At 64.8% G+C, this 57,004-nt stretch carries 48 protein-coding genes (2 of these 48 only partly in view); 25 read left to right on the forward strand and 23 right to left on the reverse strand.

Annotated features, from left to right (window positions below):
* The 6 genes from JQ635_RS13080 to JQ635_RS13105 form a co-directional block, all read left to right on the forward strand.
* A protein-coding gene (locus JQ635_RS13080; RefSeq protein WP_211410280.1) for an ATP-binding protein crosses the window boundary here: on the forward strand, positions 1–2,443 show its 3' portion. 173 nt of this gene lie to the left of the window's left edge; the window shows 2,443 of its 2,616 coding nt (coding positions 174–2,616); the start codon falls outside the window, past its left edge; its stop codon occupies positions 2,441–2,443.
* 6 nt (positions 2,444–2,449) lie between these two features.
* Complete coding sequence (locus JQ635_RS13085) at positions 2,450–3,565, forward strand: sensor histidine kinase (protein WP_211410281.1); 1,116 nt, start codon at positions 2,450–2,452, stop codon at positions 3,563–3,565.
* A gap of 137 nt (positions 3,566–3,702) precedes the next feature.
* Positions 3,703–4,272: an HdeD family acid-resistance protein gene (locus JQ635_RS13090; RefSeq protein WP_211410282.1), complete on the forward strand. Its 570-nt coding sequence runs from the start codon at positions 3,703–3,705 to the stop codon at positions 4,270–4,272.
* 117 nt (positions 4,273–4,389) lie between these two features.
* The gene (locus JQ635_RS13095) at positions 4,390–5,601 is read left to right on the forward strand and encodes an ABC transporter substrate-binding protein (RefSeq protein WP_211410283.1); all 1,212 of its coding nucleotides are present in this window, start codon (positions 4,390–4,392) and stop codon (positions 5,599–5,601) included.
* 366 nt (positions 5,602–5,967) lie between these two features.
* Positions 5,968–7,185 carry an acyl-CoA dehydrogenase family protein gene (locus JQ635_RS13100; protein ID WP_211410284.1) on the forward strand — a complete coding sequence of 406 codons (1,218 nt, stop codon included), beginning with the start codon at positions 5,968–5,970 and terminating at the stop codon, positions 7,183–7,185.
* Positions 7,186–7,401: 216 nt separating this feature from the next.
* The gene (locus JQ635_RS13105) at positions 7,402–7,551 is read left to right on the forward strand and encodes a hypothetical protein (RefSeq protein WP_211410285.1); all 150 of its coding nucleotides are present in this window, start codon (positions 7,402–7,404) and stop codon (positions 7,549–7,551) included.
* Positions 7,552–7,701: 150 nt separating this feature from the next.
* Here JQ635_RS13105 and JQ635_RS13110 read toward each other — a convergent pair whose 3' ends face one another.
* Positions 7,702–8,157, reverse strand: coding sequence for a DoxX family protein (locus JQ635_RS13110; RefSeq protein WP_211410286.1), 456 nt, complete (start codon positions 8,155–8,157; stop codon positions 7,702–7,704).
* Positions 8,158–8,358: 201 nt separating this feature from the next.
* On the opposite strand from JQ635_RS13110, the gene JQ635_RS13115 reads away from it, so the two are divergent.
* Positions 8,359–8,739, forward strand: a complete 381-nt coding sequence (locus JQ635_RS13115) for a cupin domain-containing protein (RefSeq protein WP_246583509.1) — start codon at positions 8,359–8,361, stop codon at positions 8,737–8,739.
* A 189-nt stretch (positions 8,740–8,928) separates the two neighbouring features.
* On the opposite strand, the gene JQ635_RS13120 is transcribed toward JQ635_RS13115, so the two are convergent.
* Positions 8,929–10,668, reverse strand: a complete 1,740-nt coding sequence (locus JQ635_RS13120; protein ID WP_211410287.1) for a methyl-accepting chemotaxis protein — start codon at positions 10,666–10,668, stop codon at positions 8,929–8,931.
* Between the two features lie 224 nt (positions 10,669–10,892).
* Between JQ635_RS13120 and JQ635_RS13125 the strand changes: the two genes are divergently transcribed.
* From JQ635_RS13125 to JQ635_RS13140, 4 genes are all read left to right on the forward strand, one after another.
* A complete protein-coding gene (locus JQ635_RS13125) occupies positions 10,893–12,275 on the forward strand; it encodes an ethanolamine ammonia-lyase subunit EutB (RefSeq protein WP_211410288.1) in 1,383 nt (460 codons plus the stop codon).
* A gap of 144 nt (positions 12,276–12,419) precedes the next feature.
* The gene (locus tag JQ635_RS13130; RefSeq protein ID WP_211410289.1) at positions 12,420–14,006 is read left to right on the forward strand and encodes a B12-binding domain-containing radical SAM protein; all 1,587 of its coding nucleotides are present in this window, start codon (positions 12,420–12,422) and stop codon (positions 14,004–14,006) included.
* Positions 14,003–14,788 carry an ethanolamine ammonia-lyase subunit EutC gene (eutC, locus tag JQ635_RS13135; protein WP_211410290.1) on the forward strand — a complete coding sequence of 262 codons (786 nt, stop codon included), beginning with the start codon at positions 14,003–14,005 and terminating at the stop codon, positions 14,786–14,788. The genes JQ635_RS13130 and eutC overlap by 4 nt, the downstream gene beginning before the upstream one ends.
* A gap of 206 nt (positions 14,789–14,994) precedes the next feature.
* Positions 14,995–17,361, forward strand: coding sequence for an efflux RND transporter permease subunit (locus JQ635_RS13140; RefSeq protein WP_211410291.1), 2,367 nt, complete (start codon positions 14,995–14,997; stop codon positions 17,359–17,361).
* A 28-nt stretch (positions 17,362–17,389) separates the two neighbouring features.
* Here JQ635_RS13140 and JQ635_RS13145 read toward each other — a convergent pair whose 3' ends face one another.
* Positions 17,390–18,235 (reverse strand): hypothetical protein, encoded by an 846-nt coding sequence (locus JQ635_RS13145; protein WP_211410292.1) that lies wholly within the window; start codon positions 18,233–18,235, stop codon positions 17,390–17,392.
* A gap of 65 nt (positions 18,236–18,300) precedes the next feature.
* A complete protein-coding gene (locus JQ635_RS13150; RefSeq protein ID WP_018648252.1) occupies positions 18,301–18,798 on the reverse strand; it encodes a hypothetical protein in 498 nt (165 codons plus the stop codon).
* A gap of 458 nt (positions 18,799–19,256) precedes the next feature.
* On the opposite strand from JQ635_RS13150, the gene JQ635_RS13155 reads away from it, so the two are divergent.
* The 6 genes from JQ635_RS13155 to JQ635_RS13180 all read left to right on the forward strand — a co-directional run bounded on the left by JQ635_RS13155 (position 19,257) and on the right by JQ635_RS13180 (position 25,429).
* The gene (locus JQ635_RS13155) at positions 19,257–19,490 is read left to right on the forward strand and encodes a hypothetical protein (RefSeq protein ID WP_014496823.1); all 234 of its coding nucleotides are present in this window, start codon (positions 19,257–19,259) and stop codon (positions 19,488–19,490) included.
* A 193-nt stretch (positions 19,491–19,683) separates the two neighbouring features.
* A complete protein-coding gene (hpnC, locus tag JQ635_RS13160) occupies positions 19,684–20,568 on the forward strand; it encodes a squalene synthase HpnC (protein ID WP_211410293.1) in 885 nt (294 codons plus the stop codon).
* On the forward strand, positions 20,558–21,397 hold the full coding sequence (gene hpnD / locus JQ635_RS13165; RefSeq protein ID WP_211410294.1) for a presqualene diphosphate synthase HpnD: 840 nt from the start codon (positions 20,558–20,560) through the stop codon (positions 21,395–21,397). Before hpnC ends, hpnD begins: the two co-directional genes overlap by 11 nt.
* Positions 21,397–22,665 carry a hydroxysqualene dehydroxylase HpnE gene (gene hpnE / locus JQ635_RS13170; protein WP_211410295.1) on the forward strand — a complete coding sequence of 423 codons (1,269 nt, stop codon included), beginning with the start codon at positions 21,397–21,399 and terminating at the stop codon, positions 22,663–22,665. Before hpnD ends, hpnE begins: the two co-directional genes overlap by 1 nt.
* A 65-nt stretch (positions 22,666–22,730) precedes the next feature.
* Positions 22,731–24,683 (forward strand): squalene--hopene cyclase, encoded by a 1,953-nt coding sequence (shc, locus tag JQ635_RS13175; RefSeq protein WP_211410296.1) that lies wholly within the window; start codon positions 22,731–22,733, stop codon positions 24,681–24,683.
* Positions 24,680–25,429, forward strand: coding sequence for a phosphorylase (locus JQ635_RS13180; RefSeq protein WP_211410297.1), 750 nt, complete (start codon positions 24,680–24,682; stop codon positions 25,427–25,429). The genes shc and JQ635_RS13180 overlap by 4 nt, the downstream gene beginning before the upstream one ends.
* Before the next feature lie 114 nt (positions 25,430–25,543).
* Here JQ635_RS13180 and pbfA read toward each other — a convergent pair whose 3' ends face one another.
* The 8 genes from pbfA to ispH all read right to left on the reverse strand — a co-directional run bounded on the left by pbfA (position 25,544) and on the right by ispH (position 35,364).
* Complete coding sequence (pbfA, locus tag JQ635_RS13185; protein WP_211410298.1) at positions 25,544–26,887, reverse strand: (R)-1-hydroxy-2-aminoethylphosphonate ammonia-lyase; 1,344 nt, start codon at positions 26,885–26,887, stop codon at positions 25,544–25,546.
* Between the two features lies 1 nt (position 26,888).
* Positions 26,889–27,710, reverse strand: coding sequence for a phosphonoacetaldehyde hydrolase (phnX, locus tag JQ635_RS13190; protein ID WP_211410299.1), 822 nt, complete (start codon positions 27,708–27,710; stop codon positions 26,889–26,891).
* Positions 27,707–28,858 (reverse strand): TIGR03364 family FAD-dependent oxidoreductase, encoded by a 1,152-nt coding sequence (locus JQ635_RS13195; RefSeq protein ID WP_211410300.1) that lies wholly within the window; start codon positions 28,856–28,858, stop codon positions 27,707–27,709. The genes phnX and JQ635_RS13195 overlap by 4 nt, the downstream gene beginning before the upstream one ends.
* The gene (locus JQ635_RS13200; RefSeq protein ID WP_211410301.1) at positions 28,855–30,573 is read right to left on the reverse strand and encodes a putative 2-aminoethylphosphonate ABC transporter permease subunit; all 1,719 of its coding nucleotides are present in this window, start codon (positions 30,571–30,573) and stop codon (positions 28,855–28,857) included. Before JQ635_RS13200 ends, JQ635_RS13195 begins: the two co-directional genes overlap by 4 nt.
* A 15-nt stretch (positions 30,574–30,588) precedes the next feature.
* Entirely contained in the window at positions 30,589–31,692 is a 1,104-nt protein-coding gene (locus JQ635_RS13205) for a putative 2-aminoethylphosphonate ABC transporter ATP-binding protein (RefSeq protein WP_211410302.1), read from the reverse strand.
* A gap of 76 nt (positions 31,693–31,768) precedes the next feature.
* Positions 31,769–32,806, reverse strand: a complete 1,038-nt coding sequence (locus JQ635_RS13210) for a putative 2-aminoethylphosphonate ABC transporter substrate-binding protein (RefSeq protein WP_246583511.1) — start codon at positions 32,804–32,806, stop codon at positions 31,769–31,771.
* 435 nt (positions 32,807–33,241) lie between these two features.
* Positions 33,242–34,402 carry an adenosyl-hopene transferase HpnH gene (hpnH, locus tag JQ635_RS13215; RefSeq protein ID WP_211410303.1) on the reverse strand — a complete coding sequence of 387 codons (1,161 nt, stop codon included), beginning with the start codon at positions 34,400–34,402 and terminating at the stop codon, positions 33,242–33,244.
* 35 nt (positions 34,403–34,437) lie between these two features.
* Positions 34,438–35,364, reverse strand: coding sequence for a 4-hydroxy-3-methylbut-2-enyl diphosphate reductase (ispH, locus tag JQ635_RS13220; RefSeq protein ID WP_211410304.1), 927 nt, complete (start codon positions 35,362–35,364; stop codon positions 34,438–34,440).
* A 466-nt stretch (positions 35,365–35,830) separates the two neighbouring features.
* On the opposite strand from ispH, the gene JQ635_RS13225 reads away from it, so the two are divergent.
* A complete protein-coding gene (locus JQ635_RS13225) occupies positions 35,831–38,419 on the forward strand; it encodes an MMPL family transporter (protein WP_211410305.1) in 2,589 nt (862 codons plus the stop codon).
* Here JQ635_RS13225 and JQ635_RS13230 read toward each other — a convergent pair.
* Positions 38,387–39,049 carry a DUF2147 domain-containing protein gene (locus JQ635_RS13230; RefSeq protein ID WP_211410306.1) on the reverse strand — a complete coding sequence of 221 codons (663 nt, stop codon included), beginning with the start codon at positions 39,047–39,049 and terminating at the stop codon, positions 38,387–38,389. The two genes, JQ635_RS13225 and JQ635_RS13230, sit on opposite strands and share 33 nt — an antisense overlap.
* 142 nt (positions 39,050–39,191) lie before the next feature.
* Here JQ635_RS13230 and hpnO point away from each other — a divergent pair, with 142 nt between their 5' ends.
* Positions 39,192–40,583, forward strand: coding sequence for an aminobacteriohopanetriol synthase HpnO (gene hpnO, locus JQ635_RS13235; RefSeq protein ID WP_211410307.1), 1,392 nt, complete (start codon positions 39,192–39,194; stop codon positions 40,581–40,583).
* Between the two features lie 10 nt (positions 40,584–40,593).
* On the opposite strand, the gene JQ635_RS13240 is transcribed toward hpnO, so the two are convergent.
* From JQ635_RS13240 to JQ635_RS13265, 6 genes are all read right to left on the reverse strand, one after another.
* Positions 40,594–40,899, reverse strand: a complete 306-nt coding sequence (locus tag JQ635_RS13240; protein ID WP_211410308.1) for a HigA family addiction module antitoxin — start codon at positions 40,897–40,899, stop codon at positions 40,594–40,596.
* Positions 40,900–40,911: 12 nt separating this feature from the next.
* Complete coding sequence (locus JQ635_RS13245) at positions 40,912–41,193, reverse strand: type II toxin-antitoxin system RelE/ParE family toxin (protein WP_211410309.1); 282 nt, start codon at positions 41,191–41,193, stop codon at positions 40,912–40,914.
* 70 nt (positions 41,194–41,263) lie between these two features.
* Positions 41,264–42,031 carry an anti-sigma factor family protein gene (locus JQ635_RS13250; protein WP_211410310.1) on the reverse strand — a complete coding sequence of 256 codons (768 nt, stop codon included), beginning with the start codon at positions 42,029–42,031 and terminating at the stop codon, positions 41,264–41,266.
* Complete coding sequence (locus JQ635_RS13255; protein WP_211410311.1) at positions 42,028–42,576, reverse strand: sigma-70 family RNA polymerase sigma factor; 549 nt, start codon at positions 42,574–42,576, stop codon at positions 42,028–42,030. The genes JQ635_RS13250 and JQ635_RS13255 overlap by 4 nt, the downstream gene beginning before the upstream one ends.
* A gap of 142 nt (positions 42,577–42,718) precedes the next feature.
* Entirely contained in the window at positions 42,719–43,054 is a 336-nt protein-coding gene (locus JQ635_RS13260) for a cupredoxin domain-containing protein (protein WP_211410312.1), read from the reverse strand.
* Positions 43,055–43,073: 19 nt separating this feature from the next.
* Entirely contained in the window at positions 43,074–44,018 is a 945-nt protein-coding gene (locus JQ635_RS13265) for a metallophosphoesterase family protein (RefSeq protein ID WP_211410313.1), read from the reverse strand.
* Between the two features lie 937 nt (positions 44,019–44,955).
* Here JQ635_RS13265 and JQ635_RS13270 point away from each other — a divergent pair.
* Genes JQ635_RS13270 through JQ635_RS13280 form a run of 3 tightly spaced genes read left to right on the forward strand, consistent with a single transcriptional unit; the run spans position 44,956 to position 48,111 of the window.
* Positions 44,956–46,128 carry an efflux RND transporter periplasmic adaptor subunit gene (locus JQ635_RS13270; RefSeq protein ID WP_211410314.1) on the forward strand — a complete coding sequence of 391 codons (1,173 nt, stop codon included), beginning with the start codon at positions 44,956–44,958 and terminating at the stop codon, positions 46,126–46,128.
* 26 nt (positions 46,129–46,154) lie between these two features.
* Complete coding sequence (locus tag JQ635_RS13275) at positions 46,155–46,829, forward strand: ABC transporter ATP-binding protein (RefSeq protein ID WP_211410315.1); 675 nt, start codon at positions 46,155–46,157, stop codon at positions 46,827–46,829.
* A 49-nt stretch (positions 46,830–46,878) separates the two neighbouring features.
* Positions 46,879–48,111: an ABC transporter permease gene (locus tag JQ635_RS13280; protein ID WP_211410316.1), complete on the forward strand. Its 1,233-nt coding sequence runs from the start codon at positions 46,879–46,881 to the stop codon at positions 48,109–48,111.
* Between the two features lie 27 nt (positions 48,112–48,138).
* Here JQ635_RS13280 and JQ635_RS13285 read toward each other — a convergent pair whose 3' ends face one another.
* On the reverse strand, positions 48,139–49,758 hold the full coding sequence (locus JQ635_RS13285) for a GMC family oxidoreductase (RefSeq protein ID WP_211410317.1): 1,620 nt from the start codon (positions 49,756–49,758) through the stop codon (positions 48,139–48,141).
* Between the two features lie 175 nt (positions 49,759–49,933).
* Here JQ635_RS13285 and JQ635_RS13290 point away from each other — a divergent pair, with 175 nt between their 5' ends.
* Positions 49,934–51,106, forward strand: coding sequence for a M20 aminoacylase family protein (locus tag JQ635_RS13290; protein ID WP_211410318.1), 1,173 nt, complete (start codon positions 49,934–49,936; stop codon positions 51,104–51,106).
* 73 nt (positions 51,107–51,179) lie between these two features.
* On the opposite strand, the gene JQ635_RS13295 is transcribed toward JQ635_RS13290, so the two are convergent.
* The 3 genes from JQ635_RS13295 to JQ635_RS13305 form a co-directional block, all read right to left on the reverse strand.
* Entirely contained in the window at positions 51,180–52,808 is a 1,629-nt protein-coding gene (locus JQ635_RS13295) for an inorganic phosphate transporter (RefSeq protein ID WP_211410319.1), read from the reverse strand.
* Positions 52,809–52,906: 98 nt separating this feature from the next.
* Positions 52,907–54,349, reverse strand: coding sequence for a UdgX family uracil-DNA binding protein (locus JQ635_RS13300; protein ID WP_211410320.1), 1,443 nt, complete (start codon positions 54,347–54,349; stop codon positions 52,907–52,909).
* Positions 54,349–55,584, reverse strand: coding sequence for a putative DNA modification/repair radical SAM protein (locus JQ635_RS13305; protein WP_211410321.1), 1,236 nt, complete (start codon positions 55,582–55,584; stop codon positions 54,349–54,351). Before JQ635_RS13305 ends, JQ635_RS13300 begins: the two co-directional genes overlap by 1 nt.
* Before the next feature lie 163 nt (positions 55,585–55,747).
* Between JQ635_RS13305 and JQ635_RS13310 the strand changes: the two genes are divergently transcribed.
* Both JQ635_RS13310 and JQ635_RS13315 read left to right on the forward strand, forming a co-directional pair.
* Positions 55,748–56,536 carry an ImuA family protein gene (locus JQ635_RS13310; protein ID WP_211410322.1) on the forward strand — a complete coding sequence of 263 codons (789 nt, stop codon included), beginning with the start codon at positions 55,748–55,750 and terminating at the stop codon, positions 56,534–56,536.
* On the forward strand, positions 56,433–57,004 hold the 5' end (the start) of the coding sequence (locus JQ635_RS13315; RefSeq protein ID WP_211410323.1) for a Y-family DNA polymerase. The gene runs 1,081 nt beyond the window's last position; the window shows 572 of its 1,653 coding nt (coding positions 1–572); it begins with the start codon at positions 56,433–56,435; its stop codon lies beyond the right edge, outside the window. The genes JQ635_RS13310 and JQ635_RS13315 overlap by 104 nt, the downstream gene beginning before the upstream one ends.

Genomic DNA, 57,004 nt, shown 5'->3' on the forward strand with positions numbered 1-57,004 from the left:
CAAGCAGTCGCTCCTCAAGCGGCTCGCCATCGCTTTCGGCGTCACCTTCGTGCTGGAATTCCTCCATGTCCTCGTGATCGTGGAATGGTCGGGGGCGCTGGCGTTCCTCATGCAGTTGCGGGAATTTCTCCGGCCTGCGACATGGCCGCCGGCGGCCCACATCCTTGCGATCGGCATTCTCGCCGCGATCTGGTCGTCGCGACGGGATCGGGGCGGAATGCCGGCCTTTGCGCTGTTCATGGCGGTCGTCGCCGTGCTGCTGGTTGCGATCTTCCAGCGCCTTCCGCCCTATCGCCCGCCGGGCCTGTTCGAGATCACGCGTCCGGTGCTGATCCTGGCGCCGCCATTGTGGGCGCTCACCGGCATTCTATGCTGGCGGCTGCGCAAGGCGGACCGCATCTTCGCGCCGCTGGCGCTGATGGGCGCCGTCGTTCTGGTCGGCCATGTCGCCATGCTGTATTCGCAGGCACCGCACGACACCGAGGCGATGGTCGCTCACCTCGGCAAGGTCGCGGGGCGCCTCGTCCTGCTGCTCTCGATGATGCGGTTGGCTTCATCGGACATGCTGGAGCGCATGCGGGCGGAAGCCCAGCTCGCGCGCCTGAACGAAAATCTGGAAGTCCGGGTCGAGGAGAGGACGGCGGAGCTCGCAGCCGCCAACTATGCCCTGGAATCCGAGATTCTCGTGCGCCGGCACGCCGAGCAGAAGGCCCAGGCCCAGCTCGCCCGGTTGAGCCTGCTACACCAGATCACCCGTGCGATCGGCGACCGGCAGGACCTCAGGAGCATCTTCCAGGTGGTGATCCGCAGTCTCGAGGACCAGTTGCCGGTGGATTTCGCCTGCCTGTGCTTTCACGATACGGTCGATCACGCGCTGACGGTGGAATGCGTCGGGGTCAAGAGCGGCGCGCTCGCGCTGGAGCTTGCGATGCCGGAGCGCTCGCGGATCGACATCGACGAGAACGGTCTTTCGCGGTGCGTGCTGGGCCAGCTCGTCTACGAGCCGGATATTACGCGATCGCTGTTTCCGTTCCCGATGCGGCTTGCCCGCGGCGGGTTGCGTGCGATGGTGCTGGCCCCGCTCCAGGTGGAGAGCCGGGTGTTCGGCGTCCTCGTCGCGGCCCGGAAGGATAAGGAGAGCTTCAGCAGCGGCGAATGCGAGTTCCTGCGGCAGCTCAGCGAGCATGTCGCGCTCGCAGCTCATCAGGCGCAGCTCCACGGCGCGCTTCAGCAGGCCTATGAGGACCTGCGGCAGACTCAGCAGGCGGTGATGCAGCAGGAGCGGCTGCGTGCCCTCGGGCAGATGGCCAGCGGCATCGCGCACGACATCAACAATGCGCTCTCGCCGGTTTCGCTCTACACGCAATCCCTGCTGGAGGTGGAGCCGAACCTCAGCGCGCGCACGCGTGAATATCTGGAGACGATCCAGCGGGCGGTCGAAGACGTCGCCCATACGGTCGCGCGCATGCGCGAATTCTACCGCCAGCGCGAGCCGCAGCTGACGCTGATGCCGGTCCGGCTCAACGAGCTGGTGCAGCAAGTCGTAGACCTGACGCGGGCGCGCTGGAGCGACATGCCGCAGATTCGCGGAACCGTGATCAATTTGCGCAGCGAGCTTGCCGGGCAATTACCCGAGGTTTCCGGCGTCGAGAGCGAAATCCGCGAGGCATTGATCAATCTCATCTTCAACGCCGTCGATGCGCTGCCCGGCGGCGGCACGCTGACGCTGCGCACGAAGGTGCTGCGCGGCGCGGGCGGCCAGGGTCAGGGCCAGGACCAGGTTCGGGTCGAGGTCGGCGACGACGGCGTCGGCATGAACGAGGAAACCCGCCGGCGCTGCCTCGAGCCGTTCTTTACGACGAAGGGAGAGCGCGGCACCGGATTGGGCCTCGCCATGGTCTATGGCGTCGCCAGGCGTCACAACGCCGACATCGACATCGACAGCGCGGTCGGCCGCGGGACTATCGTCTCGCTGAACTTTCCGGTGCCGGAAGCGCCGTCCGGCGCGCCGTCGCGGGACATGCCCGAGCCGGCGAGGCCGGGGCGGTTGCGGCTGCTGCTGGTCGACGACGATCCGATGCTGCTCCGGTCGTTGTGCAGCACGCTGGAAGCGGAGGGGCACGTTATCGTGACGGCCAATGACGGCGCGGCGGGAATCGAGGCGTTCCGCGCCGCCACCGAGCGTGGCGAGACCTTCGCGGCCGTGATCACCGATCTCGGCATGCCGAATGTCGACGGACGCAAGGTGGCGAGCGCGGTCAAGGGCATGTCGTCCACGACGCCCGTGATCATGTTGACCGGCTGGGGCAAGCGCCTCACCGCCGAAGACGACATTCCGCCGCATGTCGATTACGTCCTCAGCAAGCCGCCGAAGCTTCGCGAATTGCGCGAGACGCTGGTACGATGCTGCGGCCCGGCGGCGCGTGAAGCGGAGGCAGGATAGAGTGTGATGCCAACGACAGGCTCGAAGGCCCGCATTCTCGTGGTCGACGATGAAGCGGCTCAGATGAAGGCGCTGTGCGACACGCTGCCGGGTGCGGATTACGAGCCGGTCGGCTTCTCGGATGGGCCTTCCGCCCTGGCGGAGTTGCGGCGCACCAGGTGTGACCTGTTGCTGGCCGACCTGATGATGCCGGGCATGGGCGGCATCGAGCTGCTGCGGGCCGCGCAGGAGATCGATCCGGACCTCGTCGGCATCATCATGACCGGCGATGGGACCATCGCGACCGCGGTCGAGGCCATGAAGGCGGGCGCGCTCGATTACATTCTCAAGCCGTTCAGGCTCAGCGTGGTCATTCCCGTGCTGGAGCGCGCGCTGGCGGTGCGGCGTCTTCGGCTCGAGAACGCCGAGTTGGCGCAGCGTGTGCGCGAGCGCACGCTCGAGCTCGAAGCTGCGAACCGCGAGCTCGAGGCATTCTCCTATTCCGTCGCGCACGATCTGCGCGGTCCGCTCTCGGTCATCGTCGGATATGCAGAGACATTGGTCGAGGACCATTCCGCGGAGTGGCCGGACCAGCCGCGGGAGCTGGTCGGCGCGATCATGGCGAGCGGCGAGCACATGCAGCGCCTGATCGACGGGCTGTTGCGGCTGTCGAAGCTCGGCCGCCAACCGCTGTCGAAGGGCCCGGTCGAGGTCGGGGCACTGGTCCACGAGGTCGTGGACGAATTGCGCCGGCAGCACGCGGGCCGCGAGGTCGTCGTCAATGTCGGCGACATTCCCGATTGCGTCGGCGACCGGGCGATGCTGCGGCAGGTCCTCGTCAATCTGGTGTCCAACGCCTTCAAGTTCACCCGCGCCCGCGAGAAACCGCTGATCACCGTGATCGGCTGGACCGAGGCCGGCGAAAGGATCTATTGCGTGCGCGACAATGGAGCCGGCTTCGACGTGCAGCAGGCCGACAAGCTGTTCGCGGCATTTCAGCGGTTTCACGATCCCGATCAATACGAGGGCACCGGGATCGGCCTGTCGATCGCGTCGCGCATTGTGCAGCGCCACGGCGGGCGCATCTGGGCCAGTGCCGAGGTCGGCAAGGGCGCCGCGTTCTACTTCGGCATACCTGGCTGAACTGTGCGGCCCGTCGCATTCGATCTTGATTTGCGTCAATGTTGTTGCCGGTGACGGTGCTCTGCTGGCTGTCGTCCCGGCACGGTGCGTGCTATTCTGGCGTGTGCCCCCGGGCTCCGCATGCAGGAGTGGCCGCCATGACCAGTGCTTCGGATACGTCTCACAGCCTCGGTGCCGGCATTACGGCGCTGCATGCCAAATGGGGCTGGATCGTCGCGCTCGGCGTCGTCTATCTCATCGCCGGCTTTGTCGCGCTCGGCAGCATGGTGATGGCGACGGTGGCGAGCGTGATCGTGGTCGGCGCCATGATGATCGTCGCCGGCGTGACGGAGATCATCGGCGCGTTCCAGATGAAGAGCTGGGGCAAGTTCCTGATCTGGGCCTTGCTTGGCGTGCTCTACGTCATCGCGGGATTCCTGACCTTCGAGAACCCGCTGTTCGCGGCCGTCCTGCTGACGCTGTTTCTCGGCGCCTCGCTGATCGCCTCCGGCGCCGTCAGGCTGTTTCTCGCCTTTAGCATGAAGCGCGAGAGTCCGTGGGTATGGGTGGCGCTGTCGGCCGTCATCACGCTGCTGCTCGGCCTCCTGATCGTGGCGCGCTGGCCGGTGAACAGCGTCTACATCCTCGGCCTGTTCCTCGGCATCGACCTGATCATGGCCGGCGCCGGCTGGATCAGCCTCGGCTTCAGCCTGAAGCGGCGCGGCTAGCCATCAGCAACTCGACGCAAGACCATCTTGCGGAACTCCGCTGATCTGACGTGCTGACAAAAAGCAGCACGCAGCGCGGCCGCTTCGTCGCGCGGCGATCATCATCGGGGAGACACCATGAGAGCCGCTTTGGCCCTGGCCGCAGCTTTGGCTGCCGCCTGCCTGTCCACGCCTGCACCTGCGCAAAAATCCTACGGTCCCGGCGTCAGCGACACCGAGATCAAGATCGGCAACACCATGCCCTATAGCGGGCCGGCCTCGCCGCTCAGCATCACCGGAAGGGTGATCGCGGCCTATTTCGACGAGGTCAACGAGAAGGGCGGCGTTGGCGGCCGCAAGCTCAATCTGATCTCGCTGGACGACGCCTTCTCGCCGCCCAAGACAATGGAGGCCGCGCGGCGCCTCGTCGAAGGCGACGGCGTCGCCTTCATCTTCGCCACCATGGGCACCGCGCCGAGCTCGGCGATTGCAAAGTATCTCAACAGCAACAAGGTGCCGCAGCTGTTCTTGATCAGCTCGGCCTCGAAGTGGAACGATCCCGCCAACATGCCCTGGTCGATGGCGCTGCCGTGGGCGCCGAACTACACCAGCGAGGCCGCGATCGACGTCGCCTATGCCCGCGCCAAGAACCCGAATGCGCGCTTTGCGGTGCTCTACCAGAACGACGACGCCGGCAAGGAATATCTGCGCGGCGTCAGGGAGGCGCTCGGCGCCGACGCCGACAAGGCGATCGCGATGGCCTCGAGCTTCGAGGTCGCCGATCCCACCGTCGATTCCCAGGTGCTGACGCTCGCCAACACCAAGGCCGATGTCTTCATGATCTACTCGGTGACGCCGCGTGCCTGCGCGCAGGCGATCCGGAAAGCCCACGAGGTCGGCTGGCAGCCGACGCGCTTCCTTGCCTCGGGCTGTGCCAACAAGGCGACCGTGATGGCGCCGGCCGGCCTCGATGCCGGCAAGGGCGTGCTGTCGCTCGGCGCGCTCAAGCCGTTCGTCGAGGCGCCGAAGGACGATCCGGCGATGACGGCCTATATCGATTTCATGAAGAAGCGCCTGCCCAACGCCGACATCAACAACGTCGCCGGCCTCTACGGCTACACCGTCGCCGAGGCGCTGGTGGTGCTGCTGAGGCAGTGCAAGGACAATCTGACGCGCGAGAACATCATGGCGCAGGCGGCCAACCTGAAGAACGTGCCGCTGTCGCTTCTGATGCCCGGCATTACGCTGAACACAACCCCGCAGGATTTCCGCCCGATCAAGGACGGCTACATGCTCCAGTTTGACGGCAACGACTGGGTGGTGGCGAGCGAGCTCTTGCGCGGGACGTGAGGGCGAGCGAACCGGTGAGTGGGCTCTCGCCGCGAGCGCGGAATCGTAGGGTGGGCAAAGGCGCCCTTGCGCCGTGCCCACCACCGATCCAACATTGCAACAGACGCGTGGGCACGCTTCGCTTTGCCCACCCTACGATACTGACGAATGCCACAGAGACGGTGCACCCTCTCCCCTTGCGGGAGAGGGTGGATCGCCGCAAAGCGGCGAGCCGGGTGAGGGGTCTCTCTCCGCGAGTCGTCTCTACATCCGAACTCGCGGAGAGATACCCCTCATCCGGCGCTTCGCGCCACCTTCTCCCGCAAGGGGAGAAGGGAAGAAGCACTTTCGTCGCGGCGGCTTCTCGGCACGAACAGGAGGACCCCCATGGACTTTCAACACTCCGCCCGTTCGCTGGAGCTGCAGGAGCGCGTCCGCCAGTTCATGCGGACCCATGTCGAGCCGGTCGAGGAGCTCTATTACGAGCAGGTCAAGCCGGAGGCGACGCGCTACAGGACGCCGCAAGTGCTGCAGGACCTGAAACGGCTGGCGCGCGAGCAGGGGCTGTGGAACCTGTTCCTGTCCGGTGAGCATGGGCCGGGCCTCTCCAATCTCGAATACGCGCCGGTGAAGGAGATCATGGGCCGCATCCTCTGGGCGCCCGAGGTCTTCAACTGCTCGGCCCCCGACGTCGGCAACATGGAGGTTCTCGCCAACTACGGCACCAAGGCGCAGCAGGATCGCTGGCTGACGCCGCTGCTGGAAGGGCGCATCCGCTCCGGCTTCTCGATGACGGAGCCGCAAGTCGCCTCCAGCGATGCCACCAACATCCAGTGCGAGATCAAACGCGACGGCGGCGATTACGTCATCAACGGACGAAAGTGGTTCACCTCGGGCGCGATGAACGAGGATTGCGAGATCCTGATCGTGATGGGCAAGACCGCGCCCGAGCATCCCGACCGCCATCGCCAGCAATCCATGATCCTGGTGCCGAAGGCGACGCCAGGTGTGCGCATCGTGCGCGACATGCTCACCTACGGCTATGACGACGCCCCGGTCGGTCATCCCGAGATCGTCTACGACAATGTCCGCGTGCCCGCCGAGAATATCCTGCTTGGCGAGGGCCGCGGCTTCGAGATCGCGCAAGGACGGCTCGGCCCCGGCCGCATCCACCATTGCATGCGGCTGATCGGCTGCGCCCAGCGCGCGCTGGAATTGATGTGCCAGCGGTCGGTCTCGCGCGTCGCCTTCGGCAAGCCGCTCGCAGACCAAGGCTCGGTGCGCGAGGACATCGCAAACTCCTTCTGCGAGATCGCGCAGGCGCGGCTGCTCACGCTGCAAGCCGCCGACAAGATGGACCGCGAAGGCAGCAAGGCCGCGCGCGACCTGATCGCCGCCGCCAAGATCGTGGTCCCCAGCATGGCCGCTCGCGTTATCGACCGCGCCATCCAGATCCACGGCGCCGCCGGCGTCTCGCAGGACACGTTCCTCGCGCGTGCCTACGTCTACGCCCGCTTCATCCGCATCGGCGACGGACCGGACCAGGTGCACCTGGCGGCCTTGGGGAAGGAGCTGATCAGGCGCGGCGGAGTGATGGCGGGGTAGGGATCAGAGCGTCTGGGTTGCTGGAAGCGGTAGCCGACTGCCGCTCATTCACTGCCTCGCCGGCGCGCACCCGGTCGCCGGGGTCTTGGCGAGCATGTCATCGCGACGGCCGTTCCGAGTGTTTTGGCGAGTTGCCACTTTTTGGAGGGCTTGCCGCGCCGGGGCCATTCGGCGACACTGCTTGCATTTCAAGTAGTTGTTTTAAAGGGGGCCTTTATGCCCGAGACATTGGAAAGCCTGTTGTGGTGTGCCGCGCTGGCGACGTGGCTGATGCTTCTCTTCAGGATCATGGGTGAGCGCTTGAAGCCGCTCTCGAAACGCTTCGGCCATCTGCTCGAGGTTGCTCTCAGGCTGAGAGCGAAGTGATGCGGTAACGGCCTTCCTTCAAGGCCACATCGTGTTGCCCCGGCGCACTCGCAGCTCCGCGAGTGGCGGAGACGCTTGCGCCGCGATTGCAGGCAAGTTCGGCAGGTTATCGGCTGCACACCGTGGAAGAGGCTGAAGCGAACGACACTGCTAGCGTGTCAGCCTCCGGTCGAGGGAGAACCGGCCCGCCCCGGTGACAAACATCAACAGGGCGCCGCCCATGATCGTGATGTTCTTCAGGAAATGATTGTACTGCCCGATCTGTTGCGCTCCGGCGGGATATTCCCAGTAGCGGTGTCCGATCGCGGTCGCCGACAATACGAACAGAAACATCACGATTGCGCAGTAGCGCGTGCCAACGCCGAGAATCAGACAAGCCGACATCACGATTTCCAGCGCGACGGTGAAGGTTGTGAACAGAACGGGCGCGGGAACGCTCAGCGACCGGAAATAGCCGACTGAGCCGGTGAAGTTGGTCAACGCGCCGTACGCGCTGCCGACGAAGACCCAGGCCAGCAGGATGCGGCCGACCAGGATCAGCAGGTCGGCACTGCCGGTGGCGAATTTGTCGATCGCAGATGTGGACCAGGGGGAGCGAAATAACATGGTGGCTGCCTTATCGCTGAGGACGGCACCTGAATGTCGATGATCCTATCACGATCGGCGAACCGCATGAAGGGCGCCTTGTGGGCGCATGATGCGCTGCAGCGCCTCGAAATCGATGGCACAGCCCCGCGGGGCACGCTAACGTCCGGCTCGTTCATCCGAGCTGTTGATTGCCAATCGATATTGGGGGGGACGCTGCACATGCGGTCTGCAATTCCTTTGCTGATGCTTGCAATTCTCACTGGCCCGGCCAACGCCCAGAGCGCGATTACCAGAACCGAGCTGAAACGAGGCGACCTCACCGGCAAGGACATGGACGTCGTGGTGGTCGTGGTGGAGGTGCCGCCGGGTGAGGCGCTAGCCCGCCACATCCATCCGGGCGAGGAGATCGTCTACGTGCTCCAGGGCGCGACGCTCGACCTCCCTGACGGCACGCATCGGGAACTGCCGACCGGCGCCGCCCTCATCAACGCGCGCGACGTTCCCCACGCCGGCTTCAAGGTCGGCGGCAACACGGCGCTGAAGATGATGAACGTCTTCGTCGTCGACAAGGGCAAGCCGATGACGGAATTCCTGAAGTAGTTGCGAAACCGCGCGCCATGGCCATGCTGACATCATGCCAGTGTTTTGCCCGACTGGTCAAACGGATTTCGCAAAATCAGCAGTCATCGCGCCGGCGGCCAAGCCATTGATTTCGCTGACCCCGGCTACTGTGCATGGGGTTGTTTTCGCAACTTTTGTGTGAGCGCGAGCCGCCGACGGCTTCGCGCGCTATCCCGCCCTGGCGATGCGACCGTCCGCCGCCCCCGAGCGCAGGTTCTGGAAGAACGTCTCCACCTCCCGTGACAGCGTCTCCGCGGTCTCGGTCAGGCTGCTCGCCGCCGTCAGCACGGATGCTGCCGCCGTGTCGGTCTCGCCGATGGCGTCGCGCAGCGAGGTGATGTTGGCGACCAGGGTCTCGTTGCCTTGGGCGGCGCTTTGCGCGTTGGACGAGATCTCGCGCGTGGCCTGGTCCTGTTGGCCGACGGCGCCGGCAATGGCAGACGTGACCTCGTTGATCTCGCGCACCGCGCCGCCGATCTCGCGCACGGCATCGACCGCGTTGCGGGTGGAGGCCTGGATCATCGCGACGTTCTCGCTGATGTCGGCGGTCGCTTTCGCGGTCTGTCCGGCCAGCGCTTTCACTTCATGCGCGACGACGGCAAAGCCGCGGCCGGCATCGCCGGCGCGGGCGGCCTCGATGGTGGCGTTGAGCGCGAGCAGATTGGTCTGCTCGGCGATCGCCTGGATCAGGCTGAGCACGCCGTCGATGCGCTGGGTCGCAGCCGCAAGGCTTTCGATCTCCGCGATTGATTTCTCGGTGCGCTGGCCGGTCTGCTCGACCGCGCCGGCGCTCTGCCGCACCTGGCGGCCGATCTCCACGACCGAGGCCGACAGCTCCTCGGCCGCGCCTGCGACCGCCGTGACGTTGTGCGAGGCCTGCTCGGTGGCATTCGCCGCCGTGCCGGCGCGGCTGCTTGCATCGGCCGTGACGCGGGTGATGGTCTGCGCGGTCTCGCGCATGACGGCGGCGTTGTCGCTGAGGCCGCGCATGATCGCGCCGATCGCCTCGCGGAAGGCTTCGACGGATTGCTCGATATGGCGGGCGCGCGCCTCGCGCGCAGCGGAATCCTGCGAGACCTGCGAGGCGAGGTTGCGGTTGCGCCCCATCGCGTCCTGGAACACCTGGATCGCGCGGGCGAGTGCGCCGATCTCGTCGGCGCGGTCGGAGTGCGGCACCACGACGTTCTCGGCGCCGTCGGCGACCTGCTTGATGGTCGCGGTGATCGCGGCAAGCGGCCGGGCGATCGAGCGGGCGATGATGACGATGCCGATGACGACGAGGGCCAGCGCCACGCCGCCGAGGCAGGTCAGGACGAAGGACAGGGTGCGGTTGGTCTCGGTCTCGTGCGCGATCTGCCTGGCGCGCTCGGCATAGACCTTGGACAGCGCCTCGAGATCCTTGTTCAGCGCCGAGCGCACCGCGCGATTGGCGTCGTTGTCGCCCCATTCGCGGCCGGCGGCCGCGTTGATCTCGACGCCGCGGCGGACCAGCTCCTTGCGGAACTCGACGAACTGTTCGATGCGCTTCTTGAAGGTGGCGAACTGCTCAGCATCGTCGGCCTTGACGATGGTCTCCCAGCGCTTCACGACGTCGAGGATCTGAGCGTTGAACTTGAGCAGGCCCTCGCCGTATTTCTTCACCACCGCCGGCTCGGTCGACATGTAGACGCCACGCGATTCCATTACCACCGCATAGACCAGCGAGTTGACGCGCTCGACGTTCAGCGCGGCCGCATTCGCGGTCTCGATCGCGCTGGTCAGGTCGGCGCTGCGGCGGCTGTTGTAGTCGGACAGCATCGCGATCGCCGCCGTCAGCAGCGCGAACAGCGCGAAGATCGCGTAGAGCTTGGTGGCAAGCGTAAAGCGGCCTGCCAGGGTGGCGGCATTCCCAGATCGGTCGGATGTCATGGTGTTCAGGGGCCCGGAATGGCCTGATGCGGCCGGTGAGCGCAGTTCGAGCGAAATTGATGCAAAACTATGCGGAACGAAGATGGACGCGGCGTTAACGCGGCTGTCGGCTCCCTTCGTCCTTGGTCGAATGAAAGGTAAGATATTTCAGCGTCTTGATCCGAAGGTATAGTTTCAGGATAGTCTTGGACTCGGCCGTTGGCCGACGAACCCCGGAGAGGCCCTTGGTCTACCGCCACACCATCGACGCCACGACCTACACATTCCCGGATCTGCGCGACCTGCTCGCCAAGGCGACCCCGCCGCGCTCCGGCGACCGGCTGGCCGGAATTGCCGCTGCCAGCGCCGAGCAGATGATTGCGGCGCGGATGGCGCTCGCGGATGTGCCGCTCGGCCAGTTCCTGCAGGAAGCCGTCATTCCCTACGAGACCGACGAGGTCACCCGCCTCGTCATCGACAGCCATGACGCCAGGGCCTTTGCGCCGGTGGCATCGCTGACCGTCGGGGCCTTCCGCGACTGGTTGCTGTCCGATGCCGCAACGCCCGACATCCTGCGCAAGCTGGCGCCCGGCATCACCCCGGAGATGGCGGCTGCAGTGTCAAAGCTGATGCGCAACCAGGACTTGATCCTGGCGGCGCGGAAATGCCAGGTCACCACCGCCTTCCGCAACACCATCGGCCTGAAGGGGCGGATGAGCACGCGGCTGCAGCCGAACCATCCGTTCGACGATGCCAGAGGCATCACCGCCTCGATCCTCGACGGCATCCTGCTGGGGGCTGGCGATGCCTGCATCGGCATCAATCCGGCCAGCGACGATCCGGCCGTGATCGCGCAATTGCTGCGGCTGCTCGACGAGATCATCGCGCGGCTGAAGATCCCGACGCAAGCTTGCGTACTCACCCACGTCACGACGACACTTTCGCTGATCGGGCAGGGCGTGCCGGTCGACCTCGTCTTCCAGTCGGTCGCCGGCACCGAGGCCGCCAACCGCAGCTTTGGCATCGATCTCGCGCTGCTGAAGGAGGGGCAGGAGGCCGGCCTGTCGCAGAAACGCGGCACGGTCGGGCAGAACGTGATGTATTTCGAGACCGGCCAGGGCTCCGCGCTGTCGGCGGGCGCTCATCACGGCGTCGACCAGCAGACCTGCGAGGCCCGTGCCTATGCGGTCGCGCGCGCTTTTGCGCCGCTCCTCGTCAACAGCGTCGTCGGCTTCATCGGCCCGGAATATCTCTACGACGGCAAGGAAATCATCCGCGCTGGGCTGGAGGATCACTTTTGCGGCAAGCTGCTCGGCCTGCCGCTCGGCATCGACATCTGCTATACCAACCATGCCGAGGCGGACCAGGACGACATGGACAATCTGCTGACGCTGCTTGCGGCTGCCGGCGTCACCTTCATCATGGGCGTCCCCGGCGCCGACGACGTCATGCTGAACTACCAGTCCACGTCGTTTCACGACGCGCTCTATGTCCGGGACGTCTTCGGTCTGCGCCGCGCGCCGGAATTCGATGACTGGCTGGTGCAGTCGGGCATTGCGGGTGCTGATTTCCGCCTGGCCGGCGATGCAGGCCTGCTACCCGATTTCGCCTCGCGACTGATCGCGTGACGCGGCTGGAGGCCTCCAGGAAACCATTGGCCCCCCTCGGAATTATGCTCATGCCACAATATTGAGAAATTCCGGCGACGGCATTACGCTATGTGTCTGGCTGGCAATTTCCGCAACCAGGTCGAGCGTGGCGGGGGAGCTTAGATGCGAGCTGAAAGCAACGGTACGTCCCGGCGGATTCTCTGCGTGTTTCCGCGCTACACGTCCTCGTTCGGTACGTTCGAGCATTCCTACCCCCTGACCGATGGCGTCCGCGCCTTCATGCCGCCGCAGGGCCTGCTGCTGATCTCCGCCTATCTTCCGAAGGACTGGCAGGTCAAATTCGTCGACGAGAACCTCCGCCGCACGACCAAGGAGGAGTTCGAATGGGCGGAAGCCGTCTTCGTCAGCGGCATGCACATCCAGCGCCAGCAGATGAACGACATCTGCCGCCGCGCGCATGAGTTCGATCTGCCGGTCGCGCTCGGCGGTCCCTCCGTCAGCGCCTGCCCGGATTATTATCCGTCGTTCGACTATCTCCATGTCGGCGAGCTCGGCGACGCCACCAACCAGCTGCTCGAGATTCTGTCGCGCGACACCTCGCGTCCTGACGCACAGGTGGTGCTCACCACCAAGGACCGCGTGCCGATGACGGAGTTTCCGATCCCGGCTTACGAGCTTGCCGACGTGAAGAGATACTTTCTCGGCAGCATCCAGTATTCCAGCGGCTGTCCCTATCAGTGCGAGTTCTGCGACATCCCCGGCCTCTACGGCCGCAACCCGCGCATCAAGACGCCGGAGCAGATCATCGCCGAGCTCGACCGCCTGCGCGAATGCGGCATGACCGACACGGTCTACTTCGTCGACGACAATTTCATCGGCAACCGCAAGGCGGCGATGGATCTGCTGCCGCATCTGATCGAATGGCAGAAGAAGACCGGCTACGTGGTGCGGCTCGCCTGCGAGGCGACGCTCAACATCGCCAAGCGCCCCGAGATCCTCGAGAAGATGCGCGAGGCCATGTTCCTCACCATCTTCTGCGGCATCGAGACACCCGATCCCGATGCGCTGCACGCGATGCACAAGGACCACAACATGATGGTCCCGATCCTCGAGGGCGTGCGCACCATCAACTCCTACGGCATGGAGGTCGTCTCCGGCATCATCATGGGGCTGGATACCGACAAGCCGAACACGTCCGATGCGCTGCTGCATTTCATCGAGGAATCCCAGATTCCGCTGCTCACCATCAACCTGCTTCAGGCGCTGCCGAAGACGCCGCTGTGGGACCGTCTGGAGCGGGAAGGGCGCCTGATCGAGGACGATGGGCGCGATTCCAACGTCGACTTCCTGCTGCCCTATGATGAGGTCGTCGCATCCTGGAAGCACGCCATGGGCGTCGCCTACGAGCCCGAGAAGGTCTATGCGCGCTTTCAGTATCAATGCGACCACGTCTACGTGCACCGCCTCAAGGTGCCGGTGGCGGACGAGATGAAGACCTGGCCCAATATCAGGCGCGCTCTCGTCATGTTGCGCAACATCTTCTGGAAGGTCGGCGTGCTCGGAGATTATAAGCGGGTGTTCTGGAAGTTTGCGCTTGGGCGCATCAAGCACGGCGACATCGAAGGCCTGATCGGTTGCACCATGATCGCGCACCATCTCATCACCTTTGCGCGCGCGGCCTCCAGCGGTAAGCAGAACGCCTCGAACTATTCGATCCGGCTGCGCGAGGCCGCCGTTCCCGCCGAATGAGTGACAAGTCCATTCCGGCGCGTCCAACCCTCGATCTGCGGTCGTTCACGCCCGCACGTGTTGCGCTGGGCCGCAGCGGCGCGAGTGTGCCGACAAAGCCGCTGCTCGATTTCACGCTGGACCATGCCCGCGCCCGCGATGCCGTGCATGCGGCCTTTGACGCGCCGCGTCTGGTCGCCGATCTCGGCGCGCTCGGTCTCACCGTCAGCGAGGTGAAGAGCCAGGCCGTCGACCGCAAGGACTATCTGCGGCGGCCGGATCTCGGACGACAGCTCGATCAAGGTTCCGCCGAAGCTCTCGCGCGAGGCGCTGCCGGGCCATGCCAGCTCGCGCTGGTGATCGGCGACGGCCTCTCGGCGGCGGCAGTCCACGCCCATGCGGCGGCGCTGGTGGCGCGCCTGCTGCCGCTGCTCGCGCAGGGCGATGCTGTCGCGCTCGGCCCTGTCGTCGTCGCCTCAGGCGCGCGCGTCGCGCTCGGTGACGAGATCGGCGCGATTCTCGGTGCGCGCATGGTCGTGATGCTGATCGGCGAACGGCCCGGCCTGTCCGCGCCCGACAGTCTCGGCGCCTACCTGACCTTCGCGCCGAAGCCGGGTCGCACCGATGCCGAGCGCAATTGCGTGTCGAACATCCACAAGGCTGGGTTGAGCCATGACGAGGCCGCCTTCAAGATCGCCTGGCTGGTCCGCGAGGGCCTGGCCCGGGAGGTCACCGGCGTGGCGCTGAAGGACGAGAGCGCGGACCGGGCGCCGCGTCGAATTGGCACGGCCTTGCCCGAATGACGGGCATTCCGGCAAAAATCGCCGCATCTTGATGTATTTGGTAACGCTTCGCATGCTTGCGAGATGGGCTCTTGACCTGCTAAACCGCTGCCGGCGATTTTCCGCGCATTTTCAAGGGGCAAGCCTCCCATTGGTATGGCGTTTTCAAGCCGTTCGCGGGGCGCAATAAGCTCACAGACCGAGCCGATTTAGGAACTGGATAAGGCATGCTCGAAAAGCACAGCGAGAGTGAGGTTCATGTCGACAAGGTCGAGCAGGGACCTGCGTCCTCCATCGCCTTCGGGCTGGAGCGGCTCGGCCTGATCGCCGTCCGGGCCCCGATCGTCTCCTGCATCGTCCTGCTCGCCCTGATCGTCGGCGCCGTCTTCGGCATCCAGCGGATCAAGATCGACGATTCGCTGTCGCAGCTGTTCCGTTCCGACACCCGCGAATTCAAGCAATATGAAGAGGTGACCAAGAAGTTCCCGGCCGAGGAGTTCGACGTCCTGGTCGTGGTCGAGGGCAAGACCCTGCTGGCACGGAACAACCTTGAGAAGCTGCGGGACTTCGTCACCGACATGCAGCTGGTCGAAGGCACGCGTGGCCTCGTCTCGCTGTTCTCGGCGCGCCAGGCGCCGGCGCCCGGCAAGCTGCCGGCGGCGCTGTTCCCGCCCGAGCTGCCCGAAGGCGCGGCCTATGACAAGTTCATCGAAACCGTCAAGAACAACGAGATCATTCGCGGCAAGCTGCTGTCGGAGGACGGCACGCTGGCGCTGATCGTGCTGTCGCTCGATCCCGAAGTGGTCGCCTCCAGCAAGCTGACCAAGACCGTCGGCGACATCCGCGCGCTGATGAAGGAAGACCTCAGCGACACCGGGCTCAACGTGCAGCTCTCCGGCGTGCCGGTGATGCAGCTCGAGATCCGCAACGCGGTCGAGCGCGACGGGCTCACCTACAACATCCTCGGCATTCTCGCCGGCTGCGTCATCGCCATCATCTTCTTCCGCAAGATCTCCTTCATGATCGCGGCGGCGTTCCCGCCGATGATCGCGATCCTGCTGGCGCTCGGCGCGCTCGGCTGGGCCAATTTCAATCTCAACATGTTCCTGAACGTGATGACGCCGCTCATCATGGTCATCAGCTTCTCGGACTCGATGCAGCTGACCTTCGCCGCACGCGACCGGCTGATCGCGGGCCAGGACAAGTTCACCGCGTTCAAGAACGCGGTGCTGGTGGTGGGGCCGGCCTGCGTACTGACGCACGGCACCGCCGGCATTTCCTTCATCGCGCTGCAGTTCTCCAACTCCGACCTGATCCGCAAGTTCGGCGAGGCGGGCCTGGCCGCCACCATCATCGCGCTGGTCGCGGTGCTGTCGCTGGTGCCTGTTTTCGGCGTGCTGTTCGTGCGCAACGAGAAGGTGTTTGCGGTCAAGTTCCAGGGCGCCGATGCCGGTGTCCAGGCGCTGCGCAATTTCTGCTACTGGATCGCGGTGCGCATGGTCGGCCGGCCCGGCCTGTTCAGCCTGATCGCGGTGCTGTTCGTCGGCGGCCTCGGCGTCATCTACGCCAATCTGGAGCCGCGCTACCGGCTCGCTGACCAGGTGCCGGACAAGCGCCAGGCGGTCGCCGCCAGTGACCGGCTCGACGCCAAGCTGACCGGCGCCAATCCGGTCAACGTGCTGGTCCAGTTCCCCAAGGGTGAAACGCTCTATTCGCCGGAGACGCTCCAGACCATCGCTGACGTGCATGCGACGGTGGAGAAGGCGGCCGGCGTCGGCAACGTCTGGTCGCTCGAGACCCTGCGCCGCTGGCTCGCGGAAAAGGCCGGCAGCGCCGACGTCGCGACGTTGAAGGAATATGTCAGTGTCATCCCCGAGCATCTGGTGCGGCGCTTCATCGACGCCGAGCAGGACGCCGTGGTGGTCGCGGGCCGCGTGCCGGACAAGGATTCCAGCCAGTTGCTGCCGATCGTCGACAAGCTCGATACCGAGCTCGACGCCGTCCGCAAGAAGCATCCCGGCTACGAGATCGCGGTGACCGGCCTTGCCGCGATTGCCGCGCGCAACTCGGCCAGCATGATCGAGAAGCTGAACCGCGGCCTCACCGTGGAATTCGCGCTGGTCGCGATCTTCATCGGCCTTGCCTTCCGCTCCTGGGTCGTGATGCTCGCCTGCATCCTGCCGGGCATCTTCCCGGTGGTGATGTCGGGAACGGTGCTGTGGGCGATGGGCGAGGGGCTGCAATTCGCCAGCGTCGTCGCGCTCACGGTCTCATTTGGCCTCGGCCTCAGCGCCACCATCCACTTCCTCAATCGCCTGAGGCTCGAGAGCAAGCCGGGCGTCGGCTCGGCGCTCGCGGTCGAGCGGGCGACCGTGCTGGTTGGACCTGCGCTGATCCTGACCACGGTGGTGCTTGCCTGCGGCCTCGTCGTCACCGTGTTCTCCGACCTGCCGTCGCTGCGGCTGTTCGGCTGGCTCAGCGCCTTCTCGATGGTCATGGCGCTTGTCGCCGACCTCTTCATCCTCAGGCCGACGGCGATGTGGCTGATCAATCTGCACGCCAGGCTGCAGGGCGCGGACAAGCGGGCGATCTGAGGGAGGGGCGGCAGACGCCGCCTCGCACTCACGCCTCGATCCGGACGATCCCGTACGGATTGAACTTGAAGTCGTCCGCGGCGTAGTCCTGCTCCCGCGAGAGCGTGAGCTTGCGATCGCGTAGCGTCACGTCGATGCCGTGCTCGGCCATGGCGTTGGCGATCTCCTCCATCAGCATCACCGCGGACCATTCGTTGCCGCGCGATTTCGCGACATAGACCTCCGGCAGGCCGACGAGGTGATAGCCGACGGTCTCATAATAGCGATCGCCACCGAGCGGGCGCTTGGCGAAGGCAAGACGACACGCCTTGGCGAGGGCGGGCGTGATGCCGAGGCCCTGGCCGGTCTTTGCGCCGTTGCGTGCCTGCTCGGCGAGGCTGCGCCATCGCGCAACGCCGTGGGCGACGCCCGCGCTCTCGCCCTTCACGGCGGTGGCGCCGGCCTCGATCATCTCCTCGACGATGCGCAAGGCTGCCGCCGAATAGGCGACCGCCTTCTGCTGCTCCAGCGGCGGGCTGAGCACGTAAAGCACCGCCTTGTGGTTGGCCACGCCCGCTTCGTCGGCGGCAGACCATGCCTTCGGGAAGACGCGGTCCCAGCACACGCCGAACGAGCGCTCCATATGCGGATCGGGCTTGGCTTGCGAATAGGTGCGGTCGATCTCGAAGTTGAAATCGGCGATCGTCCTGGTCACCGCCTTCGGCGGGTGCAGCAGGCTGTCATCCTTGCCGAGAAAGCAGAGCACGTGGCGCGGCTTTACCGCAGAAGGCTGCATGTCCGTCTCCCGCTTGATTGACGGTTGATCATTGGCCCACGCGCGACTGGCGGCGAAGAGCCCAATGGCTTTGAGCAGGTTTCTGCGGAGATGGTTCATGTCAGCAAAAAGCCCCCGGCTCGCGGAGAACCGGGGGCGTGTTTCTCATCGATTGCGAAGGGGTATCAGCCCTTCGTCATCGTGATGTTGACGCCGCGGATCTCGCCCTTGGAAGAGATCTGCACCGTCTGCTTGGTGCCGTTGGTGCGCAGCGACAGATTGGCGGCAAAGCCGTTGGCCTCGACGAACACGTCGATCTGGCCGCCGCCGGCGGTGCCCTGGAGGTTGCCGAAGATGTTGCGGCTCGCCTCGCTCCAATTGCCGGAGATGCGATCGCCCTGGCTGGTCACGTCGCTGGTGAGGTCGAACTTGTAGCTGTCCGAGGCGCAGTGCAGGGCCTGCTTGAGGTTGAGACCGCTGCCGGCGACCTTGTAGTCGGCCTTGCAGCGGATGCGTTCAGTGGAGCCGTCGGACAGCGAAACCGTGCCGGTGCCGGTCCACGCGCCGTCGAAGCCGGCAAACGGTCCGGACGATTGTGCGTGGCTTGCCGAAACCGAAAAGAGCAGGGCAGCGCCAACGCCGGCCGCAGTGATTGCCAGTCCAGATCGCCCAAAGAATTTCATCACAAATATCCCGTTTTGGAACGACGTCCATTCAAGGTTAAAGACGTCTCGCCACATCGAAGGTTTAGTGTTCCGAGCCTGTGTCAGGTTCAACGCGCCAGGACCAGAGACGGCGGTTCACCGGGCGCCGGCGAGGGGCCGGACCTTGCGATTTGCCGTGTTTCGGCGTGTTTCCGGCCGAAACGGCGGGGCGGGGAGATGCAGCGCTGCAACAGCCGTGCAGTAAAATGCGCCCTGCCTGAATTATGACGTAGTATCAAACCCTTACATCTGCCAATGAAGGCGCAGGGAAGACCTGATTTGGTGGGTGTGGCGCCAATTTGGCCGCATTTGCCAGTGCTTGTGCCTTCTCCGAGGCCGCTACCCTGCGGCACTTGCCATCAGAACAATCCGTTCCCGCCGTCAGCCCTGTGCAGCCCGGGATCGGTGCGATTCTGCCGTCAGAATGAAGGAATACAATGCGTAAGCTTCTCGTCGCTCTCACCCTGCTGTCGGCATCCCTTTCGACGGCGGCCTTTGCCCAGGCAGGACGCGGTACGGATGCCGAGCAGAAGGCCTGCACGCGCGATGTGCAGAAGTTCTGCCGTCCGGTCATCGACCAGGGCGATTTCACGATCCTGGCCTGCCTGAAGGAGAACCGGGCCAAGATCTCCCAGGCCTGCGACCAGGTCCTGAAGAACCACAACCAGTAAGCTCGGCCATTGGCCCACCCAGGGCGGCCCCCGGGCCGCCTTTTCGGGCCGGATCCGCGAAGGGGCTGCCATCGAGAGCAGGATTGGTTTTGCGGCCGTATTCCCCTATATGGGGGCCGCGGCGGCATCGCCGGCATGAGCCCGCGCGAGCGAAAAAGCCCTTCCTGTCCAAACGATTGTTAACCAGCCCTCGATGACCTCTGCGAGCGAATTGCGATCCGGCAAAGGTGACCGTGACGAGAATTTTCCCGTCGCGTCCTGGATCATTCATCCGCGTCATCGGGCCCTGATCCTGGCCTATTACAATTTCGTCCGCACCGCCGACGACATCGCCGACCACGCCACGCTGCCGCCCGACCAGAAGCTCGCTTATCTCGACCTGCTCGAGGCGGAACTGCTTGGCAAGGGCGACACCCAGCTTGAGGCCGTCACCCTGCGCCGCGCGCTGGCCGAACGCGGCATGGCGCCGCGTCACGCGCTCGACGTGCTCATCGCCTTCCGCATGGACGTGACCAAGCTGCGCTACGAGACCTGGGACGAGGTCATCCACTATTGCCGCTATTCGGCGATGCCGGTCGGCCGCTTCATGCTCGACGTTCATGGCGAGAGCACCTCGACCTGGGCCGCATCGGACGCGCTCTGCGCGGGCCTTCAGATCAACAACCACCTGCAGGATTGCGGCAAGGATTTCCGCGAGCTCAACCGCGTCTACCTGCCGCGCGATGCGCTGGCAGCACACGGCGCCTCGGTCGAGCAGCTTGGACTCGCGCAATCGCCGCCGGCGATGCTCGCCTGCCTGCAGTCGCTCGCCGCGCGCAACGAGGCGCTGCTCGATGAGGGCAGGTCGCTAGCCGCAGAGATCCGGGATTTCCGCCTCGGCGTCGACGTCTCGGTGATCCAGGCCTATGCCGACCGCATCGTGCGCCTCTTGAAGGTGCGCGATCCCTTGCGCGAGCGGGTGCATCTGAACAAGTTCGAGCTTCTCACCTTCAGCCTCGCCGGCATGATCGGCGAAGTCGGCCGCCGCGCGATCGGACGCAAGGCCATTTCCAGACCGGGGACTGCCCATGACGCTTGAGGCGACCACGCCCGGCGCCAGTTATGGCTCGACCGCATCCGGCAGCTCGTTCTATGCCGCGATGCGCATCCTGCCGCACGACCAGCGCGAGGCGATGTTCCAGATCTACAGCTTCTGCCGCCAGGTCGACGACATCGCCGATTCCGACGGTCCGCGCGACGAGCGGCTTGCCGCGCTCCAGGAGTGGCGCAACGACATCGACGCGCTCTATCAGGGCAATCCGCCGCCGAGGCTGAAGGACTACGTCGCCTCGGTGAAGACCTTCGGGCTCAAGCGCGAGGATTTCCTGGCCATCGTCGACGGCATGGAGATGGACGTGCCGCAGGACATCCGCGCGCCCGACATGGCGACGCTGGATCTCTACTGCGATCGCGTCGCCAGCGCCGTGGGGCGGCTGTCGGTGCGCGTGTTCGGCATGCCGGAAGAAGACGGCATCCTGCTTGCCCACCATCTCGGCCGCGCGCTGCAGCTCACCAACATCCTGCGCGACATCGACGAGGACGCCGGCCTCGGCCGGCTCTATTTGCCGCGCGAGGCGCTGCTGCATGCCGGCATCACCTCCAACGATCCGAACCGCGTCATCACCGAGCGCGCGCTGCCGAAGGTCTGCGTGCCGCTGACGCAGCGCGCGAAGTCGCATTTCGAGAAGTCGGACGAGATCATGAACCGCAACAAGCGCCGCGCCGTGCGCGCGCCGCGGATCATGTCGAAATACTATCATTCCATTCTGGACCTCCTGATCGCGCGCGGTTTCAACGCGCCGCGCGAGCCCGTGCGTGTGTCGAAGATCACACGCATTTTGATCCTGCTCCGTTACGCTTTCATCTGATGCAAAACACAGCTCACATCATCGGTGCTGGAATTTCCGGCCTCTCCGCCGCCGTGCGGCTCGCCAATGCCGGCTTCAAGGTCGCCGTGCACGAGGCAACGCACCAGGCCGGCGGCCGCTGCCGGTCCTATTTCGACGGTGCCACCAATCTCACCATCGACAACGGCAATCATCTGCTGTTGTCGGGCAACAGCCACGCGCGCGCTTATGCGCGTTCGATCGGCACCGAGGCGGGGCTTGTCGGTCCTGACAGCGCACAATTTCCCTTCGTCGACATCAAGACCGGGCAGCGCTGGCAGATCGATCTCGGCGATGGCCGATGGCCGACCTGGGTGCTCGACGAAGGCCGCCGCGTGCCCGACACCGGCCTCACCGATTATCTCAAGCTGGCGCCGCTGATCTGGGCGTCGGAAGAGACGCTGGTCGGCAGGTCCATTCCGACCGAAGGCATCCTCTATCAGCGCCTGGTGCAGCCGTTGCTGCTGGCGGCGCTCAACGTCGATCCGCCCGAGGGCTCGGCCGGGCTCGCCGGCGCGATCGTGCGCGAGACGCTGCTTGCGGGCGGGCAGGCCTGCCGTCCGCTGATCGCACGCGACGGCCTCAGCGCCGTGCTCATCGAGCCCGCCGTGAAGTTTCTGCAGGAGCGTGGCCACACCGTTCAGCTCGGCCATGAGCTGCGTTCGTTCGCGAGCACCAACGGCAAGGTGACCGCGCTGAACTTCGGCGGCGAGGATTTGATCCAGCTCGGAGCGGGTGACGTCATCGTGATGGCGGTGCCCCCGCGCGCGGCAGCTAACCTGCTGCCGGGCCTGAAGACGCCAACCGAATTCCGCGCCATCGTCAACGCGCATTTCCGCATCACACCGCCGCCGGGCTCGGCGCCGATCCTCGGCGTGATCGGCGGCGTCGTGGAATGGCTGTTCGCGTTCCCGAACCGGCTCTCGGTGACCATCAGCAACGGCGATCGTCTCGTCGACATGCCGCGCGAGGAGCTCGCGCAGGCGATCTGGAACGACGTCTGCAAGGCGGGCGGCGTCTCCGGCGAGCTGCCGTCTCAATTGCCCCCTTGGCAGATCGTGCGCGAGCGCCGTGCCACATTTGCGGCAACGCCTGCCCAGAATGCCCTGCGTCCGGGGCCGGTCACAGCGCTGAAAAACCTGTTCCTCGCCGGCGACTGGACTGCTACGGGATTGCCGGCAACCATCGAGGGATCGGTCCGGTCGGGTGACCGCGCCGCCGATCTGGTTCTGGCCGCCAAAGGATCCTGACAAGCGGCCCTGACGGGCAAATGTCCCTGTCAACTTTCAATCGACTATCGGAGCAATCGAGCGACATGGATTCCGTGAACGCGACCAGCCGCGAAGCTTTGGAATCGAGCATTGCGTCGGCCACCCAAGGCGTCCTCGGCTTCCAGCAGTCCGATGGCCATTGGGTTTTCGAGCTCGAGGCCGACTGCACGATTCCGGCCGAGTACATCCTGCTGCGCCATTATCTCGCCGAGCCGGTCGACACCATGCTCGAGGCCAAGATCGGCAATTATCTGCGTCGCGTGCAGGGCGCCCATGGCGGCTGGCCCCTCGTGCATGACGGCGAGTTCGACATGAGCGCCAGCGTGAAGGCGTACTTCGCGCTGAAGATGATCGGCGATTCCACGGACAGCCCGCATATGGTGCGCGCGCGCGAGGCGATCCATGCCCGCGGCGGCGCGATCAACAGCAATGTCTTCACCCGCTTCCTGCTCGCGACCTTCGGTGTCGTGACCTGGCGCGCGGTGCCGGTGCTGCCGATCGAGATCGTGCTGCTGCCGTTCTGGTCGCCGTTCCACCTCAACAAGATCTCCTACTGGGCGCGCACCACCATGGTGCCGCTGATGGTGATCGCCGCGCTGAAGCCGCGCGCGAGGAATCCGAAGGGCGTCGGCATCGACGAGTTGTTCCTGCAGGATCCGCGCTCGATCGGCATGACCCACAAGGCGCCGCATCAGAGCATGGCCTGGTTCCTGCTGTTCCGCTCGCTCGATGCGATCCTGCGCGTGATCGAGCCGCTGTTTCCGAAGAGCCTGCGCAAGCGCGCGATCGACGCCGCGCTCGCCTTTACCGAGGAACGCCTCAACGGTGAGGACGGCATGGGCGCGATCTATCCGCCCATGGCCAACATCGTCATGATGTACGACGCGCTCGGCAAGGACGAGAATTATCCGCCGCGCGCGATCACGCGCCGGGGCATCGACAAGCTGCTCGTGATCGGCGACGACGAAGCCTATTGCCAGCCCTGCGTCTCGCCGGTGTGGGACACGACGCTGACCGCGCACGCGCTGCTTGAAGCCGGCGGGGACACGGCGGTGCCGGCGGCCAAGCAGGGGCTCGACTGGCTGATCCCAAGGCAGGAGCTCGAGGTGAAGGGCGACTGGGCGGCGAAGCGGCCCGACGTGCGTCCGGGCGGCTGGGCCTTCCAGTACAACAACGCGCATTACCCCGATCTCGACGACACCGCGGTGGTGGTGATGTCGATGGACCGCATGCGCCGGGAGCACGGTGCGACCGGCTATGATTCCGCGATCGCCCGCGGCCGAGAGTGGATCGAGGGCATGCAGAGCGACGACGGCGGCTGGGCTGCCTTCGACGTCAACAACCTCGAATACTACCTCAACAACATCCCGTTCTCGGACCATGGCGCGCTGCTCGATCCGCCGACCGAGGACGTCACCGCGCGCTGCATCTCGATGCTGGCCCAGCTCGGCGAGACCGAGAAGACCAGCAAGCACGTGGCCGACGGCGTTGCCTACCTCAGGAAGACCCAGCACCCGGAGGGGTCCTGGTACGGCCGCTGGGGCATGAACTTCATCTATGGAACCTGGTCGGTGCTCTGCGCCCTCAACATGGCCGGCGTCCGCCACGACGACCCCATGATCCGGAAGGCCGCCGACTGGCTGGCCTCGATCCAGAACGACGACGGCGGCTGGGGCGAGGACGCCGTCAGCTACCGGCTGGACTACCGGGGATGGGAAGCCGCCCCCTCGACGGCCTCGCAAACGGCATGGGCCTTGCTTGCCCTGATGGCGGCAGGCGAGGTTGATCACCCGGCCGTCGCCCGCGGGGTGGAGTACCTGATTGCAACACAGAACGAAAAAGGACTGTGGGACGAGCAGCGGTACACCGCCACGGGCTTCCCCCGGGTGTTCTATCTACGGTATCATGGTTACCCGAAGTTCTTTCCGTTGTGGGCGTTGGCGCGGTATCGGAACTTGCGGAACACCAACAGCAGGGTGGTAGGGGTCGGAATGTGACTTTGGGGACGGGGGACTATGTTACCGCGGGTAATGCCATCGACCCGCGGCCGATACTGATCGTGACCGGACTGGTGCAGGAGGCCCGCATTGCGGCCGGGCCTGGCATGGCGGTCATCTGTTCATCCAGCAGCCCGACCCAGTTGCGGGCGCTGCTGACGGTGGTGGACCCTGAGACGATTCGCGGCGTGATCTCGTTCGGCGTGGCCGGCGGGCTCGACCCGACGTTGCGCTCCGGCGACGTCGTGCTGGCGACCGAGGTGCTGTCCGGCGACACCCGCTGGGCCGCCGGCCTCTCGCTCGGCGACGACCTGATCGAGCGCCTGACCTCGGGCCGCCGCCGCGTGGTGCGCGGCAGCCTCGCCGGCGCCGAGGAGGTGGTCACGAAGCGGTCCTGCAAGGCAGCGCTCCACTCCGAGACCGGAGCCGCGGCCGTCGACATGGAAAGCCACATCGCGGCGGCCTACGCCGCCGAGGCCGGACTGCCCTTCGCCGCGGTCCGCGTCATCAGCGATCCCGCCCATCGCGCGCTGCCGGCGCTCGCCCGCGCCGCCATCAAGCCGAACGGCCAGATCGACCTCGCCGCCGTGCTGCGCGGCATCGTGCGCAATCCGGCAACGCTGCATGCGCTGGTCTCGACCGGCATCGACTTCAACCGCGCGCTGCGCTCGCTGCGTGGTTGCCGCGACTATTTGATCGGCACCGAGCTCGTCGAGAGCGGCGCGCTGGTCTCCGAGACGGCCTGAGCGACGTCTTCGATCCAATCAAGAAAAGGCCCGGTCGCGCGACCGGGCCTTTTTGTTTGGTGCCCGTAACCCGGATGGAGCGCGGCGTCGCGACGCGTACGGGTCGCGTTTCGCTCACAAGGCTGACATCGCCGCTTCGAGGATATCAAGGGCCCGGTCGAGTTCAGCGCGCGAGATCGTCAGCGGCGGGCATAGCGTGACCACGTTGCCGCCGCCGAGCTTGAAGCTCAGGCCTGCCTCCAGGCAGCGATACAAGAGGCGCTCCGCGAGCGCGTTGGCCTCGGCCTCGTCGCGGCGGCCGATCTCGACGCCGAGATAGAGACCTGCGCCGCGCACCTCGGAGATCAGGGGGGACCGATCTGCCATCGATCGCAGCCGTTCGAGCGCGTGCGCGCCGAGGACACGCGCTGCGGCAAGCAGCCCTTCCTCCGCGATCACATCGAGCGTGGCGAGGGCTGCAGCGCAGCCGACCGGGCCCTTCTCATGGGTGTAGTGGCCGAGCGCCCCTTCGGGCACCACGTCGAGATCGGCCCGCGCCACGATAGCTGCCATCGGCATGATGCCGCCGCCCAGTCCCTTGCCGAGCACGAGAATGTCGGGCGCAGTTTCGGCCTGCTCACAGACGAACATGGTCCCGGTGCGGCCGAGGCAACTCGGCACCTCGTCGAAGATCAGGAGCGCCCCGTGCCGATCGCAGCTCGCGCGCACGCGGGGCCAGAAGCCGGGCGGTGGCAGTTCGACCGTGGTCCAACGCATCGGCTCGGCGATTACGGCCGCGACGTCACCCTGCACCTCGAGGACGTAATCGATGTAGTCGGCGAGGCGCTCATGCGCGCGGCCGTCCTGTCCGAAGAAGCGTGCGGCCAGTCCCGGCGGCGGCACATGCTCCGTGCCCGGCAGCAGCGGGCCGGCGCCGCGCCGAAACAGGGCTTCGCCGCCGACCGAGACCGCGTCGAGATTGGCGCCGTGAAATGCATCCCACATCGACAGGGTCTTGTGTCGCCCCGTTGCATAGCGGGCGAGCTTCAGTGCCATGCCGATGGCAGCCGACCCGCTGGGGGCCAGCAGCACTTTCTCCAGGGGCGCGGGCGCCAGTTCGGCGAGGCGCCGGGCGAGGTCGATGGCGGACCTGTTGGTGTAGCGGCGCGGGCAGAAGGGCAGGGTATCGAGCTGCGACTTGATGGCCGCCACCACGCGAGGATGACCGTAGCCGACCTGATGCACGCTGTTGCCGTGGAAATCGAGGATGCGCCGTCCCTGGAGATCGACGATGTGGCTGCCTTCGGCGGCGGTGGCCACGTTCAGGCATGGCGTCGACAGCGACTGTCGCAGGAACCAGCGCTCGTCCTCGTCGAGCAATTGTTGGGTCTGCGCGTCGAGGTGACGCTCCTGAAACGATCGCCGCTCCGCCGACAGATTGACGTCGCCCTCGGAGGCGCTCATGTCAGACACGGTCATGTCAGGCTCCTGGCCGCTCTCCGCGGGCCAGCCGGCCCTCGATCGCAGTGATTACCGGGATGATGTCGGCGACGCCGTCGATCACGTAATGGGCGCCGGCGCCTGCCAGCCGCTCGACTGCGGCCGCGCGCCGTTCGGCGAAGGCTTTCGGCGGCAATGCCGCAGTGTCGGCGAGTGATAACCCGAACACGTTGCCGGTGACGGCAACGCCGACGGTCCAGCAGCCGCCGTTGAGGCCTTCCTTGATCCCGACCTCGGTGTCGTCGACCTTGACGCAGCTCCAGGCAGGCCAGACGGCGAGATCCAGAAAGGCCTTGTAGAGCATGAACGGCGTGGGGCGGCCGTCGGGCGTGTCCCCGGTGCAGACGATGCTGTCGGGCGCGTAGCCTTGCGCGGCCGCGACCGGAATGACCTCGGCCATGATCTCGCGTGTGTAGCCCGTACTCGAGCCGATCTTCAGGCCGCGGCGCCGCAAGCCGGCGACGGCTTCGGCCACGCCCGGGATCACGTCGGCGTAGCGGGCGGCGACCTCGACATTCATCGGCACGAACACGGCGTAGAGCGCATCGATGTCGGCTTCGGTCGGCTCGTGCCCATGCCTGTCGCGCCACGCGGCGGCGATCCGGGGCAAGCGCAGGAGGGCGGCGATGTGGGGGCGCTTGGCCATGCCCATGGGCCCGCGCGCCTCGTCGACGGTGATCGTCACGCCGAAGCGCGCGAACGCCTCGACGAACACGCCCATCGGCGCCAGCGAGCCGTGATCCACCGTCGTGCCGGCCCAGTCGAACACGACGGCCCGGACGTGCTCGAATTTATCGGTCATGTCGCTCGGCTCCCGGACGTCAATTCGTCAATCACTTCCTCGGCGATCGCAAACGAGGTGCTGGCGCCTGTGCCGCTGGTGATCATGACGAGGCGCACAGTTTCAGATGGGCGGTCGATCAGCATCAGACGATCGGATGCCGAGGCGTAGGTGCCGATCCAGCGTTCGCGGATGACAGGCGTTGGCCAGGCCAGAACCTGCCGGAATTCGTCCATGATCAACTCGTCCACCGCTTCAGGACCGAACGGGTCCGGCGTCGCGTCGTAGTGGTGGGAATCGCCGACGACGAGCGAGCCATCCTCGCTCTGCACGGCGATCAGATGCACGCCGTTGGCCAGATGCTGTCCCTGCTCGGATTCGAGTCGCTGCTTCAGTGCGGCCGCCTCCGGCAGCTCGGCGTAGCCGAGATAGCGCACGAGGCCAAGGTCCGACATCACGGCCGCGTTGAAGCGCGGCATCGCGCTCACTGAAGCGACCCGCAGCATGTGCAGCTTGCAGCGGACGAGGCCATAGCTCGCCAGGCGTTCCGGATAGAGGCTGAGGAAATCGTCGCCGGGGCAGACCACGCAGAGCCGGGCCCGGACCGGCCCGCGCGTGGTGTCGATGACCGGCGGTGCGACCTCCTTGGCCAGAGTCTGATACAGGAAGGTGACGCCGTGCACCTCGGCAAGCCACTTCGCCAGTGTCGGCACGGCGACACGCGACTCCACCCGCAGATCATGCGGGCTCGCCAGCACGGCTTGCAGATCGTCGGTCCGCAGCATCGGGAAACGGCGGCCCGCCTCAGCCGGGCTCAGAAGCTCGCAACCCTCGCCCATCTCGGTGGTGCGGAACGCTTCGAGCACGGCCACGGCTTCCGGTCGTCGCGCTGCGACCGCCAGTCCGACATGCTCGATCCTGATGCCGGCGGCCGGGGCCACCTCGGCCCAGACCTGCCGCGACCGCATCGCCCGCTGCCAGCACTGGCCGCGCTGCTGCCCGGTGACGGTGACGAAGCCGAAATTGCGGATCGAGGCGCCGTTCGCCCTTGCATCGCGCTCGATGACCACGACCCGCAAGCCCCGGCGCACGCCCGCAAGCGCATGGGCGAGACCGCAGATGCCGCCCCCGATAACGGCCAGATCGAATTCGTCTCCTGACACGCTCACCGTTTTCTCCACATCTGCGCACGCGCAAGATAGCCCTGCGTGAGTAACATATAGATGGCGCGTGTGACGGCCGCTGTGGCGAACACGACCATGGCCATGGCCGCCGCAGGGGCCACGTCGCCCGCGTCATCCATATTGAGCACGGCGATCGCCGCAAGCGTCGTGTGCGGCGCGTAGATGAAGACCACCGCGGAGACGGTCGTCATCGCGTTCACGAACAGATACATGGCGATATCCAGCACGGCCGGCAGGCAGACCGGCAAGGTCACGCGCATGAAGGTACGCCAGAACGGCACCCTGAGCGATGCCGAAACGGTCTCGAACTCCTGGTCGATCTGCTTGAGCGCCGTCACCGCGGTCAGGTGCGAGACGGAATAGAAATGCGAGATGGTGCAGATGACGAGGATGGCCATCGTGCCGTAGATGAAGTTCAGCGGATTGGCGGGGTTGTTGAAGAAGAAGATGTAGCCGAGGCCGAGCACCAACCCGGGAACGGCCAATGGAAGCAGCGCGAGAAACTGCACGAAGCCGCGAACGGCGCGAAAGCGCGGGGTCTTCTCGACGAGATAGGCGCCGGTAAAGATCACCGCGGTTCCGAACAGCGCGGTGAGGCCGGCCATGACGAGCGAGTTGAAATAGCTGCGCCAGCCGCCGCCATCCATCATGTCGAAGTCGAAGTTCTTGAAGCTGGGCGTCAGATTGTAGGGCCAGAACGTCGCGATCGAGGCGAAGAAGGATACGCCGAGAATGACCAGGATCGCGAACGCGATCAGCGAGCAGATCGCCAGCATCGCGCGATCGATCGTGGCGTCGGGCCTCGGCGCATATGGTACGGCGCGCGCGGAGAGCAGCGCCAACTGGCGCCGCTGCATGAGCTGATCGACGACGAAGGCCAATGCCGCGGGCAACAGCAGGAGCAAGCCGACCACCGCACCAATCTGGAAATTCTGCTGCCCGACCACCTGCTTGTAGATGTCGGTCGCGAGCACGTTGAACTTGCCTCCGATGACCTTCGGCACGCCGAAATCGGTGATCACCAGGGTAAAGACGACGAAGACCGCACTGATCAGGCCATAACGTGCCCCCGGAAGGGTCACCGTCCAGAAGGTGCGGCGCGGACTTGCCCGCAGCGCTTCCGCCGCCTCGTACAGACGCGCGTCCGAAATCGCCAGCGCGGTGGTGATGATGATGAGCGCGTGCGGGAAGGTCCAGAACACCTCGCCCATGACGATACCGATCGGGCCGTAGATCGATGCGCCGAACAGCATCCATTTGACGAGGCCCTGGTTGCCGAACAGATAGACGAGGCTGATCGCGGGAAGCAACGAGGGTGCGAGAATCGGGATCTGCGCGATGATGCGGAACAGTCCCCGCCCAGGCATGCAGGTGCGGGTGAGTCCGTAGGCGTAGACGAAGGCGAGCAGAACGCAGATGACCGTGCTCAGCAGCGAGACCCAGACCGAGTGCCAGATCGAATCGGCCAGCGCCGGGCTGGCGAAATAGGCTTGGAAATTGGCCAGGCCGACGAACCGGCCATCAGCTGCCTGGAAGCTCTTGGACAGCAGCGCCCAGAGGGGCAGCAACACGGTGATGATCAACCAGAGGCCAAGCGCCACGACCGCGCCGCGCATGATCCAGTCGTCGTGCCCCAGCTTCTGCCGCAGGGGCGCCACCGCGGCGGGATGGTCCGGCAGAATCAGCGTCTCGGTCGCCATCGCTGGTTTCCCGTGTCAGGCAGTCGCAGAGCGCGATTGCGCAAACACGCGCAACCGCTTCGGCGGCAGCGCGACCTCGATGGTCGCCCCCGAGGAAATGCCGAGGTCGCGCACGGCGTTGATCGAAAAGTCGGCCGAGAAGTTCAGTCCCGTGCCGCTCGCGTGCAGGGTCGTTGCGAAATGATTGCCGATGAATTCCATGACGCCGACCTGGACGGACAGGCGATTGTGCGAATGCTCGCCGATGTCGCGCACCACCACGTCCTCCGGCCGAAGGCAGACCGTGACGGCCGCGCCCTCGGCGAGCGGTACCTCCTCGCTGAAGTCGAGCACGGCCCCCCTGACATCCGCGCGCTTGCTCGTGACGAGGCGCCCCTCCAGAAAGTTCATCTTGCCGACGAAGTCGGCGACGAAAGCCGTCGCGGGTCGGCCGTAGATCTCGTCCGGCGTGCCCACCTGCTCGATCCTGCCATTGCTCATCACCACGATCCGGTCGGACATGGTGAGCGCCTCCTCCTGATCGTGGGTCACCATGATCGTGGTCAGCTGGAGACGTTGCTGCAGATCGCGGATCTCGCCGCGCAGACGTGCCCGGACGCGCGCGTCGAGCGCGGATAGCGGTTCGTCCAGCAGCAGAAGACCGGGCGATAGCGCCAGCGCGCGGGCGAGCGCGACTCGCTGCTGCTGCCCGCCTGAGAGCTGGGCCGGGTATTTGCCGGCTTGCTCGGGCAGACCGACAAGTTCGAGAAGCTCCTTGACCCGTTTGTCGATCTCGATGCGAGGCGTGCCGGCCGACACCAGGCCGTAGGCCACATTGTCCTTGATGGTCAGGTTCGGGAACAACGCATAGGACTGGAACACGATGCCGAAGTCGCGCTTGGCGACCGGCAACGTCGAGATGTCCCGCCCGCCCTGATGGATCGACCCGGCGGTCTGCACGTCGAGGCCAGAGATGGCGCGGAGCAGCGTGGTCTTGCCGCAACCGGATGGCCCGAGGAACGAGACGAACTCCCCGGGCATGATGTCGAGGTCGACGGTGTCGAGTGCGGTGAACGCACCGAACTTTTTCGAGAGGTTGCGGATGCGGAGATAGGGCTCCGTCGTCGGCATGCTGTCCATGACACTGTCCCGCATTCTCCGGCGGCGCGCAGGCACCGCCGGCTTGGTCGATCCCGATATTCCCGGTTCTTGGTCCCTAGTTCTTGGGCTCGGACTTGCCGTCGTAGCGCTTGCTCCACTCCGCCAGGATCTTGTCGCGGTTCTCCGCGGCCCAGGCAAAGTCGTTCTTGATCAGCATCTTGTCGATGTCACCCTGGACGAACTCCATGGAGCTTGCGATGCCGGGCAACGCGACGATGGCGAAGTTCTCGGCGTAGAGCTTGTTGGCCTCCGGCGTCGCAGCCCAGTCGGCAAGCTTCTTCGCCGCCTCCACCTCTTTGGTGGTCTTCATGATGCCGATGGCCTCCATGTCCCAGCCGAGACCTTCCTTGGGCAGGACAATGCTGATCGGTGCTCCACCCTTCTTGGTCTTGTTGGCGCGATACTCGAACGAGAGGCCGATCGCGTACTCGCCGGCGGCGGCCTGTCGGCACGGCTTGGAGCCGGAATGCGTGTAGGCCGCGATGTTCTTGTGAAGCTCATCCATGTACTTCCAGCCCCCGTCCCAGCCGAACAGCTGAAGCCAGGCGGAGACCATCAGAAACCCGGTGCCCGAGGACGCCGGGTTCGGCATGGCGATTTGTCCCTGATAGACCGGCTTGGTCAGGTCGGCCCAGGAGGCGGGCTCCGGCAGGTTCTTCTTGCTGGATTCAATGGTATTGACGCAAAAGGCCGATGCCCAGACGTCCATGCCCACCCATTCCGGTGAGGCGGCTGGATCGCGCATCTTGGCGTCGACCTTGTCGAGACCCGCCGACGCGTAAGGCATCAGCATGCCTTCCTTCTGCAGCAGCATCAGCGAGGTCGCGGCAAGACCCATCACCACGTCGGCCTTGGGGTTTGCCTTCTCCGCAAGGAGTTTTGCGGTGATGATGCCGGTGGAGTCGCGGACCCAGAGGATGTTGATGCCCGGATTGGCCTTTTCGAACGCGGCCTTGTAGGGCTTGATCTGGTCGGCCTCCAGCGCCGTGTAAACGGTGAGGTCCGCCGCGTGCGTTGCAGTGCTGAGGCCGAACATGGCGGCGGCGATCGACACGGCAGCGCATCGCAGACGGCTTGTCGTGCACAGGTTCATGTCGGGCTCCATCGATGTTGGCCACGGGCTGGCACCGTCCGGGCAGGGAACCGATATTGTAAGATGACATTTCCGTGGCGTGCATGTCGGATTTTGTGCACGGCGCGCCTCGATCGCGGTGTCTCTGCACATCTTGAGTGCAGTGTCCCCAATGCAGGCGTCTGCTCCGAGCCTTCTTCAGGGACTCTGCTTGGCGTGAGCAACGATGCGTGTTTGCCGCTGATTATCTAGCGGTCGCCGTGGCTTAGCCGAACGGACGTTGCCCCGTCCGGCCGGCGCGCTTCTACTTTGCATGGGGTTGTTTTTCACTTTTTTGCGGAGCCACCACCTCTCGCGAGCAGCACTCTGCGATCGCCCTGGGCGCTCGCGCCGAACAACGAAAAGGCCCGGTCGCCGTCGGCGACCGGGCCTGTTGTAGTAGTCGATACAGCCTGCTTACGCGGCCGTCGAAGCCTTCCGCGCGGCCTTCTCCTGAGCAGCCGCCGCCTCGTCCTTGCGGATCTCGGAGAGCTTCTTCTGGACCTGCTCGGAGAAGATGTACTGCGCCGGGCGCTGCTTGCTCATGTCGATCTCCGGCGCCATCGGGCCTGAGGTCTTGATGCCGCGCAGCGACACCCACATCGCCTTCAGCGGGTTGTTGAGCGCTGCGGTCGCCGCCGTCGGCTCGTAGCCGCAATGGGCCATACAGTCGGCGCACTTCTCGTACTTGCCGGTGCCGTAGGTTTCCCAGTCGGTGGTGTCCATCAGCTCCTTGAAGGTTTTTGCGTAGCCTTCACCGAGCAGGTAGCAGGGCTTCTGCCAGCCAAAAATGTTGCGCGCGGGCATGCCCCAGGGCGTGCACTCGTATTCCTGGTTGCCGGCGAGGAAGTCCAGGAACAGGCCGGAATGCATAAAATTCCACTTCTTGCCCTTGCCCATCGCAAAGACGTCGCGGAACAGCTTCTTGGTCTTGGTGCGGTTGAGGAAGTGCTCCTGGTCCGGCGCGCGCTCATAGGCGTAGCCGGGCGACATCGAGACGCCGACGCCGAGCTCGACGGTGAGGTCCAGGAATTTTGCGATCTCCTCGGCAGGGTGGCCGTCGAAGATGGTGGCGTTGACGTTGACGGTGAAGCCGCGCGCCTTGGCCGCCTTGATCGCAGACACCGCGCGGTCGAACACGCCCTTCTGCGACACGGCCTTGTCGTGATGGTCCTTCAGGCCGTCGAGATGCACGGAGAAGAACAGGTAGGGCGAGGGCTCGAACAGGTCGAGCTTCTTCTCGAGCAGCAGCGCGTTGGTGCAGAGCGAGACGAACTTCTTGCGCGCGACGAGGCCGCGCACGATCTCGCCGATCTCCTTGTGGATCAGCGGCTCGCCGCCGGGAATGGCGACCATCGGCGCGCCGCATTCGTCGGCGGCGTCCCAGCACTCCTGCGCCGTCATGCGGCGGTTGAGGATCGCGTCGGGATAATCGATCTTGCCGCAGCCGACGCAGGCAAGGTTGCAGCGGAACAGCGGCTCCAGCATCAGCACGAGCGGATAGCGCTTGCGGCCAAGCAGTTTCTGCTTGAGCAAATAGCCGCCGATACGCATTTCCTTGAAGAAGGGGATAGCCATTACAAGTTTCTTTCTGGGCTTGAAATTCGGGTGGGTCAGCTCGCAGCCAATTGGGCCGGAAGCCGGAATTCGATGTTTTCCTCGCGGCCCGGCAGTACCTGGACTTTGACCGGTCCGATCCGCCGCATCGCTTCGATCACGTCATCCACGAGTACCTCAGGCGCCGAAGCGCCGGCCGTGACGCCGACGGTCCTGGCATCTTTCAACCACGCCGGATTGAGCTCGCTGCCGTCGGCAATCAAATAACTCGCGACGCCGGCTTCAGTGCCGATTTCGCGGAGCCGGTTCGAGTTCGAGCTGTTGGCAGCGCCCACCACCAAGATCACGTCGACCAGCTTACTCAAGTCCCTTACCGCAGATTGGCGGTTCTGTGTCGCATAGCAGATATCCCGGATATCCGGGCCTTGAATATCTGTAAAGCGGGCCTGGAGGGCCGCAATAATGTCTCTTGTGTCGTCGACCGACAGGGTGGTCTGGGTGATGTAGGCCACTGGGCTATCCGCCGGGAGCGCCAGGGCGTTAACCTCTTCAACGCTTTGAACAAGTAGCACCGGCCCCGGGACCTGGCCCATCGTGCCCTCGACCTCGGGGTGGCCGGCATGGCCGATCAGGATCAGGGTGCGCCCCTTCGAGATGTACCGCTTCCCCTGATTGTGAACTTTCGTGACCAGCGGGCAGGTGGCATTGAGCACCGGAAGGTCGCGCACGGCCGCCTCTTCCTCGACGCTGCGGGCGACGCCATGGGCGCTGAAAACCGTGACCGATTTCGGCGGAACCTCGGACAGCTCCTCGACGAAAATGGCGCCTTTGTTCTTCAGGCTCTCGACCACGTATTTGTTATGCACGATCTCGTGGCGCACGTAGACGGGCGGGCCGTATTTCTCCAGGGCCCGTTCCACGATCTCGATTGCACGCACCACGCCCGCACAGAAGCCGCGCGGCTGCGCCAGATAAACTTCCATAGGACGCCCATCACGCAAGTTGCACCAATCCGCTTCGTTGTCCCCAGCGGCACCCCCCGATAATGACCAATGCAGTGCAATAAACGCACCATTGGCCTCGCGCACGCGGTAACCGCCCACCCCAACTGGGCCCCGGCGCATGGAGGCACAGCACTTTGTGTCAAAAAATCGGCAGAAAGGAAAGCTCAGATGAAACTATTGGTTCCCCGCCGGCTCAATTTCACGGTACTATAGTATAGGAATTGCCGTGAGCAAAATGGCGACATTTGTGCTCACCCCTTCGTCACTTTCCCGCCTCAACTACCCGGCTATACCCACCGCCCCGCATGATTTTGCCATGGTCTCCCGCCGTTTACCTCGAACCTTCTTGCGGCGAGAACCACTCAAAACAGCAATAGGTTTCGCCCGGGAACTCCGATAAACAGCGGGCGTTTCCGGCAAGCTGTTAACACTAGAAAGAAATGATGTGCTGCAAAGCGTAGTCGTTGCCATCGTCAGGGCCTGCACCCGGCTTGCCTCCCTCGTCGTCGTTCTCGGGCTCCTGCTGTCGGTGGCCGCGGGCTATTACGCTGCGCGCCATTTCGCCATCAACACCGACATCAATTCGCTGATCGCCCAAAATCTCGACTGGCGGCAGCGCGACCAGCAGTTCGACCGTGCCTTCGATCGCGATGCGACGATTCTGGCGGTCGTCGAGGCCAAGACGCCCGAGTTGACGACCGCGGCGGCGGACGCGCTCTATGCGAAGCTGAAAGACGACAAGACCAATTTCGTGTCGATGCAGCAGCTCGGCACCGGCGAGTTCTTCGAGCGCAATGGCCTGTTGTTCCTGCCGACCGAAGAGGTTGCCAAGGCGACCAGTCAGTTCGAATCCGCAGCGCCCCTGATCGAGATCATGGCCGGCGATCCCTCGATCCGCGGCCTGACCGGCGCGCTCGAGACCGGGCTTGCCGGCGTCAAGCGGGGGCAGGTGAAGCTCGACGGCACCGAGCGGCCCTTCAACCAGATCGCGCAGACCGTCGAGACCGTGCTCAACAAGGGCAATGCGACGTTCTCCTGGCGCGAGCTCGTCAGCGACCAGCCGCTGTCGGATTCGGACAAGCGCGCCTTCATCGAGTTCAAGCCGATCCTCGACTACAACGCGCTGGAGCCCGGCAAGGACGCCACGGATGCAATCCGCAAGGCCGCCGCCGACCTCGATTTTCCGACCACATTCCAGGCGCGGGTGCGCCTGACCGGCCCGGTCCCGATCGCGAACGAGGAATACGCCACGGTTCAGGAAGGCGCCGTCGTCAACGGCGTCGGCACCGTCCTCGTCGTGCTGCTCATCCTGTGGCTGGCGCTGCATTCGGCGAAGATCATCTTCGCCGTGTTCGTCAATCTCTTCGTCGGACTCGCGATCACGACGGCCGCCGGCCTGATGATGGTCGGATCATTCAATTTGCTGTCGATCGCGTTCGCGGTGCTGTTCGTCGGCCTCGGCGTCGATTTCGGCATCCAGTACAGCGTCCGCTATCGCTCGGAGCGCTACAAGCACAACGACCTCTCCGGTGCGCTGGTGCTGGCTGCGAAGCGCTCGGCGGTGCCGCTGTCGCTCGCGGCGATGGCGACCGCGGCCGGCTTCCTCTGCTTCATGCCGACCGACTACAAGGGCATCGCGGAGCTAGGCCAGATCGCCGGCGTCGGCATGCTGGTGGCCTTCCTCTCCTCGATCACCGTTCTGCCGGCACTGCTGAAGCTTCTGAACCCGCCCGGTGAGATGGAGCCGGTCGGCTACGCCTTCCTGGCGCCGCTCGATCACTTTCTGGAGAAACACCGCGTCCTGGTCGTCGGCGGCACGCTGCTGCTCGCGCTCGCCGGCCTGCCGCTGCTCTACTTCATGAAGTTCGACTTCAACCCGATGAACCTGCGTAATCCGCGTGCCGAGTCGATCGCGACCTTCCTCGACCTGCGCAAGGATCCCAACACGGGCGCCAATGCCATCAACGTGATGACCACGTCGGAGGAGCAGGCAAGGCAGGTCGAGGCGAGGCTGGAGAAGGTGCCCGAGGTGCTCCGGGTGATGTCGCTCGACAGCTTCGTGCCGCAGGACCAGCAGCCGAAGCTGAAGCTGATCGCGCAGGGCGCCAAGGTGCTGAACCCCGCGCTCAATCCCGATCAGATCGATGCGGCGCCGACGGACCAGGAGAACGTGGACTCGCTGAAATCCTCGGTCGACAATCTGCGCCGGACCGCCGGTGATGCGAAGGGCCCGGGGGCGGTCGCCTCGCGCCGGCTCGCCGATGCGCTCGAGAAGCTCGCCAAAGGCGACGAGGCCACGCGCAACAAGGCGCAGGACGTCTTCGTCACGCCGATGAAGATCGTGTTCGACCAGCTCAGGAATGCGATGCAGGCAGGTCCCGTCACTCTGAGCTCACTGCCGCCCGATCTCGTCAGCGCCTGGAAGAGCAAGGACGGCATCATCCGCGTCGAGGCGCTGCCCAAGGGCGATCCCAACGACAACGACACGCTGCGCAAATTTGCGGCGGCGGTGCTCAAGGCCGAGCCGACCGCGATCGGCGGGCCGGTCTCGATCCTGAAGTCCGGCGACACCGTGGTGAAGGCGTTCATCCACGCCGGCATCTACGCGCTGCTCGTGATCGGCCTCTTGCTGTGGATCACGCTGCGCCGGTTCGTGGACGTGCTGATGACGCTGGTGCCGCTTCTGGTTGCCGGTGCCGTGACGCTCGAGATCTGCGTGTTGATCGGGCTGCCGCTCAACTTCGCCAACATCGTCGCGTTCCCGCTGCTGCTCGGCGTCGGCGTCGCGTTCAAGATCTATTATGTCGTGGCCTGGCGCTCGGGCAGAACAAACCTGCTTCAGACCAGCCTCACGCGAGCAATCTTCTTCAGTGCGCTGACCACGGCGACCGCGTTCGGCAGCCTGTGGCTGTCGAGCCATCCCGGCACGTCCAGCATGGGCAAGCTGCTGGCGCTCTCGCTGGTGACGACGCTCGCCGCCGTGCTGCTGTTCCAGCCGGCCCTAATGGGCAAGCCCCGCAATCTCAGGGAGTAGGCAGATGTCGCCGACCGGGTCGGCGGCGCCCTTCTGACCGGGCTTGGTCGCAGCAGTCTTCGCGGCCGGCGCAGGCGCTGTGGCGCCCGTCGTGGCTTGGGGGGCCTGGGCTGCTTGTTGCGCTGCTTGTTGCGCTCCCTGGGCCTTGGGCGCCGCGCCGGTGGACTTCGGCGCGCCCTTGGCCATGGCATTGGTGGGGCTCAAGGGGATCGGCGGGCCGACCCTGGTCCAGGTCTCGCCGCCACAGAGAAAGCCCATAACGCAGCCCTTGATCTCGAGCTGGTCGGTGCCGACAGGTGTGATGGTCGCGCTGTAGGTCTGGCCGTCTTGCGCGTTATAGACTTGTCCTTCCCACTGATCGGCGCCGGGCTTCTTCTTCATGTCGATCAGGGTCGGCATGCCCAGCGTCGGCCTGTTCTTTTTCGAGACATCCGGGTTGTTCTCGTCGCGGCCGCCGGGCTGCTTTTCCCAGGAAACCGCGCCCCACATGCTGCCATTGCACTGGGCGACGCGGATGTTGGCGACGCCGTCGGCGACCCGCCAGTCGCCGGTGGGGTCGGCGGCGAGGGCCGGGGTCAGGCAGGCGTAACCGCCAGCCAGTATAATTCCGGTGTAAAGGGCCAAACGCATGAGTGTTCCTTGGCAGTGCAACATGATCTAAAAGCTGTGCTTGCGAAGATGGTCCGAAAAAGGGCAAAAGGCCGCACAGACCGTTTTCAGGAACGGTCCGTTTTCAGTTGACGAGACGGCCCTCAACCGAAGTATGTAACGGATGCACAGTCCAAATCCAGACATGTCTCAGCTGTTCGCGGACCGGCAGGCCCAGCGCAGCGCCCTGCATAATCGGTATCTGAACGAGCAGTTCGTCCGGGTCCTCAAGACGATCGGTTACGATGTTGGCTTCCAAAAGGGGCAGGGGCAGTACCTCTACGACCGCGAGGGCGCGCGCTATCTCGACCTGTTGTCCGGATTTGGCGTGTTTGCGATCGGGCGCAACCATCCGGTCATGCGCGAGGCGCTCAAGAGCGTGCTCGATGCCGACCTGCCCAACCTCGTCCAGTTCGACGTCTCGACGCTCGCCGGCGTGCTGGCCGAGCGCCTGCTGAAATACGTTCCCTATCTCGACAAGGCGTTCTTTGCCAATTCCGGCGCCGAATGCGTCGAGGCTGCGATCAAGTTCGCGCGGGGGGCGACGGGGCGTCCCGGCATCGTCTATTGCGCCCACGGCTATCACGGCCTGACCTATGGCGCGCTGTCGCTGACGGGTGATTCGAACTTCCGCACCGGTTTCGAGCCGCTGCTGCCGGGCTGCACCCCGGTCCCGTTCAATGATCTGGCCGCGCTCGAGAAGGCGCTGGCCTCGCGCGAGGTCGCGGCGTTCATCGTTGAGCCGATCCAGGGCAAGGGCGTCAACATGCCCACCGACGAGTTCCTGCCCGGCGCCGCCGCGCTCTGCAAGAAATACGGCACGCTGTTCGTCGCCGACGAGATCCAGACCGGCATGGGCCGCACCGGCCGCTTCCTCGCGGTCGAGCACTGGAACGTCGAGCCCGACATGGTGCTGCTGTCGAAGTCGCTCTCGGGCGGCCACGTGCCTGTTGGCGCGGTGCTGACGCGCAAGGCCATCTTTGACAAGATCTTCAACCAGATGGACCGTGCGGTCGTGCACGGCTCCACCTTCTCCAAGAACGACCTCGCCATGGCCGCGGGCATCGCCACGCTCGACGTGATGGAATCGGAGAAGCTCATCGATGCGGCCGCCAAACGCGGCGCCGAGCTGCGCCTCGCGCTCACGCGCATGGTGCCCGGCTACGAGCTGTTGAAGGAAGTGCGCGGCAAGGGCCTGATGATCGGCATCGAGTTCGGACCGCCGAAGTCGCTGCGCCTGCGGGCCTCCTGGAACGTGCTGGAGGCCGCCAACAAGGGCCTGTTCTGCCAGCTCATCACCGTGCCGCTGTTCAAGGATCACAAGATCCTCACGCAAGTCGCCGGCCACGGCAGCCACACCATCAAGCTGCTGCCGCCGCTCACCATCACCGAGGAAGACTGCAGCTGGATCGAGCGCGCCTTCGACGACGTCATCGCCGGCAGCCACAAGGTCCCCGGCGCGATCTGGTCGCTCGGCAAGACGCTGGTGGACAACGCGGTGAGAAGGTCGGCTTAAGGCCGATCGCTCAGGCCGCCTTGGGCTTGTTCACCGTCTCGATGCGATCGAGTGCTTTGCCCAGATCGCGCTTGGCGATCTGGATGTCGTAATCGTTCTGAAGATTGAGCCAAAGCTCGGCGGTCGTGCCGAGCGCCTTGGCAAGCCGAAGTGCGGTGTCGGCGGTGATTCCGGTCTGCTCACTCGCAATCCGCTCGATACGCGTACGCGGCAGGCCGCATATCTTGGCGAGCGCGCCGGCGGACGTGTCCAGCGGGATCAGAAAATCCTCCCGCAGAACCTCACCAGGATGCATGGGCTTGAGCTTTCTCGCCATCTTCTCGCTCTCTTAGTGATAGTCCACGATCTCGACCTCGGTGGGGCCTTCCGCAGTCCAGATAAAACACACTCGGAGCTGATCGTTGATCCGGATCGAGTGCTGCCCCTTGCGATCGCCTGCCAAAGCCTCAAGACGGTTGCCGGGCGGTGCCCTTAAGTCGCCGAGTTCGGCTGCAGCGTGAAGATAGCGCAATTTCCGGCGCGCAACCTTCACGAGGTCAGCCGGAAAGCCTTTGGGACTTTCGCCGTTAAAGACCGCTTCAGTTGTTTTGTCCCGAAACGTCCTGATCACTGAAGCAGTGTATCATTGTCTGATACATGTGAAAAGGGAAATGTATCAATACGTGATACATCTCCAGGACCTACCCCTCCACATTCGCCTTCATCGCCACCTCGAACTTGTCGACGAACTCGGCGAGCTCGTCGGCGCCGAGATCGCTGACGGCCCAGAAGTTCAGGCCGCGGTTGCCCCAGCGGCGGCAGTTGAAGCCCTGCATGGTCTGGGTCTTTGGTGGCCGGTGCTCGGTGCTCGCGGTTTGCGACACGAACAGATTGATCACGTGCTGCCGGCGCCGGTAGACCACGGCGCCGATGGCGCGGGCATCGATATAGTCGAGCCGGCCGCCGACCAGCGTAAAGCCCTGCGCTGTGAGGTCGATCACGGGCGGGGCGACGTCGAGCTTGCCGTTGAACCAGGGCTTGACGGTGTGCTGATCGGTCGAGACCACGTCGGTGAGGTGGCCGGCCTGGAGCGAGCGCAGATGCGCGGAAACGACCTCCGACAGGATGCGCTGCTGGTCGTCCTGGCGCAGTACCACCGCGACGACGCCGGAGGCGGCGAGCGCGGAGACCGCCGAGCCCATCGCAAAGCCGCGCAGCACGGCGCGGCGGCTCGGCTGCTGGCGCTGCGGCTGAGGCAGTGAGGCTTCGATGCGCGCGCGCAAGGCCGCCGGCGCGGTGTAGCGCAGATCGGTATCTGCTAGCACGCGCTGCATCTCGCGCTGTGCCGCAAGCTCCGCCGCGCAGGCCGGGCAGCTCGCGATATGCGCTTCGACCTCGCGCGCGTGGCCGGCGTCGAGCTCGTTGTCGAGCAGCGCGTGAAGCAGGATCCTCGCTTCGTCGCAGGTCATTTCGCTTGCTCCTCTTCCGCCGTCCAGGCTGCGCGCAGCATGGCGCGGGCGCGGGCGAGGCGGGACATCACGGTGCCGACGGGAACGCCGACGGCCTCGGCGATTTCACGATAGGACAGGTTGTTGATCTCGCGCAGCACGAAGGTTTCCTTAAAGGGTTCGGCGAGCGCGTCGATCAGCTTGCGGATCGCGCCGGCATCGCGGCTGCGCAGCACTTCGGTCTCGGGGCTCGCCTCGGTCTCCTGCCAGAGCGGCGTCTGCTCGTCTGCGCCGGGCGTGTCCTCGATTGCGCTCGGCCGGTGCGCGCGCCGCGCATATTCGGCGTTGCAGACGTTGCGCAGGATGGCGAACAGCCAGGGTTTCATCGCCGGGCCGCGGTAGCTGTCGAAATGCTTCAGCGCGCGCAGATAGCACTCCTGCACCGCGTCCTCGGCGTCGGAGGCATCGCGCAGCAGGTAGCGCGCGAGCGTGTAGACGTCGTCGAGATAGGGCAGCGCCGCCTCGCGGAAGCGTTGCGCCTTCTGCACATCGTCGGTGGCGGGCATCGCTCCTCGCTTTGCCTCTTGTTCTGCCTGCGGCTTCGTTTCGTCTCTGTTCGTCTTGCCCGGGTGTGTGACCGCGGGCACACGAGCCCGGCCGGCGTGGGACCACCGGCCGGGCAAGACGTTGATGCCTTGGTTGAAGACGTTACTCAACCTTGATCATCCCCGTCATGTGCGGGTGCAACGAACAAAAATATTTGTAGTCGCCCGCGTTGGTGAAGGTGAAGGAGAACTTGTCGTCGGTGTCCAGGGTCTTGGACCTGAACTTGCCGGCCGACACGATGGTGTGCGGGATATCGTCCCGGTTGGTCCAGGTCACGGTGGTGCCGGCCTTGATCTTGAGCTCGGCCGGCTGGAACACGAAATTGTCGATATGGATTTCCATGTCATCGGCGCGGGCTTTTGTTGCGGGCAACAGGATGGCCGCGGCCAGAGCGAGACCGAAATCGACACCGAAGTCGCGGCGATTGAGAGTTTTCATTGTCAGCTTCCGTTCAGCCTTAGCCCTGGAGCGGCGTGTCGATGATCGCGAGCCGCTGCTCGTTCTGCTTGAAGTTGATGCTGGCTACCCCGAGCATGGAGCGCAGCCTTGCGTCCTCGACCTTCATCGGGCCAGGTGAGGGCGCTGCGCCCGGAGCCGGCTGCGGGAAGGCGGTCGAGCGCGCGGTGTGGAAGGTGACGTTGCCCTCGACTTTCTGCATCACCTGGTGGATGTGCCCATTCAGCACGGTGACCGAGCCAAAACCCTTGACGTGTTCGAGCGCGCGGCCGCCGTCCTCGGTGCCCCAGCCCCATTCGGGATAGACGGTCCAGAGCGGGATGTGGGCGAACAGCACGATCGGCGTCGATTTCGACTTGCCGCGCAGGTCGTCCTCGAGCCAGGCGAGTTGCTCGGCGCCGAGATTGCCGAGACCGCCGGCCTTGAGGTCGACGACGTTGACGAGGCCGACGAAGTGCACGCCGCCGGCGTCGAACGAGTACCAGCCGTGGCCCTTGGTGCCGCGGCCGTAGCGCTCGCGATAGAGCTTCACCTCCTCGTCGATGAAGTCGTGCTCGCCGGGGACGTAGTGCACGTCGAGCTTGGTCTGCGAGATGATGCGCTCGGCGTTGTCGAACTCGGCGGCTTTCGACAGATGCGTGATGTCGCCGGTGTGGATCATGAACGAGGGCTTTGCCGGCATCGCGTTGATCTTGTTCACGGCCTCCTCCAGCGTGCCGAGCGCGTTGGGATTGGCCGGCTTGTCGAAGCCGACATGGCTGTCGCTGATCTGGAGGAAGCTCATGCCGGGCGCAGCCGCGGTCGCGGCGTCAGCGGAATCGATGATGCCGAGCGAGCGCGGCACGCCGCCCGTGACGGTCCAGAGCACCCCGGTGCCGGCCCAGGTCATGCATTCGAGCACCTTACGGCGGCTGACGCCGTCACCCCCGTGATCTTGTCCGCTCATCGCGCCTCTCCACGTCGCCCGGAATTGGGCTTCGGGGAGGTGATCGGGGCAGGGGGAGGCTTATTCCCGGATGCGATGACGTTTTCGTGAAGGATGTCTCGTGCCGGACGCGGTGCGACGCGGAGCGTTGCAGTGCGGAGCCGCAGTCCGGTGCTCGCTCACCGCGCCGCGTCCGCGAAACGAGCGTGGCGCGAGGGCGACATGTCGGCCGTGTTCAAGAACCATCACCGCGCATTGCTCCGGCATCCCCGTGGGGAATGCCGTGGTCCCTCCAACGTTTCTGACTTGTGTGTCAGAAACCAACCCATCGTCATGGAGCCATTGAACTCTATTTCGGGAAAATTAGGAACTGCCCGAGATCGATTGCATTCAAGCGTTGCTGAGTCATCTAACGATTGGTGCTCTTGGCATTCGCAAAATCACAGAGGAGTTGATGATGACGAGACTTGCGATCCTTGCGGCAGGCGTATCATTGTTTGCAGTCTCTTGCCCGAGCTATGCGGCAGACCACCTGTTCACCGCCGTGGCTGCCGGCGGGCTGTCGGCGACGAGCCAACCATTCGTGAATGGGACCAATAATCCGGGGCGATCGGGTGATGACGTCCCAGGTCAAGGCAGCGTGTTTCAGGGCGAGGATCACACCGTCCCGGCAACGGATACGACGACCGGGGTGAAGGCTCTTAAGACACCTCCGCCGGCGTTGAGCGGGACGAAGACTGTGCCCACAGGCAGCCCTTTGGTGCCCTAATCCAGCCGACTGCGATCGCTTCGGATCGCGCCAAGACGGCGCGATCAGCCTTAAGTCTTCTGGTCTGATCGCGCCGCCTGCAGCATCGCCAACGAGGGGGCAACGTTCAGCGTGGAGCGCCGCAAGAGCTAATGCGGCGAGATTAACATTCGCACGGACAATCAACCGAGTTTGCCTCGAAGCCTTCTGATGCGCGCAGCACTGGGAGGCGCTGCGATTGCTGTTGCGTATCCGCTGTGGGCGCCCGATAGCCCGGTCTCAGCAATCGGGAATGACGGTGACAATCTGCGCTATGTCAGTATCACGCGCGATAACGTTGTTCAGAACGTCACTGCTGCTGGAACGCTCGAAGCCGTGGATACCGTCGAGGTCAGCTCACAGCTGTCGGGTCAGGTCGCCAAACTGATGGCTGACTACAATTCCCGCGTTCGCGCCGGCGAACCGCTTGCGGCGCTTGACAGCGCGACCTTTGAAGTCCTGCTCAAGGAAGCGGAGGCTGCACTCGCGGTCGCGCTGGCACAATACGAGGAGGCGAAGGCAGCCGTCGAGGGCACACAAGCACACCACGATGATGCCTTGCGAGATCTTCAGATCAAGACCGCGCTCAGCAAGACCGGCAGTGTTTCCCAGCGCGAGGCCGAGCGGGCAGAGATGACGGCACGCGCGAGCGCAGCGGAATTGTCCGCAACCAGGGCGCGCGAGCAGGTGCGCGCGGCCGGGGTAATGGCTGCGCGGGCTTCTCTCGAACGGGCTCGGCTTGACCTTGAAAGAAGCACCATCAAGTCACCGATCGACGGGGTCGTCATTCGGCGCAGCGTCGAGCTTGGCCAGACGCTGGCTGCAAGCCTGCAGGCGCCGACACTCTTCACCATCGCGCGTGATCTTTCGGACATGCGCGTCAATGCATTCGTCAGCGAGGCCGATATCGGTGCGGTGCGAACCGGGCAGCGTGTTTTTTTCGGCATCGATTCCTATCCAGGTCGCGCGTTCGAGGGGCGCGTGCTCGAGCTTCGGAAGGCAGCACGAATGGTACAAAACGTCGTGACTTACACTGTGATGATTTCGGCGCCCAATCCGGACGATTTGCTGCTTCCGGGAATGACTGCCGACGTCCGCATCCTGGTTCAAGAGCATCAAGATGCGATGGTAGTGCCCAACGCTGCGCTGAACTTCCGTCCGACCCGGGCGGGCGGAAACAACAGTTCGCCCGGTCAGGGGGTGATCTGGGTCCGCTCGAAATCGGGTCAATTGGCTCCAGCCACGGTGTCACTCGGTGCGACCGGAGATTCGCTCACTGAGATCCAGTCGCCAGACGTCAAGATAGGGGAACAGGTTGCCGTCAGTTATCGGAGTAAACCCTAGATTGGAGCCGGTTGGCCGGTTAGCGCATGCGATCGCTCGTCACCCTCGACCATATCCACAAGCAACACCGGCTCGGTGACCAGATTGTTCACGCATTGCTTGACGTAAGCCTGAAGATCGATCGCGGAGAGTTCGTTGCGATCATGGGCCCGTCGGGATCGGGAAAATCGACATTGCTTTCGATCCTCGGTTGCCTCGATCATCCTTCACGCGGGCGCTATCTTCTCGATGACGAAGATGTCTTCGTTCAATCGAAGGTTCGCTTGAGCGAACTGCGAAACCGGCGCATCGGGTTCATCTTTCAAAACTTCAACTTGCTGCCTCGGCTGACCGCGCTCGAGAACGTCGGCTTGCCGCTGTTCTACCGGCGCGAGCCGCTGCGGAATCCGACCGCGCGGGCACGCGCTGCGCTCGAGCAGGTGGGGCTGGGCGGCCGAATGCACCATGTGCCCGCCCAGCTTTCGGGGGGTGAGCAGCAGCGCGTTGCCGTCGCGCGTGCGATCGTCAACGGCCCCGACCTTCTCCTGGCCGACGAACCGACCGGGGCACTGGACACGAGCACGCGCGATGCCATTCTCGCGCTTCTTGGCGAACTGCAGTGCGCAGGTCTCACGGTCGTGCTTGTGACCCACGATTCCGAGGTCGCGGCGTGCGCGTGGCGCACGATCAGGCTGCGGGACGGTGCAATTGTCGGTAACTAGGGATAGGACGTGATGGTACCTCATGAGCTTTGACCGGCGTGAGGCTTCAATGCGAACATTCAGTTATATCTATCTGGCGTTTCGGTCGGTGCGTGCGCACATATTGCGCTCCATTCTCGCAGTGACCGGCATTGTCATCGGTGTCGCTGCTGTCCTGATCGTGGTCGCGGTGGCGGAGGGGGCGCGGGCCGAGATTTCGCGCCAGATCAACTCGCTTGGATCAAATCTGCTGCTCGTGCAACCTGGCGCGCAAGTCGCGCAGGGCGTACGACAGCAGGCTGGTACCATCCTTTCGCTCACGGCGGGCGATGCAATCGCTGTCGCTCGCGGGGTGCCCGAGGTTGTCGTCGCGGCACCATTCGTCGGTGAGCAGAAGACGACGATATCAGGAGACCTGAACTGGTCGACGCTTGTTGCCGGCGTGACGCCCGGTTTTTTTGAAGCGCGCGAGTGGAGGCTGGCAGAAGGTCAGCTGTTCAACGACGACCAAGTCGCATTGGCTGCAAAAATAGCCGTCATTGGTCGTACCGTCGCGCGTGAGCTGTTCCGGGGCAGTGACCCACTTGGTCGTTTCGTTCGGATCGAACGCTCGTCCTATCTCGTGATCGGGACGCTCGCCGAGAAGGGGCAGGATTTTACGGGCCGAGACCAGGATGACGTCATGTTCATTCCGCTGTCGTCGGCGAGAATCTTCACCATCGGACGCAGTCAGGCCAATCTCGATGTCGTGCATTCGATTCTGGTGAAGACTGAATCCGCTCAGTCGATGCCTGCGGCAGAAACTGCGATTGCGCGCGTCCTGCGGCAACGTCACAAGATTGTCGGGCGCAAGGCCGACGATTTCCGGATTCAGAATCTCATTCAGGTCGCCCAGACTCGTGACCGAGCCTATCGCCAGTTCACGTTGCTGGTGTCCACGCTTGCAGGAATCTCATTGCTGGTCGGCGGCATTGGGGTGATGAACATCATGCTCGTGTCGGTGACCGAACGGATCAATGAAATAGGTATTCGACTGGCATTCGGCGCCCGACCACAGGACATCCGTCGACAGTTTCTGTTGGAAGCGGTGCTGCTCTGCACGATCGGCGGTTTGTTGGGATTGATCGTTGGCTATGCCTGCGCGCGCGTGGTCCCTTGGGCGCTGGGTTGGCCGATCGAGTTCAACGAAGCGATGGCGCTGATCGCGGTCGCCTGCTCAAGTCTCGTCGGGACCGTCTTCGGTCTGCTGCCCGCTGAGCGGGCTGCGCGTTTGGATCCTGCGGTGGTATTGAGATCTGCGTAATGGTTCGCGCGGCGGACCGCGGCGTCCCTATCGCGCATCCTCCAGAATCATCGTAGCACCCTTCTCTGCGATCATCGCGGTCGGCGTGTTGGTGTTGCCCGAGGTGATGGTCGGCATGATCGAGGCATCGACGACGCGCAGGCCGCTGAGTCCGTAGAAGCGCAGCCGTTCGTCGACCACGGCCATCGGATCGTTCGCCGTGCCCATCTTTGCCGTGCCGACAGGGTGGAAAATGGTGGTGCCGATATCGCCGGCGGCTTTTGCCAGCGAGGCGTCATCGTCGCCGACGGAGGGGCCGGGCAGATATTCGCTGGGGTGATATTTCGCGAGTGCCTTCTGCTGCATCAGGCGTCGCGTGGTGCGGATGGCGTCGGCGGCGACCTGGCGGTCGTCGTCGGTCGACAGGTAGTTTGGCGCGATGATCGGCTTCTCGTCAGGCGTTGTCGCGCGCAGCCGCACGGTGCCGCGCGAGGTCGGCTGCAGATTGCAGGCGCTGACCGTGATCGCGGGGAAGCGGTGCAGCGGATCGCCGAACTTGTCGAGTGACAGCGGCTGCACGTGGAACTGGATGTTGGCGCGGGAGCGCGTCGCGTCGGAGCGCGTGAAGATGCCGAGCTGCGACGGCGCCATGGTCAGGGGACCGCGCCGGCGGAAGGCGTAGTCGAGCCCCATCAGGCCGCGGCGGAACAGATTGTAATAGGTCTCGTTCAGCGTGCGCACGCCCTCGACCTTGTAGATCGCCCGCTGCTGCAGATGATCATGCAGATTGCGACCGACGCCGGGCTTGTCCATGACGATGTCGATGCCCAATGGCGACAGCCAGTCGGCGGGGCCGATGCCGGAGCGGTGCAGCACCTGCACCGAGCCGATCGCGCCGGCCGAGAGGATCACCTCGCGCTTCGCACGCGCCTCGATGATCTCGCCGTTCTGGATGAATCGCACGCCGACGGCGCGGCCCTGCTCGATGATGAGACGGTCGACCAGCACGTGCTTCTCGAGCCGCAAATTGGGACGGTTCAGCGCGGGCTTGAGGAAACCGCGCGCCGACGACCAGCGCCGGCCGCGCTTCTGGTTGACGTGGAAATAGCTGGTGCCTTCGTTGTCGCCGGTGTTGAAATCCGGGATGCGCTTGATGCCCATCTCCTCGGCAGCGTCACCGACGGCGTCGAGAACGGCCCATGACAGCCGCGGTGCCTCGATGCGCCAGCCGCCGCCGACACCGTGATGCTCGCTCGCGCCCAGGAAGTGATCCTCGATCCGCCTAAACAGCGGCAGCACGTCATCATAGCCCCAGCCGGTCATGCCGAGCTGACGCCAGTGATCGTAGTCGGCGGCCTGGCCGCGCATCGAGATCATGGCGTTGATCGCCGAGCAGCCGCCGATGACCTTGCCGCGGGGATAGGCCAGCGCGCGGCCGTTCAGCCCCGGCTCGGCCTCGGTCTTGAACATCCAGTCCGAGCGCGGATTGCCGATCGCGAAGAGGTAGCCGACCGGAATGTGGAACCAGATCCAGTTGTCGTCGCCGCCCGCTTCAAGGACGAGCACCCGATTGCGGGAATCGGCCGAGAGCCGGTTGGCGATGATGCAGCCGGCCGTGCCGGCTCCGACGACAATGTAGTCAAATTCACCTTCGAGCCGTCTCGGCATTCTGCTTCCACCCGGATGGTCACTTTAACGTCCGTCCTAATAGGCAGACCCGCCGGACCGGGACAAGCCCGGCCATGCCTGTTCGTCAGGGCCAGACCCCGATCCCGGGGAGTTGGGTGGACTGGCGCTTGCATGGTAGACAGTCCTGTATTCCCAACAAAGCTTGAGACCCTCCATGCCCATCGTGAACCGTGTCGCCGACCTTCAACCCGATATTCAGGCCTGGCGCCGGGACATCCATGAGCATCCCGAGCTGCTCTATGACGTCCACCGCACCGCAGCATTCGTGGCGGACCGGCTGCGCGAGTTCGGCTGCGATGAGGTCGTGACTGGCCTCGGCCAGACCGGCGTGGTCGGCGTGATCAAGGGCAGCAAGCCGGCCGGCGACGGGCTCAAGGTGATCGGCCTGCGCGCCGACATGGATGCGCTGCCGGTGGAGGAGCAGACCAACCTGCCTTACGCCTCCAAGACCCCGGGCAAGATGCACGCCTGCGGCCATGACGGCCACACCGCGATGCTGCTCGGGGCCGCCCGCTACCTCGCCGAGACCCGCAACTTCGCCGGCGATGCGATCGTGATCTTCCAGCCCGCCGAGGAGGGCGGCGCCGGCGGCGCGGCCATGGTCAAGGACGGCCTGATGGAACGCTTCGGCATCGAGCAGGTCTACGGCATGCACAACGGCCCGGGCATCCCGATCGGCTCGTTCGCGATCCGGCCGGGTCCGATCATGGCGGCGACCGACGAGGTCGACATCATGATCGAGGGCCTCGGCGGCCATGCCGCGCGTCCGCACAAATGCATCGATTCCGTGCTGGTCGGCGCGCAGGTGATCACGGCGCTGCAGTCGATCGTGGCGCGCAGCGTCGATCCGCTGGAATCGGCGGTGATCTCGATCTGCGAATTCCACGCCGGCAACGCCCGCAACGTCATTCCGCAGACCGCGACGCTGAAGGGCACCATCCGCACGCTGTCGCCGGAGGTGCGCAAGCTGGTTGAGAAGCGCGTGCACGAGGTGGTGGCGGGCGTGGCGCAGATCACCGGCGCCAAGATCGATCTGCACTACAAGCGCAACTATCCCGTGGTGAACAACCATGCCGCCGAGACCGAGGTGGCGCGGCGCATTGCCAAGCAGGTCGCGGGCGAAGCCAATGTGCACGAGATGCCGCCGCTGATGGGCGGCGAGGATTTCGCCTACATGCTGGAAGCGCGCCCCGGCGCCTTCATCTTCTGCGGCAACGGCGACAGCGCCGGCCTGCATCACCCCGCCTACAATTTCAACGACGAGGCGATCGTGTTCGGCACGTCCTACTGGGTGAAGCTGGTCGAGGAATCGCTGGCGGCGTCTTAAGGCCGATTTCCTCGCACAAACGAAAAGGGCCCGTGCATCGCACGGGCCCTTTGTTCTTGAGTGATGCGGTGGCTCAGAAGATCCGCGAGAAGATCACGTAGAGCGTGGCCGACAGCATGATCGCGCAGGGCAGCGTCAGCACCCACGCCATCAGCAGGTTGCGGATCGTGGACCACTGCAGGCCCGAACCGTTCGCCGCCATGGTGCCGGCGACGCCCGAGGACAGCACGTGGGTGGTCGAGACCGGCAGGCCGAACACGTCGGCCGCGCCGATCGTGGCGGCGGCCACGAGCTCGGCGGAGGCACCCTGCGCATAGGTGAGATGGCTCTTGCCGATCTTCTCTCCGACGGTGACGACGATGCGCTTCCAGCCGATCATGGTGCCGAGGCCGAGCGCGATCGCGACCGCGATCTTCACCCAGTTCGGGATGAACTTCGTGGCGGCATCGAGCGAGCCCTTGTAGGCGTTGAGGGTCGCGATCTCCTCCTTGTTCAGATCGTTCTCCTTGTCCTTCATCAGGAAGCGGATCGCTTCCGAGGTCATGTACATGTCGTTGCGGGTGTTGCCGACGGCTTCCGCCGGCACCTTGTTCAGCGTGCCGTATTTGGCGACCTGGTCGCCGACATCCTTCACCAGCACGGCGAGCGAGGGATAGGTGCCTTCGTTGATGTGATGCAGCGCGATGTACTGCGTCACCGCCGGACGGGGATCGCCGATGATGCTGTGGCCGGCGCCCTTGGCCGAGATCACCCTGGCGGCGGCGTCCGAGGTCTTCTGGAACTGGGCGACCTGGGATTCCGGCAGCGCGCGGTTGAGCGCGTAGGCAGTCGGCACGGTGCCGATCAGGATCAGCATGATCAGGCCCATGCCCTTCTGGCCGTCGTTCGAGCCGTGCGCGAAGCTGACGCCGGTGCAGGTCAGGATCAAGAGGCCGCGGATCCAGAGCGGCGGCGCCTTGTTGCCTTCGGGCGCAGCATAGAGCGCCGGGTTACGCACGATGAACTTGAGCGCGAGCAGCAGCACGGCGGCGCAGATGAAGCCGACCAACGGCGACAGCAGCAGCGCATAGCCGATCTCGGTGGCCTTGCTCCAGTCCACGCCCGAGGTGCCGTCGCGGCCGCGCATGACGGCGTTGGCGATGCCGACGCCGATGATAGAGCCGATCAGCGTGTGCGAGGACGAGGCGGGCAGGCCGAAGAACCAGGTGCCGAGATTCCACAGGATCGCGGCGATCAGCAGCGCGAACACCATGGCGAAGCCGGCGCTGGAGCCGACCTGGAGGATCAACTCGACCGGCAGCAGCGAGACGATGCCGAAGGCGACCGCGCCGGAGGACAAGAGCACGCCGAGGAAATTGAAGAAGCCCGACCACATCACGGCGACTTCAGCCGGCAGCGAATGGGTGTAGATCACGGTCGCCACCGCATTGGCGGTGTCGTGGAAACCGTTGACGAACTCGAAGCCGAGCGCGATCAGCAGGGCGACGAACAATAGGATGTAGGGCAGGAAGGTCGTGACCCGCGTGCCGGTGGCGTTGACATCGGCATAGATGCTGTAGGCGACGAACAGCAGGCCCGCGGCGAGGATACCGAAGAACAGGATCATCGTCAGCGGGTTGAAGCCCTTGTCGAGATTGGGCCGGGAGGCTGGCTGGATCGGCGCGGGATCGGCTACCGCGCGGTCGAATGCTACATCGGTCATGTCAGGACGCCCCTTAACTTTCAGGTAAGGGTATTGTCCGCGATGGATTTGAAGGCTGGATGACAAGCGGTGGTTGAAAAGCGCTTTACCACCAGTATTTAGGCCGCGCGCGCGGATTTCCTCTGCAGGCCGGCGGCGATCTTCAGGTCTTCGACAAAGCGCTGATATTCCAGCGCCTTGGCCTCCGGATCGGGCAGCCGCAGCAGATAGGACGGGTGCACCGTCACCAGCGCCTTGCGGCCATCGGGAAGGTCGATGAGCCGGCCGCGGTTCTTGCCTATGGGAGTGATCTTGCCGAACACGCTCTGCGCGGCGGTTGCGCCCATTGCCACGATGAGGTCGGGCTGGATTGCCGAAACCTCCCGCTCATACCATTGCCGGCACGCCCGGATCTCCGGCGTATTCGGCTTCTGGTGCAGGCGGATCTTTCCGCGCGGCACGAATTTGAAGTGCTTCACCGCGTTGGTGACATAGACCTTCTTGCGGTCGACGCCTGCCTCCTCGAGCGCGCGGTCGAGCATCTGGCCGGCCGGGCCGACGAAGGGATGGCCGGCGAGGTCTTCCTTGTCGCCGGGCTGCTCGCCGACCAGCATGATATTGGCATTCTTCGGGCCCTCGCCGAACACGGTCTGGGTCGCGTCCTTGTAGAGTGGGCAGGCGCGACAATGCGCGGCTTCCTTGCGGAGCGCTTCGAGATCGTCGGCAGCAAGCTTGCGTGTCATCGGAGCCTCCGGCCGCTTCTGAGGCTTGTGCGGATCGGTTGCGGCATTGGCGATCATGGCGCCGGTCATGCGCTCGGCATCCTCGATCAGGGGCTTAATGATCGAAGCCTCGGGCAGGTTCCTCCAGTATTTCTTCGGCATCTCGGCCTGCATCGCCTTCACCTTGAGCCGGGCTGGATTGAAGATGCTGGCGTAGTAACGCCGCCAGGTTTCCTCGAGCCGGTCTTCGTTCGGTGCTTCGCTCTTGCTGACACCCGGCGTGAACGAGAGCGCGTGGCCGTCCCAATGAGCGCACAGATCGGGCGTCAGGATCGACCAGGGCATGTCGGCAAAGCGTTTTGCGAAGAACGGCGCTGCGAGCTCGACGATGTGATGCTCCGGCTCGAACCAGGCAACGTAGTATGCGTCGCGTTCCCGACCGATCTCGCGGAAGCGCACGAAGGCATGCATCTTGTGCTCGTCGCGATGGACGGCTCTTGCCATCGCCGTGACCTGCGCGACATCAGGATCGGTCGCGACCTCGATGAGATCGTGGTTGTCCTTGAGCCGGAACAGCAGGCGATAGAGGATGGCAAAGCGTTGGGGATCGCGATGCAGGATCGCGGCCTTCGCCAGCTCGACGAATTTTGCCGATACGTTGAAGGTGCCGTCGTTCACCTCGAGGATCGGAGACGGTGCGGGTGGCGCAAATAACTCGGCTTCGCCGCCTTTCACGGTCCAGGTGACATCGCCGGGCTGCATGTGGTGAAGCACGAGGCTACGCGCGGCTTTGCGCCAGCCGTCGAAATCGGTTTCGGTATCGAGGGTGATGTACTGCATCAGAAGCCAAATCCCAGTTGCGTTGCTTTCGGCTTGAACCGCTCGATCAGCCCGGCGGCATCGAGACGATGTGGGGCGGGGCGGTGATCGCTGAGGACGATGAACGGCAGCGCCTTGTTGCGGGGCACATGCAGCCGCGCGAGATCGGCGAGGCGGATCGTGGTGGTGCGCCGCGTCGCGATGATGCGCTCGACTGCCTTGGTGCCGAAGCCGGGCACGCGCAGCAGCTCCTCGCGGCTGGCGCGGTTGACGTCGAGCGGGAAGCGGTCGCGATGGCGCAGCGCCCAGGCGAGCTTTGGGTCGATGTCCAGCGGCAGCATGGCGCTGTCGTCGACGATCTCGCCGACGTCGAAACCGTAGAACCGCATCAGCCAGTCGGCCTGGTAGAGCCGGTGCTCGCGCAGCAGGGGCGGTGCGCGCAAGGGCAGTGCGCGGCTCGCATCGGGGATCGGGCTGAAGGCGGAGTAGTAGACGCGCCGCAGTTTGTATGAGCCGTAGAGATTGGCGCTGGTGTGGAGAATGGTGTGATCGGAGGCCGTATCGGCGCCGACGATCATCTGCGTGCTCTGGCCGGCCGGCGCGAAGCGCTGCGGTTTTGCCTTCGTCTTTGCGCTGCGATCTTCCTCGGCCTCGTCGAGCTTCAGCCGCAGCCGGCCCATGGTGCGGCGGATCGCACGCACGTCCTTCTCGGGCGCGAATTGCTTAAGGCTCGTCTCCTGCGGCATCTCGATGTTGATGGACAGGCGATCGGCATATTTGCCGGCTTCCGCGATCAGCGCGTCGTCGGCCTCGGGAATGGTCTTCAGGTGGATATAGCCGCGGAAGTGATGCTCCTCGCGCAGCTTGCGCGCGACGCTCACCACCTGCTCCATGGTGTAGTCGGGGCTGCGGATGATGCCGGAGGAGAGGAACAGGCCCTCGATGTAATTGCGCCGGTAGAAGTCGAGCGTCAGCTTGACCACCTCGTCGATGGTGAAGCGGGCGCGCGGCACGTTGGAGGAGGCGCGGTTGACGCAATAGAGGCAATCGTAGTTGCAGGCGTTGGTCAGCAGCACCTTGAGCAGCGAGATGCAGCGTCCGTCCGGCGCGTAGGAATGGCAGATGCCCATGCCGGGCGCGGTCGAGCCCATGCCCTTGCCGTCGCTGGAATCCCGCTTCTCGGTGCCGCTGGAGGCGCAGGACGCGTCGTATTTGGCGGCATCCGCCAGAATCTCCAGCTTGCGTTGTACGTCCATGCCTATATCCCTTTGATTCCGCTGAAGAATCAACGAATCCGCCAATTCGATTGACTCCCCGGCCGCCGTTAGCTTTATATTAGAACATATCATGAACAAATGAGCCAGCCGTTGGTTCTCTTTTGGAGAGCCATCGGCAATCACCTCTGAAGGAGCGGCGAGCATGAGCGGCGCACGTAAAAGCGCGCTTGCGACCTTGCGCGGCCAGATCGAGCGCATCGAGACGGCGGAGGTCGTGCATCAGCAGGATCGCGTCGCGCTCGGCCATAACGAGGTCGATGGCGTGCTGAAGGGCGGGCTCGCGCGCGCGGCGATCCACGAGGTGTTTTGCGAGGGCCGCCAGGGTGCGGCCGCGACGGGTTTTGTCATGGGGCTTGCGGGGCGCGTCTCAGCGCGTCGGCCGCTGCTGTGGGTGCGGCAGGATTTTTCGGAAGTCGAGGCCGGCGCGCTGTCGATGAGCGGGCTCGCCGAGCTCGGCCTCGATCCGCGCCGTGTGGTGATGGTGCGCGCTGCCGATGTCGAGAGCGCGCTGCGCACCTCGGCCGATGCGCTCGCCTGCGATGCGCTCGGTGCCGTCGTGCTCGAGCTCTGGGGCGATATCAGGCAGTTCGATCTCGTGGCGAGTCGCAAGCTGACGCTGGCCGCGCAAGGCTCCGGCGTCACCGGTCTGATGCTGCGCATGGCCGCGCAGCCGTTGCCTTCGACTGCGGAGACACGATGGATGCTGCGCGCGGCGCATTCGCCGCCGGGCCCGATGTGGAGCGCCTGGGGCGCGCCGCGCTTCGATGCCGAGCTCTTGCGCAATCGTCATGGCCCGTGCGGCCGGTGGATCATGGAATGGAATTGTGATGAGTGCCAGTTCAGTGAACCCTCGACGTATTCTCAGCCTGTGGCTGCCGCGCCTGCCCATCGACCGGATCCAGCGGTTCCTTGGCAGCGCCGGACTGCGTAAGGCCAAAGCGTTTTCAAGCGAAGCGGGTACCGGTTCGCGTGAAGAAAACGCGTCAAAACAAAAAGACGAGCCGAGCGTCGTCGTCATCAAGGACAACAACGCGCTGGTGATCCATGCGCTGGACGATGCGGCGTCTCGTCTGGGTTTGCATATCGGCCAGCCCCTGGCCAATGCGCGGGCGATGTGTCCGGACTTGCGGGTGTTCGACGCCGATGTCGTGGCCGATGCCAAGACGCTCAGCGACATCGCCGACTGGTGCGACCGCTTCACGCCGCTGGTTGCGCTCGATCCGCCGCATGGGCTGTTCCTCGATATCACCGGCTGCGCACATCTGTTCGGCGGTGAAGCGGCACTGTTGCAGACGCTGGTTCGTGCCCTCGCACGTCAGGGCTTTGCCGTCAGCGCGGCGATCGCCGGCACGTCGGTCTGCGCTCGCACGCTGACGCGGCAGGCGACAGGCACCATCGT

This window comes from Bradyrhizobium iriomotense, assembly GCF_018130765.1.
GTDB classification, from domain to species: Bacteria; Pseudomonadota; Alphaproteobacteria; order Rhizobiales; family Xanthobacteraceae; genus Bradyrhizobium; species Bradyrhizobium iriomotense_A.

What these genes read in the sequence shown, in the direction of transcription:
- JQ635_RS13140 (WP_211410291.1), top strand. Translation starts at nt 14,995, where the DNA reads ATGCTCGAAAAGCACAGCGAGAGTGAGGTTCATGTCGACAAGGTCGAG.
- JQ635_RS13155 (WP_014496823.1), top strand. Translation starts at nt 19,257, where the DNA reads ATGCGTAAGCTTCTCGTCGCTCTCACCCTGCTGTCGGCATCCCTTTCG.
- JQ635_RS13255 (WP_211410311.1), bottom strand. Translation starts at nt 42,576, where the DNA reads ATGCCCGCCACCGACGATGTGCAGAAGGCGCAACGCTTCCGCGAGGCG.
- JQ635_RS13270 (WP_211410314.1), top strand. Translation starts at nt 44,956, where the DNA reads ATGCGCGCAGCACTGGGAGGCGCTGCGATTGCTGTTGCGTATCCGCTG.
- hpnO (WP_211410307.1), top strand. Translation starts at nt 39,192, where the DNA reads ATGCACAGTCCAAATCCAGACATGTCTCAGCTGTTCGCGGACCGGCAG.
- JQ635_RS13295 (WP_211410319.1), bottom strand. Translation starts at nt 52,808, where the DNA reads ATGACCGATGTAGCATTCGACCGCGCGGTAGCCGATCCCGCGCCGATC.
- JQ635_RS13230 (WP_211410306.1), bottom strand. Translation starts at nt 39,049, where the DNA reads ATGCGTTTGGCCCTTTACACCGGAATTATACTGGCTGGCGGTTACGCC.
- hpnD (WP_211410294.1), top strand. Translation starts at nt 20,558, where the DNA reads ATGACGCTTGAGGCGACCACGCCCGGCGCCAGTTATGGCTCGACCGCA.
- JQ635_RS13260 (WP_211410312.1), bottom strand. Translation starts at nt 43,054, where the DNA reads ATGAAAACTCTCAATCGCCGCGACTTCGGTGTCGATTTCGGTCTCGCT.
- JQ635_RS13100 (WP_211410284.1), top strand. Translation starts at nt 5,968, where the DNA reads ATGGACTTTCAACACTCCGCCCGTTCGCTGGAGCTGCAGGAGCGCGTC.
- JQ635_RS13085 (WP_211410281.1), top strand. Translation starts at nt 2,450, where the DNA reads ATGCCAACGACAGGCTCGAAGGCCCGCATTCTCGTGGTCGACGATGAA.
- JQ635_RS13240 (WP_211410308.1), bottom strand. Translation starts at nt 40,899, where the DNA reads ATGGCGAGAAAGCTCAAGCCCATGCATCCTGGTGAGGTTCTGCGGGAG.
- JQ635_RS13285 (WP_211410317.1), bottom strand. Translation starts at nt 49,758, where the DNA reads ATGCCGAGACGGCTCGAAGGTGAATTTGACTACATTGTCGTCGGAGCC.
- eutC (WP_211410290.1), top strand. Translation starts at nt 14,003, where the DNA reads ATGAGTGACAAGTCCATTCCGGCGCGTCCAACCCTCGATCTGCGGTCG.
- JQ635_RS13120 (WP_211410287.1), bottom strand. Translation starts at nt 10,668, where the DNA reads ATGACATCCGACCGATCTGGGAATGCCGCCACCCTGGCAGGCCGCTTT.
- JQ635_RS13200 (WP_211410301.1), bottom strand. Translation starts at nt 30,573, where the DNA reads ATGGCGACCGAGACGCTGATTCTGCCGGACCATCCCGCCGCGGTGGCG.
- JQ635_RS13145 (WP_211410292.1), bottom strand. Translation starts at nt 18,235, where the DNA reads ATGAACCATCTCCGCAGAAACCTGCTCAAAGCCATTGGGCTCTTCGCC.
- JQ635_RS13115 (WP_246583509.1), top strand. Translation starts at nt 8,359, where the DNA reads ATGCGGTCTGCAATTCCTTTGCTGATGCTTGCAATTCTCACTGGCCCG.
- hpnH (WP_211410303.1), bottom strand. Translation starts at nt 34,402, where the DNA reads ATGGCTATCCCCTTCTTCAAGGAAATGCGTATCGGCGGCTATTTGCTC.
- hpnC (WP_211410293.1), top strand. Translation starts at nt 19,684, where the DNA reads ATGACCTCTGCGAGCGAATTGCGATCCGGCAAAGGTGACCGTGACGAG.
- JQ635_RS13210 (WP_246583511.1), bottom strand. Translation starts at nt 32,806, where the DNA reads ATGAACCTGTGCACGACAAGCCGTCTGCGATGCGCTGCCGTGTCGATC.
- JQ635_RS13150 (WP_018648252.1), bottom strand. Translation starts at nt 18,798, where the DNA reads ATGAAATTCTTTGGGCGATCTGGACTGGCAATCACTGCGGCCGGCGTT.
- JQ635_RS13110 (WP_211410286.1), bottom strand. Translation starts at nt 8,157, where the DNA reads ATGTTATTTCGCTCCCCCTGGTCCACATCTGCGATCGACAAATTCGCC.
- JQ635_RS13275 (WP_211410315.1), top strand. Translation starts at nt 46,155, where the DNA reads ATGCGATCGCTCGTCACCCTCGACCATATCCACAAGCAACACCGGCTC.
- shc (WP_211410296.1), top strand. Translation starts at nt 22,731, where the DNA reads ATGGATTCCGTGAACGCGACCAGCCGCGAAGCTTTGGAATCGAGCATT.
- JQ635_RS13105 (WP_211410285.1), top strand. Translation starts at nt 7,402, where the DNA reads ATGCCCGAGACATTGGAAAGCCTGTTGTGGTGTGCCGCGCTGGCGACG.
- JQ635_RS13095 (WP_211410283.1), top strand. Translation starts at nt 4,390, where the DNA reads ATGAGAGCCGCTTTGGCCCTGGCCGCAGCTTTGGCTGCCGCCTGCCTG.
- JQ635_RS13250 (WP_211410310.1), bottom strand. Translation starts at nt 42,031, where the DNA reads ATGACCTGCGACGAAGCGAGGATCCTGCTTCACGCGCTGCTCGACAAC.
- ispH (WP_211410304.1), bottom strand. Translation starts at nt 35,364, where the DNA reads ATGGAAGTTTATCTGGCGCAGCCGCGCGGCTTCTGTGCGGGCGTGGTG.
- JQ635_RS13305 (WP_211410321.1), bottom strand. Translation starts at nt 55,584, where the DNA reads ATGGACGTACAACGCAAGCTGGAGATTCTGGCGGATGCCGCCAAATAC.
- JQ635_RS13130 (WP_211410289.1), top strand. Translation starts at nt 12,420, where the DNA reads ATGCGAGCTGAAAGCAACGGTACGTCCCGGCGGATTCTCTGCGTGTTT.
- JQ635_RS13280 (WP_211410316.1), top strand. Translation starts at nt 46,879, where the DNA reads ATGCGAACATTCAGTTATATCTATCTGGCGTTTCGGTCGGTGCGTGCG.
- JQ635_RS13265 (WP_211410313.1), bottom strand. Translation starts at nt 44,018, where the DNA reads ATGAGCGGACAAGATCACGGGGGTGACGGCGTCAGCCGCCGTAAGGTG.
- JQ635_RS13290 (WP_211410318.1), top strand. Translation starts at nt 49,934, where the DNA reads ATGCCCATCGTGAACCGTGTCGCCGACCTTCAACCCGATATTCAGGCC.
- JQ635_RS13310 (WP_211410322.1), top strand. Translation starts at nt 55,748, where the DNA reads ATGAGCGGCGCACGTAAAAGCGCGCTTGCGACCTTGCGCGGCCAGATC.
- pbfA (WP_211410298.1), bottom strand. Translation starts at nt 26,887, where the DNA reads ATGACCGTGTCTGACATGAGCGCCTCCGAGGGCGACGTCAATCTGTCG.
- JQ635_RS13090 (WP_211410282.1), top strand. Translation starts at nt 3,703, where the DNA reads ATGACCAGTGCTTCGGATACGTCTCACAGCCTCGGTGCCGGCATTACG.
- phnX (WP_211410299.1), bottom strand. Translation starts at nt 27,710, where the DNA reads ATGACCGATAAATTCGAGCACGTCCGGGCCGTCGTGTTCGACTGGGCC.
- JQ635_RS13205 (WP_211410302.1), bottom strand. Translation starts at nt 31,692, where the DNA reads ATGGACAGCATGCCGACGACGGAGCCCTATCTCCGCATCCGCAACCTC.
- JQ635_RS13300 (WP_211410320.1), bottom strand. Translation starts at nt 54,349, where the DNA reads ATGCAGTACATCACCCTCGATACCGAAACCGATTTCGACGGCTGGCGC.
- hpnE (WP_211410295.1), top strand. Translation starts at nt 21,397, where the DNA reads ATGCAAAACACAGCTCACATCATCGGTGCTGGAATTTCCGGCCTCTCC.